This is a genomic window from Desulfocicer niacini (assembly GCF_054657595.1).
The window spans coordinates 1-42,120 of the sequence record NZ_BAAHYK010000048.1 but is presented as its reverse complement, the minus strand read 5'-3'; the positions used below and the strand labels follow the sequence as shown (position 1 = coordinate 42,120).

41 protein-coding genes are annotated in these 42,120 nt (G+C 47.8%); 36 read left to right on the top strand and 5 right to left on the bottom strand.

Annotated features, from left to right (window positions below; genetic code table 11):
• On the bottom strand, positions 1-312 hold a 312-nt coding region (locus ACYQ2M_RS20620; protein WP_459918272.1), incomplete at its 3' end, for a transposase.
• A gap of 204 nt (positions 313-516) precedes the next feature.
• Here ACYQ2M_RS20620 and ACYQ2M_RS20615 point away from each other — a divergent pair.
• The 15 genes from ACYQ2M_RS20615 (at position 517) to ACYQ2M_RS20545 (ending at position 15,190) form a co-directional block, all read left to right on the top strand.
• The gene (locus tag ACYQ2M_RS20615; RefSeq protein WP_459918271.1) at positions 517-1,569 is read left to right on the top strand and encodes a Gfo/Idh/MocA family protein; all 1,053 of its coding nucleotides are present in this window, start codon (positions 517-519) and stop codon (positions 1,567-1,569) included.
• A gap of 22 nt (positions 1,570-1,591) precedes the next feature.
• On the top strand, positions 1,592-2,167 hold the full coding sequence (locus tag ACYQ2M_RS20610; RefSeq protein ID WP_459918270.1) for an acyltransferase: 576 nt from the start codon (positions 1,592-1,594) through the stop codon (positions 2,165-2,167).
• A 201-nt stretch (positions 2,168-2,368) separates the two neighbouring features.
• Positions 2,369-3,451, top strand: a complete 1,083-nt coding sequence (locus ACYQ2M_RS20605) for a DegT/DnrJ/EryC1/StrS family aminotransferase (RefSeq protein WP_459918269.1) — start codon at positions 2,369-2,371, stop codon at positions 3,449-3,451.
• Positions 3,452-3,687: 236 nt separating this feature from the next.
• Positions 3,688-5,070, top strand: a complete 1,383-nt coding sequence (locus tag ACYQ2M_RS20600; protein ID WP_459918268.1) for an O-antigen ligase family protein — start codon at positions 3,688-3,690, stop codon at positions 5,068-5,070.
• Between the two features lie 139 nt (positions 5,071-5,209).
• Entirely contained in the window at positions 5,210-6,499 is a 1,290-nt protein-coding gene (locus ACYQ2M_RS20595; RefSeq protein WP_459918267.1) for a nucleotide sugar dehydrogenase, read from the top strand.
• Between the two features lie 363 nt (positions 6,500-6,862).
• Complete coding sequence (locus tag ACYQ2M_RS20590) at positions 6,863-8,902, top strand: polysaccharide biosynthesis protein (protein WP_459918266.1); 2,040 nt, start codon at positions 6,863-6,865, stop codon at positions 8,900-8,902.
• Between the two features lie 409 nt (positions 8,903-9,311).
• A complete protein-coding gene (locus ACYQ2M_RS20585) occupies positions 9,312-9,524 on the top strand; it encodes a hypothetical protein (protein ID WP_459918265.1) in 213 nt (70 codons plus the stop codon).
• A gap of 12 nt (positions 9,525-9,536) precedes the next feature.
• Positions 9,537-9,959, top strand: coding sequence for a type II toxin-antitoxin system HicB family antitoxin (locus ACYQ2M_RS20580; protein WP_459918264.1), 423 nt, complete (start codon positions 9,537-9,539; stop codon positions 9,957-9,959).
• Between the two features lie 246 nt (positions 9,960-10,205).
• The gene (locus ACYQ2M_RS20575) at positions 10,206-11,249 is read left to right on the top strand and encodes an Rpn family recombination-promoting nuclease/putative transposase (RefSeq protein WP_459918263.1); all 1,044 of its coding nucleotides are present in this window, start codon (positions 10,206-10,208) and stop codon (positions 11,247-11,249) included.
• A gap of 18 nt (positions 11,250-11,267) precedes the next feature.
• Positions 11,268-11,453 carry a DegT/DnrJ/EryC1/StrS family aminotransferase gene (locus ACYQ2M_RS20570; RefSeq protein ID WP_459918262.1) on the top strand — a complete coding sequence of 62 codons (186 nt, stop codon included), beginning with the start codon at positions 11,268-11,270 and terminating at the stop codon, positions 11,451-11,453.
• A gap of 397 nt (positions 11,454-11,850) precedes the next feature.
• Positions 11,851-12,135 carry a hypothetical protein gene (locus ACYQ2M_RS20565; RefSeq protein ID WP_459918261.1) on the top strand — a complete coding sequence of 95 codons (285 nt, stop codon included), beginning with the start codon at positions 11,851-11,853 and terminating at the stop codon, positions 12,133-12,135.
• 33 nt (positions 12,136-12,168) lie between these two features.
• Complete coding sequence (locus ACYQ2M_RS20560) at positions 12,169-12,468, top strand: nucleoside-diphosphate sugar epimerase/dehydratase (protein WP_459918273.1); 300 nt, start codon at positions 12,169-12,171, stop codon at positions 12,466-12,468.
• A 213-nt stretch (positions 12,469-12,681) separates the two neighbouring features.
• The gene (locus ACYQ2M_RS20555; protein WP_459918260.1) at positions 12,682-12,972 is read left to right on the top strand and encodes a type II toxin-antitoxin system TacA family antitoxin; all 291 of its coding nucleotides are present in this window, start codon (positions 12,682-12,684) and stop codon (positions 12,970-12,972) included.
• Positions 12,960-13,436, top strand: a complete 477-nt coding sequence (locus tag ACYQ2M_RS20550; RefSeq protein ID WP_459918259.1) for a GNAT family N-acetyltransferase — start codon at positions 12,960-12,962, stop codon at positions 13,434-13,436. The genes ACYQ2M_RS20555 and ACYQ2M_RS20550 overlap by 13 nt, the downstream gene beginning before the upstream one ends.
• Positions 13,437-13,900: 464 nt before the next feature.
• On the top strand, positions 13,901-15,190 hold the full coding sequence (locus ACYQ2M_RS20545; RefSeq protein WP_459918258.1) for a nucleotide sugar dehydrogenase: 1,290 nt from the start codon (positions 13,901-13,903) through the stop codon (positions 15,188-15,190).
• A 104-nt stretch (positions 15,191-15,294) separates the two neighbouring features.
• Here the strand turns inward: ACYQ2M_RS20545 and ACYQ2M_RS20540 are convergent, their stop codons facing one another.
• Positions 15,295-15,609, bottom strand: a complete 315-nt coding sequence (locus ACYQ2M_RS20540) for a type II toxin-antitoxin system mRNA interferase toxin, RelE/StbE family (RefSeq protein WP_459918257.1) — start codon at positions 15,607-15,609, stop codon at positions 15,295-15,297.
• Positions 15,606-15,863, bottom strand: a complete 258-nt coding sequence (locus ACYQ2M_RS20535; RefSeq protein ID WP_459918256.1) for a DUF6364 family protein — start codon at positions 15,861-15,863, stop codon at positions 15,606-15,608. The genes ACYQ2M_RS20540 and ACYQ2M_RS20535 overlap by 4 nt, the downstream gene beginning before the upstream one ends.
• 177 nt (positions 15,864-16,040) lie before the next feature.
• Here ACYQ2M_RS20535 and ACYQ2M_RS20530 point away from each other — a divergent pair, with 177 nt between their 5' ends.
• Together ACYQ2M_RS20530 and ACYQ2M_RS20525 are read left to right on the top strand one after the other, a co-directional pair.
• Complete coding sequence (locus ACYQ2M_RS20530; RefSeq protein ID WP_459918255.1) at positions 16,041-16,994, top strand: transposase; 954 nt, start codon at positions 16,041-16,043, stop codon at positions 16,992-16,994.
• Positions 16,995-17,014: 20 nt separating this feature from the next.
• Positions 17,015-18,346, top strand: a complete 1,332-nt coding sequence (locus tag ACYQ2M_RS20525; RefSeq protein WP_459918254.1) for an O-antigen ligase family protein — start codon at positions 17,015-17,017, stop codon at positions 18,344-18,346.
• 102 nt (positions 18,347-18,448) lie between these two features.
• Here ACYQ2M_RS20525 and ACYQ2M_RS20520 read toward each other — a convergent pair whose 3' ends face one another.
• Entirely contained in the window at positions 18,449-18,757 is a 309-nt protein-coding gene (locus ACYQ2M_RS20520; protein ID WP_459918253.1) for a hypothetical protein, read from the bottom strand.
• Positions 18,754-19,824: a glycosyltransferase family 4 protein gene (locus tag ACYQ2M_RS20515; RefSeq protein WP_459918252.1), complete on the bottom strand. Its 1,071-nt coding sequence runs from the start codon at positions 19,822-19,824 to the stop codon at positions 18,754-18,756. The genes ACYQ2M_RS20520 and ACYQ2M_RS20515 overlap by 4 nt, the downstream gene beginning before the upstream one ends.
• A gap of 226 nt (positions 19,825-20,050) precedes the next feature.
• Here ACYQ2M_RS20515 and ACYQ2M_RS20510 point away from each other — a divergent pair, with 226 nt between their 5' ends.
• From ACYQ2M_RS20510 to ACYQ2M_RS20420, 19 genes are all read left to right on the top strand, one after another.
• Positions 20,051-21,637 carry a tetratricopeptide repeat protein gene (locus tag ACYQ2M_RS20510; protein ID WP_459918251.1) on the top strand — a complete coding sequence of 529 codons (1,587 nt, stop codon included), beginning with the start codon at positions 20,051-20,053 and terminating at the stop codon, positions 21,635-21,637.
• A gap of 321 nt (positions 21,638-21,958) precedes the next feature.
• Entirely contained in the window at positions 21,959-22,249 is a 291-nt protein-coding gene (locus tag ACYQ2M_RS20505; RefSeq protein WP_459918250.1) for an HPr family phosphocarrier protein, read from the top strand.
• Positions 22,242-24,002 carry a phosphoenolpyruvate--protein phosphotransferase gene (gene ptsP / locus ACYQ2M_RS20500; protein ID WP_459918249.1) on the top strand — a complete coding sequence of 587 codons (1,761 nt, stop codon included), beginning with the start codon at positions 22,242-22,244 and terminating at the stop codon, positions 24,000-24,002. Before ACYQ2M_RS20505 ends, ptsP begins: the two co-directional genes overlap by 8 nt.
• Positions 24,003-24,415: 413 nt before the next feature.
• Entirely contained in the window at positions 24,416-24,874 is a 459-nt protein-coding gene (smpB, locus tag ACYQ2M_RS20495) for an SsrA-binding protein SmpB (RefSeq protein ID WP_459918248.1), read from the top strand.
• 71 nt (positions 24,875-24,945) lie between these two features.
• Complete coding sequence (locus tag ACYQ2M_RS20490; protein ID WP_459918247.1) at positions 24,946-26,577, top strand: GumC family protein; 1,632 nt, start codon at positions 24,946-24,948, stop codon at positions 26,575-26,577.
• 12 nt (positions 26,578-26,589) lie between these two features.
• Positions 26,590-27,720, top strand: coding sequence for a polysaccharide biosynthesis tyrosine autokinase (locus ACYQ2M_RS20485; protein ID WP_459918246.1), 1,131 nt, complete (start codon positions 26,590-26,592; stop codon positions 27,718-27,720).
• Between the two features lie 200 nt (positions 27,721-27,920).
• Positions 27,921-29,315, top strand: a complete 1,395-nt coding sequence (locus ACYQ2M_RS20480; RefSeq protein WP_459918245.1) for a TIGR03013 family XrtA/PEP-CTERM system glycosyltransferase — start codon at positions 27,921-27,923, stop codon at positions 29,313-29,315.
• A 363-nt stretch (positions 29,316-29,678) separates the two neighbouring features.
• Positions 29,679-30,275, top strand: a complete 597-nt coding sequence (locus ACYQ2M_RS20475; protein ID WP_459918244.1) for a polysaccharide biosynthesis/export family protein — start codon at positions 29,679-29,681, stop codon at positions 30,273-30,275.
• 149 nt (positions 30,276-30,424) lie between these two features.
• Positions 30,425-31,849: a hypothetical protein gene (locus tag ACYQ2M_RS20470; protein WP_459918243.1), complete on the top strand. Its 1,425-nt coding sequence runs from the start codon at positions 30,425-30,427 to the stop codon at positions 31,847-31,849.
• On the top strand, positions 31,842-32,714 hold the full coding sequence (locus ACYQ2M_RS20465; RefSeq protein WP_459918242.1) for an XrtA system polysaccharide deacetylase: 873 nt from the start codon (positions 31,842-31,844) through the stop codon (positions 32,712-32,714). The genes ACYQ2M_RS20470 and ACYQ2M_RS20465 overlap by 8 nt, the downstream gene beginning before the upstream one ends.
• 26 nt (positions 32,715-32,740) lie before the next feature.
• On the top strand, positions 32,741-33,670 hold the full coding sequence (locus ACYQ2M_RS20460) for an exosortase/archaeosortase family protein (RefSeq protein WP_459918241.1): 930 nt from the start codon (positions 32,741-32,743) through the stop codon (positions 33,668-33,670).
• On the top strand, positions 33,660-34,340 hold the full coding sequence (locus tag ACYQ2M_RS20455; RefSeq protein WP_459918240.1) for an exosortase C-terminal domain/associated protein EpsI: 681 nt from the start codon (positions 33,660-33,662) through the stop codon (positions 34,338-34,340). The genes ACYQ2M_RS20460 and ACYQ2M_RS20455 overlap by 11 nt, the downstream gene beginning before the upstream one ends.
• 311 nt (positions 34,341-34,651) lie before the next feature.
• Positions 34,652-35,251 (top strand): acyltransferase, encoded by a 600-nt coding sequence (locus tag ACYQ2M_RS20450; protein ID WP_459918239.1) that lies wholly within the window; start codon positions 34,652-34,654, stop codon positions 35,249-35,251.
• Positions 35,252-35,620: 369 nt separating this feature from the next.
• Positions 35,621-36,640 (top strand): glycosyltransferase family 2 protein, encoded by a 1,020-nt coding sequence (locus tag ACYQ2M_RS20445; protein ID WP_459918238.1) that lies wholly within the window; start codon positions 35,621-35,623, stop codon positions 36,638-36,640.
• A 159-nt stretch (positions 36,641-36,799) separates the two neighbouring features.
• Positions 36,800-37,561, top strand: a complete 762-nt coding sequence (locus ACYQ2M_RS20440; RefSeq protein ID WP_459918237.1) for an SGNH/GDSL hydrolase family protein — start codon at positions 36,800-36,802, stop codon at positions 37,559-37,561.
• A 21-nt stretch (positions 37,562-37,582) separates the two neighbouring features.
• Entirely contained in the window at positions 37,583-38,575 is a 993-nt protein-coding gene (locus ACYQ2M_RS20435) for a glycosyltransferase family 2 protein (RefSeq protein WP_459918236.1), read from the top strand.
• Between the two features lie 104 nt (positions 38,576-38,679).
• A complete protein-coding gene (locus ACYQ2M_RS20430) occupies positions 38,680-39,813 on the top strand; it encodes a glycosyltransferase (protein WP_459918235.1) in 1,134 nt (377 codons plus the stop codon).
• Between the two features lie 188 nt (positions 39,814-40,001).
• On the top strand, positions 40,002-41,057 hold the full coding sequence (locus ACYQ2M_RS20425; protein WP_459918234.1) for a phosphotransferase: 1,056 nt from the start codon (positions 40,002-40,004) through the stop codon (positions 41,055-41,057).
• A 169-nt stretch (positions 41,058-41,226) separates the two neighbouring features.
• A partial coding sequence (locus tag ACYQ2M_RS20420) for a hypothetical protein (protein ID WP_459918233.1) occupies positions 41,227-42,120 on the top strand: 894 nt, incomplete at its 3' end.

The window sequence follows — 42,120 nt, the reverse complement described above, 5'->3', positions numbered from 1 at the left end:
GTCCAAAGGTAAAGCAAGGAAAGATTTAAATGAAATGCGGTCATTGATCTGGCTTTCAAGTTCTGGATCAGAATTGATTTGGAACCATTTTTGAAGGAGAAAACATTTGAAAAGAAGAAGCGGAGAATATGCTCGTTCACCTTCCTTGGATTTGCCGACTGGGTAGTGTTTATAAATAAGTTTTTCAATGGGATTCCAATCGATAGTTTTTTCAATCTGATTTAGAAAAACATAGGTTCGATTTTTATCAGAGTGATTTTGGATAGCGATGTCAGCAAAGGAAAAATTCTGTTCAATCTTTTTGTATGCCATAATGCCCCCTATTGAATGAATTTGTGGTGACACAATAACATAAAAACGCAATTATTTCAATATTATATATAATTTTTTTTAAGGTTTTACAGCAACATGGGTAAGAAAACTAGAGCTACTGGTGTGCAAGTTGGCCTTAATCAATATGGTCGTGCAAAGGTCTCGTTATGTTAATTGGATTTATAATATATAAGGAGCTGTTTGATGTTTGGAAAGATTGTGGATCGGAAAATACGAATTGCGGTTGTGGGGTGCGGACGGATTTCCAAAAATCATCTCAAATCCATTGAAATGCACAAGGAAGATCTGGAGCTGGTGGCGGTGTGTGAGTCCAACCGCGATCTGTTGGCAACGGTGTCCCAGGAGCTGGGGGTACCGGGATTTAACAACATGGACATCATGCTCCAGGAGATGGATCTGGATATGGTTTCCATCTGCACCCCCAGCGGGATTCATCCCCAGCAAGTGATCAAGGCGGCCCGGGCTGGAGTTCATGTGATAACGGAAAAGCCCATGGCCACCCGGTGGAAAGACGGGCTGGAGATGGTCCGGGCCTGTGATGATGCCAGGGTGCGGCTCTTTGTTGTCAAGCAGAACCGGCGGAACTCCACCTTGCAGTTGCTGAAACGGGCTGTGAAGGAAAAACGATTTGGCCGCATTCACATGGTCAGTCTTAACGTGTTCTGGACCCGGCCCCAGGAATATTATGACAGTGCAGCGTGGCGGGGCACCTGGGAGCTGGACGGCGGCGCGTTCATGAACCAGGCCAGCCATTATGTGGATCTCCTGGAGTGGCTCATTGGACCCATTGCCGATATCCAGGCCATGACCGGCACCCTGGAGCGGGACATTGAGGTGGAAGACACCGGTGTCATGAATATCCGGTGGCGCAACGGGGCCATGGGCTCCATGAGCGTTACCATGTTGACCTATCCCAAAAATTATGAAGGGTCCATCACCATATTGGGTGAAAAGGGCACTGTGCGGGTGGGGGGCGTGGCCGTCAATGAGATCCAGACCTGGGATTTTGAGGAAGCAAAAGAGTACGACAAAGATATCCAGGAGGCCAACTACCAGACCACCTCTGTGTATGGGTTCGGGCATCCCCTCTACTTCAAAAACGTGGTGGATGTCATGCGGGGCCAGGCCGAGCCTGAAACCGATGGCCGTGAGGGCTTGAAATCCATGGAAGTGCTCATCGCCGCCTATCTCTCCGCCCGGGATAACAAGACAATTTCCCTGCCCCTAGAATATTAGAAAGGTTTTATGGAGATAAAATATGTCTTTTGTGCATGAAACTGCCATTGTGGATGATGGCGCAACCATAGGAGAGGGTTCCCGGGTGTGGCACTGGGCGCACATATGCGGTGGGGCTGTGATCGGTGAAGGATGCTCCTTTGGACAGAATGTGTTTGTGGGCAACAAGGTGACCATCGGCAATAATGTCAAGGTGCAGAACAATGTCTCGGTGTATGACAATGTCACCCTGGAAGATGATGTGTTCTGCGGTCCGTCCATGGTGTTTACAAATGTGTATAATCCCCGGTCCGCCATCTCCCGAAAGGATGAGTATCGCTGCACCACGGTCAAAAAAGGGACAACCCTTGGAGCCAACTGCACCATTGTGTGCGGCAATGACATTGGCGAATATGCCTTTATCGGTTCCGGTGCGGTGGTCAATCGAGATGTCAAGCCCTTTGCCCTGATGGTGGGAGTACCGGCCCAGCAGATTGGCTGGATGAGCCGGTTTGGTGAGCAGCTGAATCTGCCCTTGGAGGGAGATGGCGAGGCAATATGTGAACACACCGGAGAGCGGTATTTGCTGAACGACGGCAATGTCAGCCTCCAGGGGTGATAGGAAATTTTAAAAGGGCTTGTCATTGTGAAAATGTCTGTGAATTCATGGATGTCATGATGATAACGCCCTTTTTTTGATATTTACTTGGTTGGTGGGGCCTGGCTTGGCTTATTATGGGTGTTATTGGGGGCAATGTGTCGCCCAAAAGAGAAATGATGCCCACGCCGTGCCGGACCCTGATTTTACGGGGAGATCACGATGCAGTTTATTGATTTAAAAGCACAATATAGAAGTATTGAAGAGAACATAAATCAGAGAATCAAGGCTGTTCTGGAACATGGCCGGTTTATCATGGGGCCGGAGGTGGCAGAGCTGGAGGCGCGGCTGGCCCAATATGTGGGTGTGAAGCATTGCATCGGCGTTGCCAGCGGCACAGATGCCTTGCTGGTGGCCATGATGGCCCTGGGTGTGGGGGCAGGGGATGAGGTGATCACCACGCCCTTTACCTTTGTGGCCACGGCGGAGACCATTGCCTTGCTGGGGGCAAAGCCGGTGTTTGTGGATGTGCGACCCGATACCTATAATATTGTGCCGGAATTGATTGAAGATGCCATCACCGAAGAGACAAAGGCCATCATGCCGGTGAGCCTTTATGGGCAATGTGCGGATTTTGATGAGATCAATGAAATTGCGGTACGCCATGGCATCCCGGTGATTGAAGATGGGGCCCAGAGTTTTGGTGCCACTTACAAGGGCCGGAAATCCTGTGCCTTGTCCACCATTGGCTGCACCTCATTTTTTCCGTCAAAACCCCTGGGGGCCTATGGCGATGGCGGGGCATGTTTCACCGATGATGATGATCTTGCCACGGCCATGCGGGAGATACGGGTCCACGGCCAGGATCGGCGGTATCACCATCCCCGGGTGGGGATCAACGGTCGATTGGATACCATCCAGGCGGCGGTGCTGCTGGCCAAGATGGATATCTTTGAAGAAGAAGTGGTCCTGCGGGCGGAAGTAGGGGCCCGGTACACCGAGATGTTTGCCGGGGCAGATGTGATCCCGCCCTATATAGAATCCTTTAACACATCGGTGTATGCCCAGTACACCATCCAGGTGGATGATCGGGAGGCGGTCCAGGCAAAATTAAAAGAGATGGATATCCCCACAGCCGTCCATTACCCGGTTCCCCTCCACATGCAGCCAGCCTTTGAAGACCGAGAAAACGGATACCCTGTAGCCGAAGCCTTGGCAAAACGCGTAATCAGCCTGCCCATGCATCCCCGTCTCTCTGCAGAAGATCAAAAAACCATATGGCGGGGTCTGACACAGTTAAGTTGACGTTTTTATTCATAATGTTGTTCAAAATATGGGTAAATAAGGGCTTAGGGTGCACTTTTTGATGCCGAAAAGGGGCTTTTAAGCAATTTTATTTGGGGTCAGATTTGGGGTCAGGCTTGGCTTATTGGTGTTATTGTAAAACCGCCGATAGTTTACCCCCCAATAACACCAATAAGCCAAGCTTGACCCCTGACCCCATCGTACCCCATCGTATTTTGCAGGATAAGGATATTATTATGGACGATGATCGTTCAGTCTTTATAAATCCCGGGTTTCTGGTGGTATGTTCACTGGTGGTGATGACGCCCATGTTCAGGGGATCTGTGCATTTGTGGGCAGAGACCGTGATTCAGATGCTGGTTTTGACGGGTGTTTTGTTTGTTTTTCTGGAGAAGTTGTTATCTGGGGATAAATCAAAGGAAATCCATGATGTAGGGGCAAAAACAAGGCGTTCAAAGGGTGCTGAAAATTCGAAAAGTACCACTCGTTCGATTCGCTTATCTGATTTGGAAAAAAACAAGTCTTCTGGGGGAGCTGCACGTTTGGGGCTTCCGGCAAAGCAGATCTTTTGGTTTGTGGTGGTGCCTTGCAGCTTGCTGGGTGCGTGGGCCACATTGTTTTCCCGCCAGGGCAGTATTGCCATGGAAGGCATGACCATGCTGGTGACCTATCTGGCTTTGTTTTATATTGCCTATGATGCCGTGCGGACCCGGAAGGAACAGCGTATCCTGGTTGGGGTTGTTGTGGGAACGGCTTTGTTTTTGTCCACTATTGGTATGCTGAAACGGTTTGATCTGCTGGTGTTTCCCTGGTGGGATTACTCCGGGGAAGTGGGTGAAAATCATACTAAATTTTCCCTGTCAGGGGTATATGTGAACCGGAATCACATGGCCGGTTTTCTGGAGATGGCTATTCCGGTGTTTTTGGGACTGTTTCTTACCCGATCCCGGAGCATTGAAGTGCGAACCGGCATGATCTGCCTGGTGCTGTTTTTGATTGTGTCCCAGGCATTGACTCTTTCCCGGGGGGGGTGGGCCGCCACTGTGGGTGCTCTTCTTTTTATGATGGCGGTGTTGTTGCTGATGAAGGGGTTTAAGCACAAAAGGCTCATTGTTGCTATTACCGTGTCGGTGGTTGTGGTGGGGACGATTATTCTTGCCAGCACGCCGGTGGTGCAGAGAATTACAACCCTGACCCAGTGGGACGTAGAGGATAATTTTGGTGGGCGTTTTACCTACTGGGCCGGGACGGAAAATCTTATTAAAGACAATCTTTATACTGGAACAGGGCCGGGCACTTTTACCGAAGCTTTTCCGGCCTATCAGGCCCCCGGACTTGCTGTGTTGCCGGTGTATGCCCATCAGGATTACCTGCAGTTCATGGCGGACAACGGCATATTTTTCATCCCATTGATGCTGTGGTTGTTGTTTGTTTTTTTCCGTGAAGGCTTTCGTAAAATCAATGGCCGCAGCCGCCAGACCATGGGCATCACCCTGGGCTGCATGGCTGCCGTAGTGGCCATTTTAATTCACAGCTTCTCCGACTTCAACCTGCACATCCCCGCCAACATCGTCCTTTTCACAGTATTAACCTCAATGGTTCTTAGTCGCAGGGTCTGACCCCGCTAAGTTTCTTGTTTTATAGGAAATACTTGCTTGGAATGTGGTTTGAAACGGCCTTAGCATGTACTTTTTGATGCCCAAAAGGGGCTTTTAAGCAATCTGATTTGGGGTTTGTCCCCAGAAAAAAGGTAAATTCATGGATGATAATTGTAAAATAGCAGTGGTGGGGCTGGGTTATGTCGGACTTCCCCTGGCCATCCATTTCGGTGAGAAGTTTGACACGGTGGGGTTTGATCTCAAGGAAAAGATCATTGCCAACTGCCTTAAAAAGGAAGATCTCACAGGCGAGGTAAGCCGAGAAGAGTTTGAGCAGGCAGGGCGGTTTACGCCCACGTGTGATCCTACCATGCTTTGTGATGCCGATTACATTGTGGTGGCCGTACCCACCCCCATTGATCAGACCAGACGTCCGGATCTTCGGCCGGTGGAAGGGGCCACCCGCACCGTTGGCCAGCACATGAAAAAAGGGGCCATTGTTATCTTTGAATCCACAGTGTACCCCGGGGTGACCGAGGAACTGTGTGTGCCCATTCTGGAGGCGGAATCCGGGCTGACATGGAAAAAAGATTTCCATGTGGGATATTCCCCCGAGCGCATCAATCCCGGGGATAAGGAGCATACCCTGACAAAGATTGTCAAGGTGGTGTCTGGAGATGATGAAGCTACCCTGGACAAAGTGGCGACCCTGTATGAGTCCATCGTTGTTGCCGGTGTCCATCGCACCTCCACCATCAAAGAGGCCGAGGCGGCCAAGGTGATTGAAAACACCCAGCGGGATTTGAACATTGCCCTGATGAACGAGCTGGCCCTGATTTTTGACCGGCTGGGCATTGACACGAAAAATGTGCTGGAGGCGGCGGGTTCCAAGTGGAATTTTTTGAAGTTTTCACCGGGCCTGGTAGGTGGTCACTGCATTGGGGTTGATCCCTACTATCTGACCTTCAAGGCCCAATCCGAGGGATATCATCCCGAGGTGATTCTGGCAGGCAGGCGCATCAACGATAATATGGGGCGGTTTGTGGTGGAAAAGGCAGTAAAGATGATGATTAAGTCCAGCCAGCACATCAAGAATGCCCGGGTGGGGGTGCTGGGCTTGACCTTTAAAGAAGATTGCCCGGATCTGCGCAATACCCGGGTCATTGATATTGTCTCTGAATTAAAGGATTATGGGGCGGATGTGCTGGTGCATGATCCCATGGCCGATGCCGCCGAGGCCCAGGCCTATTACGGGGTAACCTTATGCCCCTGGGAAGAGATGACCGATTTGGGTGCTTTGATCATTGCCGTGCCCCACCGACAGTACAGAGAAATGTCCGTTTCAGACTTCACCGCCTGCCTGAATAAAAAAGGGTGCCTCATAGACGTAAAGTCCATGCTAAATCCTTGCGACGTAAACAAAACCGGCATAAATTTCTGGCGATTATAGCAGGGTCTGACCCCATTAACATATTGTTTTAATGTCTAATGTTGTCAGAAATGATGTCAAAAAAGGGCTTAGAGGCTACTTTTTGATGCCAAAAAGGGGCTTTTAAGCAATCTGGTTTGGGGTCAGGCTTGGCTTTTGGGCGTTATGGGGGGGAAGGTATCGTGGTTTTCCTTGGCCTGAGGCATGTTGTGTGATTTCTAAAAGCCCTTTGGGAGTTTTTCCTGACAGGGCTTTTTTTATTTGGCCTGTCTGGCGGGGAGATCTCTTGTGGTTGTATAAATAACACCCATAAGCCAAGCCTGATTCCAAGTGAGTTTGAATTTTTAAGTTGCATTGGTTCCTATTTACGGTTAAAAACTTGCCATGCTTTTCCAACTGAAAAATTATAATTTTTACATCATCTTTTTTCTGGATCTCCTTCTGTTTTCCCTGGCACTGTTCTTTGCCCATCTCATCCGATTTGAATTTGCCCTTCCTGATCTTCGGCTGCAGCAGTTCTGGCAATTGCTTCCTCTTGCGCTGCTCATTAAATCCTCGGCTTTTTTTGCCATGCAGCTTTACCGGGGGATGTTTCGCTATACCGGACTGAAGGATCTATGGCGGCTGTGCCGGGCTGTGGGGCTATCCTCACTGGTGTTGGTGTCAGGCATTGCCGTGATTTATGGGTTTGTGGGTTACTCCCGGTCGGTGTTTCTCATTGATGCGGTGCTGACATTGCTGTTCACCGGCTGCTTTCGCCTGCTCATCCGCTTCTTTTTTGCCCAGATCAGTCAACACCGGGAGGATCATCACCTTTTTCATCTGTTTAAGGCCAAGCGTAACTATAAGGTGCTCTTGATTTATGGCGCGGGCAGTGCCGGCGAAAAGCTCTACCGGGAAATTGCAGAAAACCCCCGCCTGCAATATCGGGTGGTGGGATTCATGGATGATGATCGTAAAAAGCTGGGCCGGTCCATCCATGGGGTTCCCGTGTGGGGCGGTCTGGGGGCAATGAGGGTGGTGACGGCAAAGCTTTGTGTCCAGGAGGTGCTCATTGCCGTGCCATCCTCCACCGGGGCGCAGATGCGGGCCATTGTGGAGGCATGCAAGGCCTGTGAGGTGCCCTTTCGAACCTTGCCGGGCCTGGGGAATATCATTGATTGCAAGGTGGATATCAAGACCCTGCGGGATGTGGAATATAAGGATCTGCTGCGCCGGGAACCGGTGCGGCTGGATTCTGAAAAGATCGCAGGCTATCTCAACGAAAAGGTGGTTATGGTCACCGGGGCCGGGGGCAGCATCGGCAGTGAGCTGTGCCGCCAGATCATCAAGTTTCAGCCCCGGCAGTTGATTCTGCTGGATGCCTGTGAGTCGGCCCTGTACCAGGTGCAGATGGAGTTGAAACATCGATCCGGGTACCAGCGCTATGCCGCGGTGCTGGGGAATATTCAGGATGAGGCATTGATTGACCGGGTGATGCGGCGCCATTCACCCCAGGTAATCTTCCATGCCGCAGCCTACAAGCATGTGCCCATGCTCGAACGGAACCCCTGGCAGGCGGTGAGCAACAACATCCGGGGTAATCAGGTGATGCTGGAAAAGGCAGTGGCGTATGGGGTGGGCCATTTTGTGCTGGTCTCCACCGATAAAGCTGTGCGGCCCACCAACATCATGGGGGCCTCCAAACGTATTTGTGAACTGATCCTTCACTCCAAAGTAGGTACTGGGTCTTCGGTACTGGGTACTGGGGAGGAGATCGGAGAATCCCCCAGCCCCCAGCCCCCAGCAAATGAAACCCAGCACCTGAAACCCAGCCCCCAGCACCCAGCCCCCAGCACCCAAAACCCAGAACCCAAAACCCGGTTAATGGCCGTACGTTTCGGCAACGTAGTCGGCTCATCAGGCTCAGTAATTCCCCTCTTCCGGGATCAGATAGAGCGGGGCGGCCCGGTAACGGTGACCCACCCCGACGTGACCCGGTATTTCATGACCATTCCCGAGGCGGCCCAGCTGATATTACAGGCCGGTGCCCAGGGCCAGGGCGGTGAGACTTTTATTCTGGAGATGGGCGAGAGCATCAAGATTGCCGACATGGCCCGGGATCTCATCCGGTTATCCGGCCTGGTGCCCGACGATGACATAGAGATCCGGTTCACGGGCCTGCGCCAGGGTGAAAAACTTTATGAAGAGCTCATAACAGAAGGGGAGGGCATCGTACCCACCACCCATGAAAAAATAATGGTGTTAAAACCCAATGGCGACTGGAACGGCCACGTCACCCAGCAAGCCTACCATGATTACCTGATGTCCCAACTATCTGACCTCTACACCGCCGCCGCCCAACACGACATCTGCGCCATCCGTGCCAAAATGCAGGAAATCGTCCCTGAATTCAAAGTCCAGGACAGCCAGTGTGTCCTTTAGGCGGATAGCTGGGTCTGACCCAGTTAATATGCTGTTTTTATATGTAATATCTCTATAGATATGGGGAAGAAAGGGCTTAGAGGCTACTTTTTGATGCCAAAAAGAGGCTATTAAGCAATCTCATTTGGGGTCAGGCTTGGCTTATTGGTGTTTTTGGGGGGGGAAGTATACGGGTTTTTCTCAGGCCTGAGATATGTTGCGTAATCTTTGAAAGCCCTTAGGGAGTTTCCCCGGCAGGGCTTTTTTTATCCTTCGGGCTTCATGCCTGAAAATTCAGCCCATTGATGCATGCCAAGGATTTTCCGATGGCCACCTTAATCAAAAAGTATTGGTTTTATTCCTAACTATTGGTTTTATTCCTAACTATTTACCACTTGACATTCGTATATATGTGTACGATTGTAGAACAATGAACGGTAACGAACTCCTGAAAAAACTGAAAAAATTAGCCAAAGAGAGGCAGGTGCACCTTGAATTGATCAAGGCCCATGGCAAGGGAAGCCATAGCACCCTGAAATTCGGGGCCAACAAGACCACCATCAAGGACCTGAAAAAAGAGATAGGCCCTGGTCTTTTAAAAAAAACACTTGATCATTTAGGCATCAACAAAGAGGACATATAAGGAGGTACGTCAATGCTTGAATTCTTATATCCTGCCAAAATAGAAAAAGAAGACGGATTTTTTACAATAACTTTTCGTGATATTCCTTTTGCCATGACAGATGGTAAAACTTACGAGGAATCCTTACAAGAAGCCGTTGATTGTCTCGGAGAGGCCCTGGCATCTTGCATTGTTGACAACGAAGATCTTCCCATGCCCAGTTTGGCCCGGCCTGGAGAAGTATTAATTACCCCACCAGCCCTGGTTGCAGCCAAAGCTGCTTTATATCTCGCCATTAGAGAAGCCGGTCTCAGTAAAAGTGCCTTGGCCATGAAACTCGGCGTTTCAGAAGCGGTTGGTCGACGTTTGCTGAATCCGCGCTACCAAACAAAAATTATTAATATAGATAAAGCCTTGGCTGCCATGGGCAAAAGAATGGTCATTGGCATCGCCTGAATGAGTCCGTAACGCGGGTTGATGGCAGGGTCTGACCCCGTTAAGTTTTTGTTTTTATAAGTAATGTTGCCTTAAAAATGGGCAAAAAGGCTCTTAGCGTGTACTTTTTGATGCCAAAAAGGTGCTTTTAAGCAAGGGGATATTGGGGGCAGGCTTGGCGTAGTTGAGATACTCAAGAGTCATAAGTCCTCATAAACACAAAACATACACCTTGACTGAAAAAGCAGAACCGGATAAAATTTCAACATGGCAGAACAGAAGAACAACATAGAAGTTATCAACCCCCATGACAAGCTGTTCCGGAAAACTTACGGCACCAAAGAAAATGCCCGTAGCTTTTTGATCAACTATCTGCCGGGCCAGGTTCTAAAGCTGGTGGATCTGTCCACTTTGGAGATCAGCAAGGACAGTTTCATTGAAAAAGAGCTGGCCGACTATTATTCCGACATGCTGTACCGGGTCATGCTCAAGGATGGCAGTGCCGGATTCATATACCTGCTGTTTGAACACAAAAGCTATCACGACAAATATGTCCATCTTCAGCTGCTGGAATACATGGTCAAGATCTGGCGTCTGTATATCAAACAACACAAGGGCAAGGTTAAATCTGTCAAACTGCCCATTGTTATCCCGCTGCTGATTTGTCATGCCAGAAAAGACTGGCCGGAAGATACCGTGCGGCTGACATCGCTGCTGTCCGGTCCGGTGGACGACCTTGCCGGGTACATCCCGAATTTCGGGTTAGAACTGTACGACCTGCACCGGTTCTCCGATGATCAGATAAAAGGCACCATCATGAGCCGGGTGATGCTGCTGCTGTTCAAGTACATTTTTAAACCTGAACTGCAGCACAAGCTGCCGGAGATCTTTTCCCTGCTGCGGACATTGGTGGAAAAAGAGACCGGGCTGCAATATCTGGAGACGGTTATCCGGTACCTGGCATCGGTAGTGGATGAAGAGGATCTGTCATTGCAACAAATAAAGGAGATGGCGGAGCAGGCGATCTCTAAAGAGACAGGGGGATATATCATGACACTGGCGGAAAAACTTCGGAAAGAAGGTGAAGAGAGAGGCCTTGTTGAAGGCGAGAAGAGAGGCCTTGTTGAAGGTGAGAAGAGAGGCCTGAGAGAAGCCATCGAACTGGGCATCACTCTTAAGTTCCCAGGAGATATTGATGCAGTGATGGCCAAAGTGAATAAAATAGATGATGTGGAAGTGCTTGTAAAAATTACAAAGGCAATCAAAACCGCAAAAGACAGCTCGGAAATTCTTAGGTTGGCGGGGGGGTGACCGAAAGCGCCGTCTTTTTTGCACTATGACCAATGCGTAGCCCTCACCAGCGGTACAGCCGCCATGCATCTGGCATTAAAAGAACTTGGCATAGGCCCGGGAGACGAAGTAATCGGCTCCACCTTAACTTTTGTGGGCAGTATCAGCCCCGTGATATTTCTGGGGGCAACCCTGGTACTGCTGGACTGTGATCGCACCTCATGAAACATGGACCCGGCATTGAGTTCATGCCCCAGGCCGAGTATGGCATTCCCAACCGGGGCCTGTGCCCCATATTCGCCTGTTTGGGGCTGCGTAGCATACTGATTGCTATGTGAGCAGACCAAAACGGGTGAAGTTGGGGTGCTGACCGAATATTTACTTAAAAATGGGCTGAAAAGATCTTAGAGTATACTTTTTGATGCTAAAAAGTAGATTTTAAGCAATGAGAAATAAGCTGAAGTCAGGCTTAAAAGTTAACCTTCACAAGAGAGATTTCATATGTTTGTCCAGCTGAAAAATATTAATTTTTTACGTAATATTTTCCATTGATCTGATCCTGTTCTCCCTCTACCTGTTGTACGCCTATCTCGTCCGGTTTGAGTTTGTTTCAAGCCACGCCATGCTGGAGCCGTTTTTTTATCTCCTCCCCGCAGTCCTTGGCCTGAAATCCCTGACGTTTTTTGTAATGAAGCTTTACAAGGGCATGTTCCGCTATGTCGGGCTCAACGATCTGTGGAATCTTGCCAAGGCCGTGGCCATTTCGACCCTGCTGCTCATGGTCGGCGTCCTCGTGTTTCATCGGTTCCAGGGATTTTCCCGGGCCGTGTTTCTCATTGACGGGATCCTGACATTGTTGTTTGCTGGGGGATTCCGGCTGTTGATCCGGTATCTTTTCAAGGAGTAACTCTCTCACAAAGGCCAGGGCAAAGGGCTTCGTCTGTTTACCAATGATAATAATAAAAAACCGGTGTTGATATATGGGGCGGGAAGTGCCGGGGAGAAGTTTTACCGGGAGATATCGGAAAATTCCAGACTCAATTACCGGGTGGTGGGGTTTGGCGATGATGATCACAATAAAAAGGGGCGCTCCATCCATGGGGTCACCGTGCTTGGCGGTACAGCGGATCTGGCCCACATCAAGGAGAACCACAAGATCGCCGAGGTGATCATTGCCATGCCCTCCTCCACGGGTAAGGTCCCTGAATTCAAGGCCCAGGACAGCAAATGCGTCCTATAACGGGGTCTGACCCAATGTGATGTGGGGTCAGGCTTGGCTTATTGGTGTTTTGAGGGCGGGGACAGATTTAATAACAGTTTACTGGGCTTGCACACCGATCAATCTTGGAGTTGATTTTGACTTCGGTTGTAATCATTCCTTTTGTGTTGACAATATAAATACGTTCTTGTGTGTTTTTTGTGTAGACAAATACTTTTTATCGGAGATGAAATCATGATTCATGGAAATACTGCTGCAAGTCGGCGTACCGCCGCAATAAACCTTCGTGCATTTCCTGCCCAGCGAGAACTGATAGATCGTGCTTGCATTGCTACACATAAAAAAATGACTGATTTTATTCTTGAAGCGGCCTGCCGGGAAGCTGAGCATGTCCTGTGTGATCGGCGTTACTTTATGTTGGATGACGAATCGTTTAAAGCCTTTGACGCGGCTTTAAATGTCCCGTTAAGTGACAATAAAGCAGTTCAAAAACTTCTGGCCGGGAAGGCACAATGGGAAGATTAATCCCTCCCACTTCCTTGACGGTCGATCACCAAACAGTTGGTTTCGATTGTGGAATTGATTCTCTCAATGAATGGTTGGTCCGTCGTACACTAAAAAATGAGTATGGGGGAGGATCACGGACGTATGTGGTGTGCAATGACAAACAGGTTATGGGTTACTACGCCATTGCAGCGGGCAGTGTTGACCATGGGGATGCACCGGGACGGATAAGGAGAAATATGCCCGATCCTATCCCTGCGCTGATTCTGGGTCGCCTGGCTGTGGATCAGAAATGTCAGGGAGCAGGAATTGGTCAAGGATTGCTCAAGGATGCGGTTGCACGCTCAATTAATGTTTCTCTACAGATTGGTGCCCGTGTTCTCATCGTTCATGCACTCAACAACAAAGCAGAGGCATTTTATCTCAAACATGGCTTTATGGTGAATTCGGCAATATCAAATACATTATTTTTGCCACTGTTATAGCCGGGTAGAGTTGATGGGGTCAGGCTTGGCTTATTGGTGTTATTGGGGGGTAAAGTATACGGCTTTTATCTGCCCTGAGATCTGTTGCGTAATTTTTGAAAGCCCTTTGGGAGTTTTTCCCGACAGGGCTTTTTTATATTTGACAGCAGTACTTCCCTTCGGTACTGTTTGATAAAACAGCCCGGATTGTACATGTGCTCAGGATGTGGACGTATTATGAGTAACGTAGAATCAGGCTTGTGATTCTAAACTGCCTGATCCTGCCATGCTGGCTGATTCAACGATTTGTGGCATCTTGCCAAGGCCGTGGCCATCTCCACACTCCTGCTCATGACTGGCGTGCTCGTGATCCATCGCTTCCAGGGATTTCCCCGGGACATATTTCTCATTAACGGGGTGCAGATATTGATGTTGGTCGGGGACAGTGGTTTGTTTGGGTCAGACCCCATAAAAAAGGTAAATTCATGAATGATAATTGTAAAATAGCAGTGGTGGGACTCGGCTATGTTGGGCTTCCTTTGGCCATCCATTTTGGTGAAAAATTTGATACGGTGGGTTTTGATCTCAAGGAGAAGATTGTTGATAACTGTCTGAAAAAGCAAGATCCCACAGGAGAAGTCAGCCGGGAAGATTTTGAGCGGGCAGGGCGGTTTACGCCCACGTCTGATCCCACCATGCTGGCGGGTGCCGACTATATTGTGGTGGCGGTGCCCACCCCCATTGACCGGGCCAGACGTCCGGATCTTGGGCCGGTGGAAGGGGCTGCCCGCACCGTTGGTCAGCACATGAAAAAGGGGAGCATTATTATCTTTGAGTCCACGGTTTACCCCGGGGTGACCGAGGAGCTTTGCGTGCCCATTCTGGAGAAAGAATCCGGCCTGACATGGAAGACCGATTTCCATGTGGGATATTCCCCTGAGCGCATTAATCCCGGGGACAAAGAGCACACATTGATTAAGATTGTCAAGGTGGTGTCCGGTGACGATAAAGAGACCCTGGGCAGGGTGGCTGACCTGTATGAATCCATTGTCATTGCCGGTGTGCATCGCACCGAGACCATTAAAGAAGCCGAGGCCGCCAAGGTCATTGAAAACACCCAGCGAGATTTAAACATTGCCCTGATGAACGAGCTGGCCATGATTTTTGATCGACTGGGCATTGATACCAAAAATGTGCTGGAGGCGGCGGGGTCCAAGTGGAATTTTTTGAAGTTTTCCCCGGGCCTTGTGGGCGGTCACTGCATTGGGGTTGATCCCTACTATCTGACCTTCAAGGCCCAATCCGAGGGCTATCATCCCGAGGTGATCCTGGCGGGTCGGCGCATAAATGATAATATGGGCCGGTTTGTGGTGGAAAAGACGGTGAAGATGATGATTAATTCCAGCCAGAATATTAAAAATAACCGGGTGGGGGTGCTGGGGCTTACCTTTAAGGAGGATTGCCCGGATCTGCGCAATACCCGGGTCATTGATATAATTTCTGAGTTAAAAGATTACGGTGCGGATGTGCTGGTGCATGATCCCATGGCCGATGCCGCCGAGGCACGGGCCTATTATGAGGTGGAACTGCAGCCCTGGGAAAAAATGACGGATCTGGGTGCCTTGATCATTGCCGTGCCCCACCGTCAGTACAAAGAGATGTCTGTGCCGGACTTCACCGCCTGCCTGAATAATAAAGGCTGCTTAATAGACGTAAAATCCATGCTGGACATGGATGCCGTCAAAAAAACCGGCATCAACTTCTGGCGCTTGTAGTGGGGTCAGGCTTGGCTTATTGGTGTTATTGGGGGGTAAGCCTGATCCCTCCTCAAAATGGCCCATGTTGTGATCAAGCCCTTTTAAGCCAAGCCTGAACCGATTCATATGCCGTAGGCAGCATCATGGGGTCCGAGCAGAATGAACTTGAGGGTTTTATCCGAGGTTTCCTGACAATCCGAGCAGCCCACCACGACATCGTCCCCCTTTTTCCGGCACACCTCACAATACAGGTAGATGATAATGAAATTGCGCTTCACCGGACATGAATAAAATCCCTGCCAGTTCCCCTTTAACGGTTCGCCAACGGCAATGGGATTTTCAATGATCATATCCACCTTTTTCCGGACCAGTTTTTTTATGGATGCATGCTTTTTAACGGCTTTCAGGAATGAGGCTTCAAATTTTGTTTCCATCATTCTCCGAAGACTTCATCATATGAATGCCATTGTGCCGATCCGGTGCGCAGTTTGCTTTGGGCTTCTTCCATGGCCTGCTCAAAGGCGGGGTGGGCAAATAATTTTTCCACATATTCACCTTCGACACGACGTTTCAGGGTCAGCAGGTATTGGGTGACCATATCTGCAACGGATGTCCGGTTTTCAGTAGCAAAGATTTTGGCAAAATCGGCAAGATCCTGATCAAGACTTACATTAAGACGTGTTTTAGGCATAATCATTCTCCTTGGAATTTTATTGTGTTCCTATGATATGCCTGTTGGGAACAGTTGTCAAGAAGGGTATTGTGGGGTCAGGCTTGGCTTATTGGTGTTATTTTAAAAATCGCCAATACGTTACCTCCCAATAACACCAATAAGCCAAGCCTGACCCCAATATAAAGAGGAGGTTATATGGCAAGAAAACCGAGGATCCACTATCCTGGCGCATTTTACCATGTGATGCTTCGTGGCAATGCCAAGCAGTCCATTTTCAAGGGGCCGGAGGGGGTGCGGCAGTTTGAAACCATCCTCGGGCAGAGCGCGGAAAAGTGTTATGTGCGGATTTATGCCTATTGCTGGATGCCCAATCATGTGCATATGGCCCTGCAGGTGGACCAGATACCTCTGTCTAAAATGATGCAGAACCTCTCCCAGCGATACACCCGCTGGTTTAATAAATGTTACGATAGGGTGGGGCATCTGTTCCAGGGGCGGTACAAAGCGATACTGGTGGATGGCCAGGGATATATGCTTGAGTTGATTCGATATATTCACCTCAATCCCGTGCGCGCCGGGCTGGTTGCGGATGCGTTGGAATATGAAAACAGCAGCCATGGTGCATATCAGGCACCGGATCGGGCACCTGATTGGCTCTGCGTAGATTCGGGATTGAAGTTTTTTGGCCCCACAGAAACAGCGGCCCAGGCCCGGTATCTTCATTTCATGGGGAAAACGGTGGGGGATGAGAGCCTTGACATGCTGAGAAAGGGTAATCTCCAGGGGCGCATTCTGGGGGACGATGATTTTGTCCGCAAGGTCATGGACACCGTGGGTGAATCCCAGGTATCCGAGCTTGGCCTGAAAACCCTGACACGGGTGGTGGCGGAAAAGCTGGATCTGCCTCCCCACCATATTACCAGTGGCAGCAGGAACCGCTCCTATGCCGAGGCCCGGGCCATTATTGCGCTGCTGGCCATTGATTACACCACGCACGGCCTGAATGATGTGGCAGATTTTCTGGGCAGGGATATTACGACCATGAGTAAACAGGTGACCAAATTGCGGGATCGGCGGACAAAGTTTGCCAGTCTGCATGATAAAATTGATCAGCTGGCGGCTGAAATAACACCAATAAGCCAAGCCTGACCCCAATTTGAAGGAGAGAAATGGAAAAAATCAGTTCAACAATGAGGCATGCATCGTTTTTTGTGCTTTGTGTGCTGGTGGTGATGACACCCATGTTAAGGGGATCTGTCAACCTGTGGGCCGAAACATTGATACAGATGCTGGTGTTGACCGCTGGCGTTATGGTTCTGCTGGTGCGGTATGTTTTTGTGGATGAAAAACCTTCTGTTCATACACCGGACCCGGCGCAAAAACCCCGGGAGGATATGATTAAATCCAGGCAAGTTCCCCTGAAGTCTGTCCATTCTGGAAAAAAAGCCCGCCCCACGAAAAAATACAATTTAAGGATGGTCATGTTGCCCCTGGGCCTGCTGGTGGGAGTCTCCGCCCTGTTCTCCCCCCATAAAAGCCTGGCAATGGAGGGGATGCTGACCCTTGGTGTGTGTCTGGTGCTGTTTTATGCAGGTCGTCAGACCCTTCGCTTTCGCAACGAGCAGCGCTGGATGGTGTATGTCATCATTGGCACGGCTTTGTTTCTGTCTTTTTTCGGTATGCTTAAACTTTTTGACATGGGCATCCCCGGACTTTGGGAATATCCCGAGATTTTACGCCCCAACTCCACATCTCTTTCCGGGCCCTATGTTAACCGTAATCACATGGCGGGCTTTCTGGATATGGCCATTCCCATGATGCTGGGTCTGTTTCTCACAAGGGAGCGCAGCCCGGAGATGCGTTTGGGAATGATCTGCCTGGTGTTGTTTTTCATTGTGGCCCAGGCCATGACCCTGTCCCGGGGGGGCTGGACCGCCACGGTGGGGGCCATGGTATTTATGATGATGGTGCTGCTGTTCCGCAAGGATTTTCGACACAAGCAGCTTTTGGTTTCCATTGTGGTGGGTATTGCTGTGGTGGGAACGGTTTTGCTTGCCAGTACCCCGGTGGTGCAGCGCCTGAACACCCTCATTGAAAATGATGCGGCAGACAATCTGGAGGGGCGGATTCGCATGTGGGAGGGGACCCGGCAGATGATCGCCGATAATGTTTTCACAGGCACAGGGCCGGGAACCTTCACCGAGGCCTATCCGGCATATCAGGAGCCCGGGGCAGCAGTGCTTGCGGTGTATGCCCATAATGACTATCTGCAGTTCATGGCAGACTGCGGGGTGTTGATTATACCGCTGATGGCCTGGTTTCTGTTTCTGTTTTTCCGGGCCGGGTTTGCAAATATGAGCAACCGCAGCCGACAGATCCGGGGGATAACCCTGGGGGTCATGGGCGCGGTGGTGGCCATTCTCATACACAGCTTCAGCGATTTTAACCTGCATATCCCCGCCAACTTCGTCCTCTTCACCCTGTTGGCCTCCATGATCTAACGGGGTCAGGCTTGGCTTATTGGTGTTATTGGGGGGGGAAGTATTGGGGATTTTTTTAAAATAACACCAATAAGCCAAGCCTGACCCCAATTTTACCCAATTTTATAGTTTGGATTGGATGACCTGGTGAAGAATTTTTTGTACAAAGTCTTTCATGTTTTCCGTGGCGTAGTTGGTGAGATAAAATTCTTTTCTGGCGGCAATCTCTTTGTCGGTTAAAAGCTTGTCAATGCCCTCCGACAGTATCTGGGTGAGGTAGGCTTCCTCGGTGATGTAAAGATCCAGCACAGCAAGGGTTTTTATTTGAAAATTGCCTAATATTGTGGGTGGTTTATGGTAGAAAAAGCCCGACTGCCGCGGGCGGGGATAATCCTTTAGTCCAAAGATGATGTTGGGAGATGACGGATTCACAATAAACCTCCTTTCCGTGCGTGATGGACAATGATTATGGTATAAATCACCTGAAAAATTAAGAAGGGCACAAACACCAGAAGGCGCATGGGGCCGGAGATGTGGATCATCAATATCGCACCGAATCCCTGCAGCACTGCCACCATCCAGTAAAAAACAGTTACCTTGAAATGGGTGAATCCCAGTCGGTTAAATAACTGATACAGATGGGTGCGGTGGGCCTGAAACACGTTTTCACCCTTGAAAAGCCGGCGTAGAAAAGTAAAACTGGTATCATAGATAAAATGGAACAGCAGCAGGGGCATGACCAGCAGCGAGGTGTGGGCATTGTCATACAATGAGGCAATTATCGGCAGCGTGGCAAAGGTAAATCCCAGAAAGGTGCTGCCGATGTCCCCCATGAAAAGTTTTCCCCGGGGAAAATTAAAAATCAGAAATCCCAGCACCCCGGCCATGATGGTGTAAGAAACCATGTAGGCAAAATTACTTCCCTGAAACCAGGTGATGACACAGAAAAAACCTGCGGCAATGATGGCATTACCCCCGGCCATGCCGTTGAGTCCATCCATGAAATTATAAGCGTTTATCATGCCCAGCATCCACCAGAAGGTGATGACATATCCCGCAATGCCCAGGGTTCGGTTGGTGAACAAGGGCATCCCCGGGGGAAAATCCACCCGGTGGATGATGATCCCGGACCCCATGACCACAACAACGGCAAATACATGGGTGGCAAGGCGGATATAAAAGGCCTTTTTTTTCAGATCATCGTACAAAGACATGCCGGCAATGAGCAGGGCACCAAGGGTAAAACCCAGAAAAAATTTTTCTGCGATGATGGTTTTGCCGTCAAAGAGATACAATACCAGCATGCTCAGAAAAAAGGTGAATACAATTGCAATGCCCCCGATGGTGGGGGTGGGTTTCTTGTGGGAGGATCGGCCGTTGGGGATATCCAGGATCCCCTTGGCCTGGGTGTATTTGATCAGGCCCAGGCTGATGATGGCTGATACCAGAAAAAGTGCCATGGCAAACACAATGTGACATGTCAGATTAAAAGGAAACATGCGGCTTTTTATCTTGAATTGTCATTGCGGTCAAGATAAAACAGCCATGATTCTTTGTGCTGGCTGCTGTTGCAGCCATGTATTTTTATATGAAACTCCAGCCAATGTGCTGAAATAATGAAAGTTTCATTTTTCGTTGTGGCAGGTATTGCCTGCCATGTGAGTTATATAAAACTGACAGCCCATGGGGTAAATTGAGGTGTGTGTGACAGTGCCAGGCAGGTGTTTGACAAGCTTAAATAAGTTCAGGTATAATCCTAAAATAATTGTCATTACAGTTATTTATTTTGTTTTGATGGCCTGGCTGCTGGTCTTGTTTTTTTCCCGGTATGCGTACCAGAAGGGCCTTCGTGCCCATGAACTTGAGCATTATGATGAAGCCGCTGTTCATCTTGCCCGGGCCGAAGAGATATTGCCCGCAGGCCTTGCTTCTGTTTTGGCCCCCCGGGATCTGTTCCGGATTCATACGGCCCTGGGAAAGACCCTGTACCAGCAGGCCATGATCCTTGCCGATCAGTCAGCGGTGGGGATGGACCGTCGCCGGAGCCTGGAATCAGCCTATCAGCTGTTTAAAAAAGGCCATAATTACCTTAAGGCGGCCGTGGCCCATGATCCCTTGAGCTATCGAACAGCCTTCTGGTACGCCAAGGTCACCGATAAGCTGGCAGTTCTTCATTCCTATTTCAATCCCGGGGTTAGCTCCATTACCTACGATGCGCTGCCATTGTTTCAAAAAGCTGCCCTTCTTCGTCCCTCGGGCATCACCGTTCGATATGAACTTGCCAATTATTTTCATCGACACCGGATGCCCCAGGAGCTGCAGCAGGTTGTTAAAAACATCGGTACCATTTATCCGTCGGCCCATGCTTATCTGAAAAAACAGGTCTGGTTTGACCCGGATGTCCGGGCCGTTTTCCGTCAAGGCTGTCTGCTTGCCCTTGCCACTGACACCACCCCCCGGAAGACCCTGTCCATTCTTTCTTCCATGGCCATGGAAGACGGTGATGTGAACGCCGCCATTGAATATTATCAGAAAAGCATGGCATACCAGGCCCATACCAACGCCGCTTATACCTATCGGTATCTGGCAGGTCTGTATCTTAAACAAAAGGATATGGATAAAAGCTTTGAGCTGTTTTTAAAGGCCCTTGGCAGGTCCGGAAATCTTAAAAAAGAATACACAGCCATCTACAATCAGTTCCGGGCAGAGAAGTTGTTTGATGAATTCATCAATTTTGCCCGGTATGTGAAAGAAAAACGCCGCCACTCCCCGGTGGGGGAGATGATCATGGTGCGCTGTTTCATGGACATGGGGCAGCTGGAGGTGGCCAAAGCGCGACTGGAGCGCATCATTGACAAAAAGCCCACGGCCCATGCCTGGTATCTTATGGCCACCCTGGCCGAAAAACAAAAGGATTGGAATACCATGGAGATTGCCAGCCAGCGGGCCACGGTGCTGGACAGCAGTAACAGTCATTACCATTATTATTTCTGCCGGGCACTCCAGCGCATGGGCAAACATGAACAGGCAGAAACGGCCATCACCCACGCCATTGAAACGGTAAAAAAGAAGAGCGTCGGCTATTACAACCACCGGGCCTGGATCAGATGGACCCTGAAAAATTATTCCGGTGCCATTGAGGACTGGCAGCAGTGTCTTGAATTGAAACCTGACACCAGCGGGTATTATTTCAACATCGCCAGGGCCTACCACCAGCAGAAAATGGAAACAGATGCCCTGAATTACGCCCAGCGAGCCCTGGAGATTGATCCGAAAAATAAAACCTACCAGAACTGGATCCTGAAATTCTGATCCCGTTGGCCCCACCAACTATGACAGATAAACCAGATTGTGACTAAACCGGGAAAATGAGAAGGCCCCCCCAGGACGATGGCATGGGACCGGCCGGACCCCGGGTTTTTCCACCGGTGGGGCTGTGGTTTATCGGGGTTCTTTATTGACTTTTTGCCCGGATACCTATATTGAAGGGGACAGGATTGAAAGCGGAAAAGAGTAAAAAACAGTGTACGTTAACCATGGAGTTCATACCGGGGCAGGTGTAGAACGTCAGGACCCAGAATAAATACCCACGTTGAAATCCTGACATTCCATTTGTGCTGGTCAGTAAAAAAATTGATAGATTTTAAAGTATTATCACGTAAAGTGACATTGGTAAATCCCCTGGGGCTCCATGCCAGACCGGCTGCCATCATCGCAAAGATTGCCCGGACAGCAGAAAAGACCATCTGGCTGGGAGACGCCAACTATAAGGCGGATGCCGCCAGCGTCATTGATATTCTCTCCATCAGTGGGACACTGGGAAAAACCTTTGTTCTGGAGGCTGAATCGGAACTTGATCTCCCCCTGCTGGACCGCATCGAGGCCGCATTTGAAAACGGGTTTGGAGAATTGACGGATGGATAAAGCGGAATCAAAAGAGTCAAAAGAGGTGGTAATCCGGGGCATTGGCGGTGCACCTGGTATCTGCATCGGCAAGGCCTACCTTGTGGATAGAGAGGGCGTGGACCTTATTAAACGGTATGCCATTGTGGAACGGGATATCCCGGCCGAGGTGAACCGGTTTAAAAATGCCGTTAAAAAGGCCAAGGATGAGCTTAAGGCTGTGGTGGAGTCCCTGGGAGAAGAGTTCTCCAGCCAGGTGGACATCCTGGAGACCCATCTGGTGTTGTTCAAGGATAAACTTCTCTACGGCAAAACCATTGATTCCATTTCCCATGAGCGCATCAATGCCGAATGGGCATTGAAAAAGGTCACCCGCCAGGTAAAGAACATGTTCCAGCGCATGGAGGATGATTACCTCAAATCCCGGGTGGCGGACATCTCCCAGGTGTCCGAGCAGATCATGCGTCAGCTCATGGGTGCCCAGGACATCAAGATATCAGACATCCGCATGCGGGTGGTTCTGGTGGCCCACGATCTTTCCCCGGCGGACACCAGCCAGATTCAGCTGGAGCACATCAAGGGCTTTGTCACCGACCGCGGGGGCCGGGACTCCCACACCAGCATCATTGCAAAATCATTGAATATTCCTGCGGTGACGGGCCTTGGTACCGCCACCATTAATGTGCAGAACGATGATATTCTCATTGTGGACGGCTCTTCGGGTCTGTTGATCGTAAATCCCGAAGAGGATACCCTGTTTCAGTACGAGGAGCGCCGGGCAAGGTATGAACAATACCGGGCACTCATTGCCCGGGAAAGTCATCTGCCCTCTGTCACGGTGGATGGTCATGCCATGAACCTGATGGCCAACATTGAGCTTGTGGAAGAGGTGGTGTCCGTCAGAGACAATGCAGCCCAGGGTGTAGGGCTGTTTCGAACGGAATTTATTTATATTGATCAGAAGCGATTTCCCACAGAAGAAGAGCTGTTTGAACGCTACCGGGAGGCCGTGGAACTTATCAGTCCCCAGCCTGTGACCATCCGGACACTGGACATCAACGGCGACAAGGTGCTGCCCTATTTAAAAAATATCCGGGAAGAAAATCCCGCCTTGGGCCTGCGTGCCGTGCGGTTTTCCCTCCAACGCCCGGAAATTTTTCTTACCCAGATCCGGGCCATCCTCCGGGCTGCGGCCTTTGGCAATATTCGGTTGCTGATTCCCATGATCACCTGTGTGGAGGAGATCATTGAGGTTCGCCAGCTCCTGGACCGGGCCATCATGGATCTGACCCATGAAGAAATGGTGTTTAACAAGGATATTCCCCTGGGCATCATGATTGAGGTGCCTTCTGCTGCCATCATGGCCGATGACCTGGCTGATCATGTGGATTTTTTCAGCATCGGCACCAACGATCTCATTCAGTATTCCCTGGCCATTGACAGAAACAACCGCCAGGTAGCCCATCTGTACCGCCCCTTAAATCCGGCGGTGCTGCGGTTGATTAAAATGGTGGTGGATGCGGCCCACAACAGAGACATTGCGGTCACCATCTGTGGTGAAATGGCCGGAGATCCGGTGAATGTGCCGGTGCTCATGGGGCTTGGTTTTACTGAGTTGTCCATGAACCCCGGGTCCATCCCCGTGGTGAAACAGGTGATTCGGAAACTTGATTACCAGAAAGCCTGCCGGGTGGCGGAAAAGGTTCTGACCATGGATAAGACCGAGGAGATTTATGGGTTTGTCAAGGCCTCATTCCCGGATATTCTTCAATAACCAGGCAGTCTCATTTCAAAGGCATAGTTTTATTTTCCCGATCTGAGGTTTAACCATTGATGGGGTCAGGCTTGCGTTATTGGCATTATCGGTGGCTTTGGCGTTTGCACAGGATTTAGTCAATAACGGTCATGTCCTGTCGGACACAACAAATATAGGGTCGTAGACGCGGAGCCAAATGGTATTATACCGCCGTCCCCCCCGACGGGCAATGGGCCCGGACCGGAACTATAGACAGCTCAATTGTCCGGTTCCTATTGCCCATCGGGGGGGCGGCTCTGCTGAAGTTGCCTTGGAGGCTGTCTTTTCATATAAACACCAATAACACAAGCCTGACCCCCTTTGTCAGAACCCAGAACCTATAACCAAGCACCCAGTACCCAAAACCAAACGCCCACAGGTAAAAAAGACCAATGGAATCCGATCACATAAAAATAATTGCAACCAATCGCAAGGCACGGCACGAATACCATATTTCCGATGAGGTGGAGGCAGGCATCGTGCTTGCCGGCACCGAGGTGAAATCCATCCGGGAGGGGGGGGTGAATCTGAAGGATTCCTATGCCGACATTAAAAACGGCGAGGTGTTCATACGTCAGCTTCACATCTCTCCATACAAGCACGCCTATTATGATAACCACGATTCCCTGCGCACCCGGAAACTTCTGCTCCACCGCCGGGAGATCAACAAGCTCACCGTCAAGATAAAAGAGCGGGGTTTTACCATTATCCCCTTGAAGATATACTTCAAGAACGGCAAAATCAAGGTACAGCTGGGTCTTGCCAAGGGTAAAAAACTCTATGACAAGCGGGACAGCATAAAAAACCGGGATATGCAGCGGGATATGGATCGGGAGAAGAAAAATTATTAATTTGAATTGTCGATGTGACAGCCAACCCTGTCATGGAAGACAGGTATGATAATCCAAGGTCAGGGGCGTGTATGCAACAAAATGAATCACCCATAAAACCGGATGAAATCATCGATATTCTTTTGCGTTACCGGTGGTTGGTGGTTATTCCGTTATGCATCACCCTTTCGGTTGGCTTTTGTTTGTCCCTGATTATTCCCCGGGTCTATTCCTCTTCCACCACCATTCTGGTTCAACCACAGAAGGTACCGGGCGCCTATGTGAAATCCCTTGTCACTTCAGGCATTGAAGAGCGTATCAGCACTATTTCCCAGCAGATTTTGAGCAGAAGCAACCTGGAAAAGATCATTGATCAGTTTGGACTTTTCCAGGGGGATGAGGGCAGGGATCTCTATCTGGAAGATAAAATAAGGATTCTCCGGAAGCGTATTAAGGTAACTATTACCAAGGACCGGAAGGGAACAGATGCCTTTTCCATTTCCTACAAGGGAACCAAGCCTGAACGGGTGATGAAAATCACCAATGCCCTGGCCAGTTTTTACATGAATGAGAACCTGAAAATCAGGGAAGCCCAGGCCGTGGGGACCAGCGATTTCCTGGAGGCGGAACTGGAAAAAACACGCCAGAAACTGGTGGAAAAAGAACAAATCCTGTCCAACTATCGCTCTAAATTTATGGGCGGCTTGCCCGATGAACTGGAATCTAATTTAAGAACTCTGGACCGACTGCAGCAGCAACTCACCGATCGTCAAAACATGCTCCGGGAAACCAGAAACAATATCTCCAGCCTTAAATCCCAGATTGCCCAGATCAAAGAACTTCGATCCAGTGTGAGTCATCAGGCCAGCACTTTGCATATCACCGAAACAGGGGACAATTCACCCCCCAGTGATCCTGTCATTCGGCTTGCCCGGGCCAGGCGTGATCTTGAAGATTTACTTTTACGGTATACGAATAAACATCCCGATGTTCTAAAACAGCGCGCTGTTATTGCAAGGCTGCAACAGATAGTGGAAGCCGAAGCGCGGTTGAGTACCGAAACCGATACGCCTCCGGTGGATACGCCTGATACCGAGACAAACCCTGCCTGGACAGCTGTTCAGGAGGAAAAAATTCAGCAGGAGATACAGCTCAATCAACTGACAAATGAGGAGCATCAGGCCCAGCGGGATATTGGTGATATTCAGCGCCGCATGAAAATATACCAGCGCCGGGTGGAAGAAACCCCCCAGCGGGAGCAGGAACTCCGATCACTGGAGCGCGATTACACCAATATCCAAGGAATATATAGCTCGCTTTTGGATCGAAAGCTGGAGGCTGAACTTTCTGTGAACATGGAAAAAAAACAGAAGGGTGAACAGTTTCGTATTCTGGATTTTGCCACATTGCCCCAGCGACCCATTTCTCCGGATGTGAGAAAATTGTTTATGCTTTCCTTTGCTGCTGGAGCTGGCTTAGGGGGCGGCATTATTTTTCTTCTGGTGTTTTTTGACCGAAGCATTCGACGGGACGAAGAAATTGAAAAGGGTGCCGGACTTCCCATTTTGGCCAGTGTGGCTCCATTGAAAATACCGGAAAATCAGATAAAAAAACGCATTCAATGGCTGCTTTTTTTTCTTCTTGTGAGCTATCTGTTTCTACTTATGGGTGCTTTTGGCTTTGTTTATTTTACGGGCGTGGATAAAATTTTAGAATTTTTCTAAGGAAAATGTAAAATGGGAAAAATTTTTACCGCACTTAAAAAATCAAAATATGCCGGTGGGGCAAGGGATAAAAAAAAGCCGGAGGCCCCTCCCCCAAGGGCGCCACGACCCCGGAAAAAAATTGAAAGAAAAGCTGCTGAGGTTTTGCCGGATTCTGCCCCTTCTGATGTTGCTTCGGTGCCGGATGCCCCTGCGGTGCCCGATGCCCCTGTGGTGCCGGATGTCCCTGCGGTTCCGGATGCCCCTGCGGTGCCCGATGCCCCTGCGGTGCCCGATGCCCCTGCGGTTCCGGATGTCCCTGCGGTGCCGGATGCCCCTGCGGTGCCGGATGTCCCGGTGGTACCTGTTGCGCCTGCAGTGCCCGATGCGTCTCCGGTGTCTGATACCCCGCCACGGTCCCATGCGCCGTCACGGACCGATGCGTTTTCCGATGTTGATACCCCGCCACGGGTGGACACCTCTTCCGGGCTTCTGGAAATCCAGGAACCCCACAAATCTTTGATTGCTTACAATAAACCCCATTCCCCCGAGGCGGAACAGTTCCGTATGTTAAAAACGGCCATTCTTTTTCCTGATAAGGGAGAGCCGCCCCGGACAATCATGATCACCAGCAGCGCTGCCGGAGAAGGAAAGTCCTTTGTTGCCGCCAATCTTGCTGTAACCATGGCAAACAGCATTGATGAATATGTGCTTCTGATGGATTGTGATTTGAGACGCCCCACCATCCATAAAATATTCGGCCTGCCGGACAATACACCGGGCCTTACCGAATATCTGACCCGGGGTACCCCGCTTCCCCGCCTTTTAAAAAAAATCATGCTGGATAAATTGAGTATTCTTCCCTGTGGTACCCCGCCGCCGAACCCATCTGAATTGCTTTCATCGGAACAGATGAGAAAACTGCTGCAGGAAGTCAGGGCCCGGTATCAAGATCGATATATCATCATTGATTCGCCTCCACCCTATGTGACGGCAGAGGCCAATGCCCTGGCACGTCAGGTGGATGCCATCGTTATTGTTGTGAAAACCGGATATTCTAAAAAAAGTGATCTCAAAGATCTTGTGGATACCTATGGCAGGGAAAAAATCCTGGGGGTGGTGAAAAACTATGCAAATAAAGTGAAAAATTACACTTATGGTTAATCCATGTCTAGTGGTCAGTCCACCCCGGCTGGCCCATCATGACGTCCGGTCACAGCATGGGCCACTCGTCACATTTGCTGGACCCACCCCATTTCAAAGGCACTATCAATGAAAACAGTATGTTGCGGACCATGATTTTGAAAGAATAAAAATTGTGCAAAGCGCTCAATACCTTCTGATGCTCTAAAAGGAAATCACAGATGCTGGATATTCTTAAACAGTACCATCCTGTTAGAAATATTCTATTTTTCATGTTTGAAGGGCTTATCATTTTCTTTTCCATGGTGTTATCTTTTTTTTGTTTGACGCAAAGCTATTGTGTTTTCTCGGATGTGCTGTTGTTATGCCGGATCTTCGGCATTACGGTGATCTGTCAGCTCTCTCTTTATTATTTTGATCTGTATGACTTAAATGTTTCCAACTCGGTGCCAGAGATCATTATTCGTTTGCTCATGGCCCTTGGCAGTGCCTCCATTGTCCTTGCGCTTATTTACTGGCTGTTTCCCATGACAATTGTGGCGACCATGGTCTTTACCCTGGCCATTGTGTTTTTGATTTTAATGCTTCTTGTGTGGCGACTTTTATACATCCTTGTATTAAAAAAAGGATGGTTTAATGAAACGATTATTGTGCTGGGCTCAGGCAGCTTGGCCATGGATATCCTCTGTTATATAAATGAAAACATTGATTGCGGTTACACCGTCACCGCTGTTATTCCCGAAGCCACCCATCAAATTCTTGAGCGATATGTGGCGGACAAATTTTATTTTCTGAACGAGAAAACCAAGCTTTGCGAAATGGTGGAAAAGTTCGGGGTTCATAAAATCGTGGTGGCCCTTAAAGATAAACGGGGCAGCTTCCCCACAAAGGAATTGCTGCTTTGTAAGATGTCCGGTATTGAGGTCCTGGAGGGCAATACCTTTTATGAGGCATTGACCGGCAAGCTTCTGGTGCGAGAGATTAATCCGTCCTGGCTTATCTTTTCCCGGGGATTTCGGTATTCAAGGATTACCCAATGCTTCAAGCGCATGGGGGATCTGTTTATTTCATTTCTGCTGCTGGTACTCTTATTTCCGCTGGGTGTTATTACCGCCATTTTAGTAAAGTTCGATTCCCCGGGGCCGGTGCTTTTCAGTCAGGAGCGGGTGGGAAAATATCGCAAGGTCTACACCATGTATAAGTTTCGATCCATGGTAGAGGATGCAGAAAAGTACAGCGGGCCTGTGTGGGCCCAGGAAAATGATCCCAGGATTACTCGCATGGGACGGTTTATGCGATGGTGTCGTCTGGATGAATTGCCCCAGTTGTGGAATGTTTTTATTGGTAACATGAGTCTGGTGGGGCCCCGGCCCGAGAGAAAATATTTTGTGGAGCAGCTTGAAAAGGAAATTCCTTATTATATGGCCCGGTTTGAGGTAAAACCGGGTATCACCGGATGGGCCCAGGTCCTGTGTGATTATGGGGCTTCCATGGAAGATACCATTGAAAAACTGGGGTACGATCTTTTTTATATTAAGAATTTGTCCGGTTTTCTTGATATCATTATCCTTTTGCGGACCATTAAGACCGTTCTGTTTGGCCGGGGAGCAAGGTAACAGGCAGGTATGTTTTAATGGCCCTTGATCATAACATCTGCCAAACCTGATCCCGTTGGTCCGCCAATGATGGCAATTATCGGGTCAACGACAACAAGCGTAAGCCTTTGAATTATTTTATTGTCCTTTTTGATACATCATGGTATCTGGGGAAGTGATCATCGCATCGGTCGGGCAGTGGCATGAATTCGGGGGTATCTGTCATCTGCCGCCGGGCCTGATTACTTGTTCTGGCTTTACCTGAATGTTTTTCACATTTATTATCTGTGCTCTGCTGGCCGGGCCAGAATCTCTTATCTTATGTAATTCAAAGGGCGGAGCTTTGTGTTACGGTCAATGGTGAGGATAAAAAAGGAGAAAAAAATGGGAATGACAAAAAAGATTGTGTGGGGGATGGGGGTGTGGTTTCTGATAGCGACGCATATGGCCATGGCCGGCCAGGCGGTCAAACCCGGCCCGACAGTCCAGTCCGATCATTCATATACCATCGGCCATGGAGATGTGCTGAGAATTTTTACCTGGAAAGAACCCGAACTTTCCGTGGAGGCGGCAACGGTACGTCTGGATGGGAAAATTACCTTTCCCCTGGTCAATGATGTCCAGGCGGCGGGGCTGTCTCCCATGCAGTTGAAAAAAATTCTGGAGGACCGCCTGGCAGGCTATGTGGAATCCCCCATTGTCACGGTGATGCTGATCAATCCGGTGAGCCAGCGATATTATGTGCTGGGGGAGGTCCAGCGCATTGGAGAGTACCCCATAGAAAAAAATATGACCATCATGCAGGCCTTTGCCGTTGCCGGCGGGTTTACCCAATGGGCCGCCAAGGATGAAATTCTTTTGATCCGCAGGGTGCAGGGTAATGAGCAGGTATTTCGAATCAATTATAAGGGGTTTTTAAAGGGAAGGGACCTGGACAATAATATCCGTATCAAGGCCGATGATACCATTATTGTGCCATAAAAGAAAGGTAACGCCTCATCACGTATTTGTGTGAAGAATTATAATTTCCAATGCGTAAACACAGATCATTGCGCATCAGAACCGATCTCAATTACACGAATCCGCAAAGACCCAAAACAGCTTCTCAGGCTGAAAAAAGGGGAATGTACATGTCCAGAGCCGTCACTGCGTTTTTAGCCTGTATGGTGGCAGGCAGTTTTCTGTTTTTTTTGAACATTGACAAAGCCGTGGGTGCCTTGAGAACGGTGTTTTATCCCATTCTTTATGTGTCCGGGCACTACACCGACAACAAAGATCAGACCGAACTTGATAAACAAGAGGAATATTACACCACCTACGGTACGGCCTTGTCCTTGCGGTTCATCCAGGAAAATGCCACGGTGACCTTGACCTATAATCCCGAGTACAATGACCGCAGCACCATTGATGATGAAGAAAACTCCCTGGAGCACAACGGATCTCTCCGGGCGCATGTCCAGGCTTCCCCCCGGGTGATTATGGATTTGAGTCTCAACTATGATGGTCATGACAATGATGTGGCCAATGAATCCTGGGAACACACCGGCAGGTTTACCACCTCCGTAGATTTCAGTGATAGAACCCGAGCTGAGCTGGGGTTAAATTATGCCGAAACCTATACACGTCGTCAGTATTCAGGAGAATACCGGGAGTATACCGATTCCGGCGGATCGGTGAATCTGACCCATCAATTTGGCCAGCACAATAAGGTGGGGTTGTCTCTTGATTATACCACTGTGGATTATGAACCCCCGATGGTGGATGATTATCAGGAATACAGTGCATCGGCTTCCCTGGCATACTGGTTTTCTAACTTGTGGGGCATGGATGTAACGGCAGACTATGAAAAAACCGATTACGATTTGTTGGATACGGTGGTTGATACCTGGTCTGGAAATATCAGGCTGCTGCGGCGGCTTTCCCCCTATTTTCTGGGTTACTTTAAATATGAGCATATTTACACCCAGCGGGAATTGTACGATGTGAACATGTATATTCCGTCGGTGGGATTTGACTGGAATGTCACCGAAGACACCGGGGTGTCCCTGGGGGCCGGGTATATCTTTCAGGACTGGGAGGAAGAAAATGATGGTCGTTTTTTCGTGGATGCCAATGTGTTCAAAGGCGTTGACCTGAGTCGAAATGCCGGGATAGTTTTCACCGCCACCAGCGGTATTGATCCCACCAGTGATGATGCTTCGGAATTGGGGTTCCAGGTGTACTATCAGGCCGGATTCCTTTTGACCTGGCAGGCCCTGGAGACCTTGTCCATGGATTTTCGCGGGTCGTATATCCGGGATGAATTCATCGACCCTGGGGTGAATCGCAAGGACGATACCTGGCAGTTGGGAGCTGGGTTAACCTGGTCTCCCTGGCGTTGGGGAAGTGTTCTTTTCTCCTATTCCTATGAAGATTATACCACAGATTCCCTTGTCCGTGATGATTATCAGGAACATCGGGGAACTCTCACCTTTCAGGTACATCCCACCTTTGACCGGTTTGAACAACCGCAAGCCACACGGGAAAGCCTGGAGAGACGCATTTACAATGACTGATACCATACTGCTCACCGTTGATGTGGAGGACTGGTTTCAGGTGGAGAATTTCAAGCCGTGGATTTCCCGCAGTACCTGGAATGGTCGGGAACTTCGGGTGGAAAAGAACTGTCACCGGCTGTTGGACCTGTTTGACAGGGTGCCGGAGGGCAGGGTACGGGCCACGTTTTTTATACTGGGCTGGATCGCCCAGAAATGCCCGGATCTTGTGAAAGAGATCGCAACCCGGGGCCATGAGGTGGCCTCCCATGGTTTTGACCATGAACTTTGTACCACCATGGATCCCCGGGGTCTTTTTAATGACCTGGATAAAAGTCGAAAACTTCTTGAGGATCTCACCGGGGACCGTGTGGCGGGGTATCGGGCCCCCAGTTTTGCCATTAATGACGAGATCCTTCAAATTATTGAAAAGAGCGGTTATCTCTACGACTCAAGTTATAATTCCTTTGACAGGCATGGCCGGTACGGTGCGATTGATACGAGCCGGGGGCAAAGAAACGGTATTGCGATTAAGCTTTCAGATAATTTCCAGGAACTGCCTGTGAGTAATCTTGTGGTGGCAGACCAGACCATTCCCCTGGGGGGAGGCGGATATTTTAGGTTATTTCCATTTTTTCTTTTAAAGCAGGGGGTCCGGGCCATATTAAAAAAACAGGGTGCCTATGTTTTTTATGTGCATCCCTGGGAGCTGGATCCCGATCAACCCCGGGTTCATGCTGCATCCCCTGGCTTCCGCTTTCGTCATTATGTGAATCTGGGCAATACCGCCATCAAATTAACAGCCATGATAAAAGCGTTTGACCATTGTACCTTCGCCACCTGTTCACAGTACCTGGCCCGTGTTTTCAGCGAGGACTATCCATGACACAACAGCCATTGAAATCAATAAAAATGACTGATTCAGTCTCCACGGGAAATTCCTTTGACAAGAAAATCGGTATCACATCTGGGGAGGGGCAGTCCCCCGGCAGGGAAATTTTTCCATGGGGCTGGCTTGCTATCGGTGTGTTGTTTGTATGGGTATTCTACCCGGTGATCAAAGAACTGGTGCTGGCGTGGAATGGGTCTGAAGAATACTCCCACGGTTTTCTCATTGTGCCGGTGAGTCTATGGATTATCTGGATGAAACGGGATCAGCTTAAAAATAGCCCTTTCATTCCCTGGACCGGGGGACTTGCCATAATCATCATTGCCCTGGTGTTACATGTTTTGGGAAATTATGCTGCCATACTTACCCTTGGTCCCCTGGCCATGATTTTTTTAATCCATGGCATGGTGCTTTATTTTTTTGGTACAGTCATGTATCGCATGATTCTGTTTCCCTTGCTGTTTCTATTTCTTATGGTGCCGATTCCCTCCCAGATTTATTCCGCCATGACCATTCCATTGCAGCTGCTGGTTACCCAAATCAGTACCGTTATCTGCAGTATCGTGGACATCCCTATTCTTCGCCAGGGTAATCTTATCCATCTGCCGGAAAGAACCCTGCAAGTGGTACAGGCATGCAGTGGGCTTCGTTCCATCATGGCGTTGTCGGCATTGTCGGCCCTGTTTGGATATCTGGCCTTGGATACGCCGGTTTTTCGTACCGTTTTGTTTTTAAGCAGTATTCCCATTGCCATTGTTATCAACATTGTTCGGGTGGTGCTTATGATCATGGGGTTTTATTTTTTTGATTATGATCTTACCACGGGCGTTACCCATACGGTGATGGGACTTTTGATTTTTTCCATTGCGTTGTTGTTGCTTTATGCTTTATCTATAGTGTTTTCCATGGTGGAGTTTAGGGCCATGGGCAAAAAGGTTGCTAATGATGCATAAAATGGCCGCCATGAAGGAGATACGTTCGAGAGCGGGAATGAAGGTAGTGGTGGTCTGCGTCTGCCTGGCTGCTGCAGGGCTGATGATTCAACTCAGGCCTCTCCCTGAAATGGGGCTTCGAAATCATACGCTGCATAATGCCATTTCTAACATACCAGGGTGGACAAAGGTCCATGATATTCTGCTGGGCGACGCCTTGGTTTCAGAACTGGAGCTGGATGACTACTTAAATGCCGTATTTACAGGTCGGTCCTGCTCAGTATCTCTTTACATCGGGTACTATTACACCGCCAAAAAAGTGGGGGCGGCCCATGATCCCCTGGTCTGTTTTCCCGGTCAAGGGTGGAAGGTGACCGATCGTCACCAGGGTGAAGTAGACATTAATACCCTTCCCGGTACCCGGCTGTCCTATTCCGTCATGACCGGTCAGCTGGGATCCCAAAAGGACTTGATTTTGTATTGGTTCCAGGCCCATGATAAAACCAGTGCCGGTACCCTGGGCCAGAAGCTTTACCTCTTATGGAAACGTATGAAAGGAGAGGGTGAGAATAACGCCTTTGTGCGCATCACCGTTCCCTTTGGGAAAGCCAACCCGGAGGATATAGAGGCGGTGGCTCTGGATTTTGTGAAGGAATTTTATCCTGTTTTTCTGGCGTTTGTATTAAAATGATTAGATATTTGTCTGTGATACAACACCTTCGCAAAATTTAAAATCGGTTTTAAATTATCTGACATCAATACCATATAATGTGTTCATAATGGATTTGAATTTCAATATATGGGTTTAAATATGGACTGAAAGAAAATTGGCAAGGGCATTGGTGATATGGTATTATTTGTTTTGATATAAACAATGTCTTGATTCGTATTTGCATCATCAACAGTTCTATTCAGCTGCCCGGGAAATACGGTCGTTTGTGGGAAATGTTGGCTTATACAATCCCCAGCAATTGGAAAATAGAAGAAATAAGAGACGTGACAATGATTAAGACTTTAAAATTATTCAAATATCAGTTCCAGGATCGCTATGGTAGACTTTTGCTGATCCACTGGATGATTCGGGAACTGCCCGGTGTTTTTGGCGAACGCATTCGTAGAAAGATGTTGGGAAAGTACTTTAAGCGATGCGGTAAAAATTTGATAATTCATGTGGGATTTCGATTTCGGGGGATCCATAAAATTGTGGTGGGGGACAATGTACATATAGGGGTGGATTCCTTTATCCAGGCCAGTGGCGGGCTGGAAATGGGGGATGATGTAATGTTGGGTCCCGGAGTGAAGATCTGGACGGTTAATCACCGGTTTGAAAATTCAGAGATCCCCATATATAAACAAGGCTATGAACATAAGCCTGTGAAGATCGGCAAAGGCGTATGGCTGGGAGCCAATGTATTTGTGCTGCCGGGTGTAACTATTTCGGAGGGGTGTGTTGTGGCGGCCGGCAGCCTGGTGGGAATTAAACGATATCCTCCCTATTCTATTCTTTCGGGAAGTCCTTGTCGAGTCATTGGAACTCGTCAGCGAACCCATGATTCACCAGAAGATAACTCTCTCAATATACCCGATGAGAGAGTTGAATAAGGCAGTTCTTAGGAAATAATATCTACCCGCATTTTAATGAACTCCATACCGACTATCCTGAGTTTTCCATGCAAAAGTGGGTAGTTTTATTCTTTTGAATAACACCCGGTGTTTAAAGGGTGAGCAGGTTTTATAATCCCGGGTTATTGAGAGCTTACAAGTTTGGGAGTTAAGTACTGGTGAACAGCAAGTTTTTTCGGCAATAAAGCAGGGTGATTGATGATGGTTGAGTGTCTTTTCTGGGGAAGTATCAGCATAGTTATATACATTTATATGGGATATCCTTTATGTGTGTGGTTTTTGTCTGCAGCGTATCCCAACGCCATTGAAAGGGGGAGGATGCTCGATCGCCGGTCTGAGGAATTTCCCATGGTTTCCATTCTTATTGCTGCTTACAATGAGGTAGATCACATTGCCACCACTCTGGAGAATAAGCTGCAATTGACCTATCCACGGGAGCGTTTTGAAGTTCTGGTGATTTCTGACGGTTCCACCGACGGTACCGATGAGATTGTAATGTCATTTAGCACTCGTGGTGTGAAGTTGTTACGACAATCGGTTCGCGGGGGGAAAACGGCAGCTCTGAACGCCGGTGTTGCAGTTGCCAAGGGAGAGATCCTTGTCTTTTCCGATGCCAATTCCCTTTATGAAACACAGGCATTGAGGTGGCTGGTGGAAAATTTTTCAGATCCCACAGTGGGATATGTTACCGGAAAGATGATCTATGTAAACGCTGATAATTCCCCGGTGGGAGATGGCTGTTCCGCCTACATGAGGTATGAGAATTTTCTTCGGGAAAAGGAGACTGCCGTGGGGTCAGTGGTGGGGGTGGACGGCGGTATTGATGCTGTGAGAAAGGCTCTTTTTCAGCCCATGCAACCAGATCAGCTGCCTGATTTTGTATTGCCATTGAAGGTGGTTCAACAGAGATTTCGTGTGGTCTACGATCCTCGGGCCATTCTGTGGGAACAAACACTCAATGTGGTTAGGGATGAATACCGCATGCGGGTGCGGGTATCCTTGAGGGCACTGTGGGCGTTGTACGACATGTCTTCGTTACTGTTTAATTATAAAAAAATAGGCTTTGCCTGGCAGTTGTGGTCCCATAAGGTTTTAAGATACCTTTGTTTTATATTCCTTGCCATGGCTTGGACAACGGGTGCCTGGTTGAGCATTTTTCGGGGGGGGGGATATGCTTTGTTGTTCATTTGTCAGAATTTAGGCTATCTTGGGGCCTGGATAGCCCATGAACGCTCCAGAAAAGGAAAAGATCCTGGTTTCCTTTATCTTTTTTATTATTTTGTACTGCTTAATCTGGCAGCTGGCCACGCTTTTTTGAAATTTATTATGGGAAAAAAACAGGTTCTTTGGACCCCCCGAAAGGGTTGATTGTGTTTTTAATACTTTCACCATTGTACCATGAATTAAAATAATGGGTTTAAAAGTGAGTTTAACTCTTTTGTGATATAAGGTGGCAACATGAAAAAACATGGAATTTTTTTAATCGTTTTTTGGGTGGGGCTTTTGATTTCTTTTGAGAGGGGGAGCATGGCAAACAATGTCAAACACACTGACCTGGGCCTGGACAAAGTCTCGCCTGAAAAATGGGATAGCTTGGCGGCTCAAGGAATTTTTTTCGGCCACCAGTCGGTGGGAAACAATATCATTGACGGCATGGTTGATCTCCTTAAAAGAGAATCTGGCATTAAAATAAACCCCCAGGAGGTAACTTCGGGGGGCGATATCCGATCGGGCCTGTTTGCCCATGCCCGGGTGGGAAAAAATCGGTCCCCGCACTCAAAAATGGTTGATTTTACCAGATTTATTGATGAGGGGTTTTCCAATATAAATATTGCATTTTTAAAGTTCTGCTATGTGGATGTTGACAGAGATACCTCCGTTAAAGAGATGTTTCAGGAATATCGCAGTACCATGGAAAATTTAGAAAAAAAATATCCCCACATCACCTTTGTGCATTTTACGGTTCCTCTGAAAGTCACAAATGACTCCTGGCGAACCAGTCTGAAATCTTTGTTAGGACGAAAATCCTGGGAATATGCCGACAATATCCGGCGTAATGAGTATAATCAACTTCTTAAGGAGGCTTTTGAGACACGTGCCCCGGTATTTGACATAGCTCTTTTTGAGGCCATGGCAGCTGATGGCAAATTTTCCAGTTTCCGGGAACAGGGAAAAGAGTACCTTGCCTTGCAAAATGCTTATTCCAAGGATGGTGGCCATCTTAATGATGTCGGGCGACGGTGGATTGCGGCCCATCTGCTTGTTTTTCTGGCGGAGTTGCAGCCGTAATTTTGTTGATGGAGGTGATAAATGGAGATGCCCGTGGTAAGTGTAGTCATTCCAGCCTATAATTCAGCACCTTATCTGAAGCAGACCATTGCAAGTGTTCAGGAACAATCCTTTCAGAATTTTGAAATAATTATAGTCGATGACTGCTCCCAGGACAACACCTCCGGTGTGGTTCAAAAATTTAAAAGCCCTAACCTGCATTACCATCGTCTCCGAAAAAATCATGGCGGCCCTTCCCTTCCCAGAAATGTGGGAATATCAATGGCAAGGGGGCAATATATTGCCTTATTGGACGCCGATGATCTTTACTGCCCTGGTCGACTGAGCGCGGCTGTTTCTTTTCTGGAGCATCATCCTGATGCAGGCTTAGTGTTCACCGATGAGATTTGTTTTGATGATCGTACCGGTCGAGACTTGAAGCGTTTTTTGCATGATTACGATGTGTTCTGGGCACTTCCACGAGAACAATCGGAAATAAAAATAAATATGGGAAGAGATAATTGGATCATCCCCTCAAAAGCAGCCTATGGTGCGCTATTTTTTGAAAATTATATCATGCCTTCCGGTGTAACACTACCACGTAAGGTATTTGATATCGTAGGTAAATTCGATGAACACCTTACCAATGGAGATGACTGTGATTTGTGGTTTCGAATTGCCCAGCAGTTTCCCATCGGATTCATTCACATGGATGGTTTCCGATACAGGGTTCGGGAAAACAGTATTTCTGGCCGGGGGCCCGTTCTTGCTGAAAATCGATCCCGGGTAATTCACCGCCAGTTGAAAAAAGATTTGCCCCGCCCACTGAGACAACAGGGACGTCGACTTATTTCTAAAAATAATTATGGAATTGGTTATGACTTCCAGCAACAGGGAAATATGAAAACGGCAAGGAAATATTATTTAATGAGTTTGGGCACTTATTGGAACTGGCACGCCCTTAAAGGTCTATTGATTTCTCTGATGGGAGAAAAATTATATTTTTCACTGAAAAAAATGAGAGTTTTCCAGTGATGTCAGGACAATCCGTGAACGATTAAAGTTACCGCTGGTTTGGGCTGGGGTTTAACTTTCTTTGGCTAAATTCTGCAAATAGAAATTGATCTTTGGGAATGAAAATGATTAAGGTCGCCTTTTTAATTGATACGATCAGTTGTGAAACATCAGGTACTGAAAAACAACTTCTTGAAATTTTAAAGCGATTGGATCGCTGTTATATTTCCCCCGAACTCATCTGTTTGTACGAATCCATGTGGATGAAAGAACATATGCTTCCCTGCCCCGTTCATATTTTGGGATATAAGGGCTTTTTAAAATTTAATTTCCCATGCGTTGTTAAGAAGTTGGCACGGCTATTTGAAGCACGGGATTATGAGATAATACACATCTTTTTTGAAGAGTCCATTTTTGTTGGATACCTGGGAACTTTTTTGAGCCAAAACTGTCCAGTTCTTCTTTCCAGCCGAAGGGATATGGGGCTTGGAAGGGATAACAAACCTTGGTATCACCGATATTTTCCATTGATTCTTCCGCATGTCAATCGAAAGTTTGACGGTATTGTCGCTAATTGCAGGGCTGTTCGTAGATTTGTATCTCAACGGGAGAAAACACCTGCTGAAAAAATTCAAGTCATATTTAACGGAATTTCCATCCCTCCTCTTAAAAAGACAATGCCAGCGGTTATTCAAACCATGGCACAAAATGTAGTTCGAATTGGGATGGTGGCAAGCTTGACCCCTGTAAAGCGTCATGATTTGCTTTTTGATGCATTGGCACAACTTATGGAAAATGAGCATGTGCGCCCGTTTAAAGTGTTTTGTCTGGGGGAAGGATGGAAATCGGAAGTCCTCAAGCAACAGATAAATAAACTTGGCTTGACAGAGATTGTTTATTTTACAGGCGCTGTTAATAATGTTTCAGACTGGCTTTATTGTTTGGATATTGGGGTGCTTTGTTCTGATCGTGAAGGCTTGTCCAACGCAGTCATGGAGTATATGGCCTGTGGTCTTCCTGTTGTTGCAACCTCTGTGGGTGGAATCCCCGAATTGGTGGATAATAAAAACGGAGTGTGTGTGCCTTCTGGTAATGTTACAGCACTGGCGAATGCTTTGAGATTGCTTATTAATGATGAAACGCTTCGAAAAAAGATGGGAAAGGAATCGTTTCTAAAGTTGAAACGGACGTTTTCATGGACGCGTTCTCTTGCGGACTTGGAAGCTTACTATAATAAAATGCTTGCAAAAAAATATTGAGACTTTTGGAGCTACTCATAACATGGGCCATACTTGTGAAGTCTTTCTAAATATAAAAATTAACTTTTATCATTACAGTACCTTGTGGTGAGTAAAATTCTATTTCCTGTATAGTGGCCCAACTTATGACCCACCCCGGACTTTTTCATTAAAATGTAAATGTTGAGTTGGCTCTTTAAAGTTTTTATATGATGAAAAATAAATTAGACATAGTTGTTACCAAACGCGTGTTGGCACAATATCCTTTTTTTAAGGGATTTCTGGACTCTTTTTCGCTGATTCCCCAAAAATTAAAAAATAATAATGCAGTTTTTCAAATAGGAGAGAGAAAATGGGTGATAAAGCAATATGATCCTGAGGAAATTAACGAGCGTTTTCAACTTTCGCACCAGTTTCAAAAGCAAATTTTTGATTTTGGATTTCCCATACCAAAATTAGAGGTTGCGCGATGTGGTGATTCTCTTGTTAGAGAAGGAAATTTTTTTTATTCGGTCCATCAATGGGTATCTGGTTTCTCTTTATTACCCTTCATGCAGAACATATCTGTTCATGAAGAAACTATTTTGGACGTGGCCCAAGCCACTGGAAATCTTCACCGCCTTTCAGGACAATTGTTTGGTCATATAAAAAAAGATGCCTTGAGTATAAGTACTGGGTTTCTATTTAAAAAAGCTCGTCTCAATACAGATACTCTTTTTTCGAGAAATGGATGGCGCATTTCATTTTTTAATCAACTTCGCTTGAAGTTCAGGAAAAATGAATTTGATCGTTGGATACTTAGTCGATTAAATAGACTTTCTATAATTGCAAGTAAAATAGAGTCCTTAACACCGAGTTATGATTGTTATTTTCATAGGATGATTCCCATCCATAACGATATTGGCTGGGATAATCTAATTTTTGACAAAGAAAATAGACTTCTTGCCATGATTGATTTTGATAACTTGATCGTTGGCCCACAGGTTTATGAGTTGGGGGGGGCAGCTATTGTTATTTGTGGGCCTGATGAGGCAGCAATAGAAAAATTTATTGAGGTTTATTCAAAAATATCTGGATTGGTATTTAATCATGATGCAATTATGATTGCCATGGCTATTAAATGCTTGGGTTCAATCTTGTTCTCTCTTCAATTCTATGCAAATACGCCTGATCACCTGAGTAGATATCTAATAAAATGGTGTTTATACCTTGAGATGTGTCTTGAATTTGTAATAGGTGGAATTCCAGGTTTTTCTTCGATATAACCGCCAAGGGCGGACCGGAATTTTGGACCCGGATTCGCCCACAACGAATTATGAATGTAATGTTAGGGGTGCCTATGTTTTCTTATAAATATGGCATACATGTTGCTGTGAGTGTCTCATGGTTCTAAAAACCATATTTAAATTGATAATTCTTAAGAGGTAAGAAATTATGAAGTTTAACTCTGCCAACGAACATTCTAATAACATCTTTGATAATCCGTATGGAGTACTTCTTTCTATTCTATATGAAATGTCATGTTTTTGTATGTTTATCAAAAAAATAAAGTTTTTATGCCATAAGAATAGGGTTGTTTTGTTTGTTCTTGTGATAGGGTTAACTACCTATAATTATGCAGATTGTGCTGAAGTCGCTGGAATAAATTTTACGGATAATGCTTTCGCAGATGTAATTTTGTCGACAGATTTTACGGGTACTTTTGGAGTTCAAAACGGAGCAATTGCGCTCTCTTTAGAAGATTGTGTATTAGGATCAAATTTAAATACGTGGATGGAATATGGAGCGCATGATTTGCTTCCTGGAGAGGATGGTGATTATAATAGTGATGCGCCTCCTGATCAGTATGTTGAAGTGGGTTTTTTGGATAATAATGTTTTTAATGGGCCTGGAAATGATATGGCCTTTTTTGAGGTCGGAACTGCAAACTCAATACTTGTAGCGCTTGATCTTGAATCATTACAAAATCCCTATAACATAAATAGTAGAGCAATTGTTGTTGAAACAGCATGGTTATCAGAGTTTGGTATCAATGTGGGATATGTGGATTTGTCTGATTTAGGGGTCGCATGGGGTGAGGCAATTGATAGGGTTTTCGTTTCATCAGCATTGGGTGAAAATGGTGAAGTATATTGGTATGTACCGGGTTTTCCCAATTGGGGGGTGCCTGAGTTTGCATCTGTTGGAGCGCTATATACGGAACTGACAGAAGAATTCCATCAGGTAGATGTAAGGATAAATAACGGCAGTGATGATGTAGAAGAGGGAGAAAACGGCAACATGTTGTTTACAAGTTCCGATCTTGAGCTTGTGAATGATGCAGCCGGG

Excerpts from the sequence above, each read along its gene's own strand:
- ACYQ2M_RS20435 (WP_459918236.1), top strand. The coding sequence starts at position 37,583 with ATGGAGATGCCCGTGGTAAGTGTAGTCATTCCAGCCTATAATTCAGCA.
- ACYQ2M_RS20445 (WP_459918238.1), top strand. The coding sequence starts at position 35,621 with ATGGTTTCCATTCTTATTGCTGCTTACAATGAGGTAGATCACATTGCC.
- ACYQ2M_RS20605 (WP_459918269.1), top strand. The coding sequence starts at position 2,369 with ATGCAGTTTATTGATTTAAAAGCACAATATAGAAGTATTGAAGAGAAC.
- ACYQ2M_RS20610 (WP_459918270.1), top strand. The coding sequence starts at position 1,592 with ATGTCTTTTGTGCATGAAACTGCCATTGTGGATGATGGCGCAACCATA.
- ACYQ2M_RS20585 (WP_459918265.1), top strand. The coding sequence starts at position 9,312 with ATGAACGGTAACGAACTCCTGAAAAAACTGAAAAAATTAGCCAAAGAG.
- ACYQ2M_RS20545 (WP_459918258.1), top strand. The coding sequence starts at position 13,901 with ATGAATGATAATTGTAAAATAGCAGTGGTGGGACTCGGCTATGTTGGG.
- ACYQ2M_RS20430 (WP_459918235.1), top strand. The coding sequence starts at position 38,680 with ATGATTAAGGTCGCCTTTTTAATTGATACGATCAGTTGTGAAACATCA.
- ACYQ2M_RS20460 (WP_459918241.1), top strand. The coding sequence starts at position 32,741 with ATGACTGATTCAGTCTCCACGGGAAATTCCTTTGACAAGAAAATCGGT.
- ACYQ2M_RS20555 (WP_459918260.1), top strand. The coding sequence starts at position 12,682 with ATGATTCATGGAAATACTGCTGCAAGTCGGCGTACCGCCGCAATAAAC.
- ACYQ2M_RS20530 (WP_459918255.1), top strand. The coding sequence starts at position 16,041 with ATGGCAAGAAAACCGAGGATCCACTATCCTGGCGCATTTTACCATGTG.
- ACYQ2M_RS20535 (WP_459918256.1), bottom strand. The coding sequence starts at position 15,863 with ATGCCTAAAACACGTCTTAATGTAAGTCTTGATCAGGATCTTGCCGAT.
- ACYQ2M_RS20425 (WP_459918234.1), top strand. The coding sequence starts at position 40,002 with ATGATGAAAAATAAATTAGACATAGTTGTTACCAAACGCGTGTTGGCA.
- ACYQ2M_RS20440 (WP_459918237.1), top strand. The coding sequence starts at position 36,800 with ATGGCAAACAATGTCAAACACACTGACCTGGGCCTGGACAAAGTCTCG.
- ptsP (WP_459918249.1), top strand. The coding sequence starts at position 22,242 with ATGGATAAAGCGGAATCAAAAGAGTCAAAAGAGGTGGTAATCCGGGGC.
- ACYQ2M_RS20565 (WP_459918261.1), top strand. The coding sequence starts at position 11,851 with ATGCTGGAGCCGTTTTTTTATCTCCTCCCCGCAGTCCTTGGCCTGAAA.
- ACYQ2M_RS20515 (WP_459918252.1), bottom strand. The coding sequence starts at position 19,824 with ATGTTTCCTTTTAATCTGACATGTCACATTGTGTTTGCCATGGCACTT.
- ACYQ2M_RS20540 (WP_459918257.1), bottom strand. The coding sequence starts at position 15,609 with ATGATGGAAACAAAATTTGAAGCCTCATTCCTGAAAGCCGTTAAAAAG.
- ACYQ2M_RS20465 (WP_459918242.1), top strand. The coding sequence starts at position 31,842 with ATGACTGATACCATACTGCTCACCGTTGATGTGGAGGACTGGTTTCAG.
- ACYQ2M_RS20475 (WP_459918244.1), top strand. The coding sequence starts at position 29,679 with ATGGGAATGACAAAAAAGATTGTGTGGGGGATGGGGGTGTGGTTTCTG.
- ACYQ2M_RS20480 (WP_459918245.1), top strand. The coding sequence starts at position 27,921 with ATGCTGGATATTCTTAAACAGTACCATCCTGTTAGAAATATTCTATTT.
- ACYQ2M_RS20575 (WP_459918263.1), top strand. The coding sequence starts at position 10,206 with ATGGCAGAACAGAAGAACAACATAGAAGTTATCAACCCCCATGACAAG.
- ACYQ2M_RS20595 (WP_459918267.1), top strand. The coding sequence starts at position 5,210 with ATGGATGATAATTGTAAAATAGCAGTGGTGGGGCTGGGTTATGTCGGA.
- ACYQ2M_RS20490 (WP_459918247.1), top strand. The coding sequence starts at position 24,946 with ATGCAACAAAATGAATCACCCATAAAACCGGATGAAATCATCGATATT.
- smpB (WP_459918248.1), top strand. The coding sequence starts at position 24,416 with ATGGAATCCGATCACATAAAAATAATTGCAACCAATCGCAAGGCACGG.
- ACYQ2M_RS20485 (WP_459918246.1), top strand. The coding sequence starts at position 26,590 with ATGGGAAAAATTTTTACCGCACTTAAAAAATCAAAATATGCCGGTGGG.
- ACYQ2M_RS20525 (WP_459918254.1), top strand. The coding sequence starts at position 17,015 with ATGGAAAAAATCAGTTCAACAATGAGGCATGCATCGTTTTTTGTGCTT.
- ACYQ2M_RS20580 (WP_459918264.1), top strand. The coding sequence starts at position 9,537 with ATGCTTGAATTCTTATATCCTGCCAAAATAGAAAAAGAAGACGGATTT.
- ACYQ2M_RS20470 (WP_459918243.1), top strand. The coding sequence starts at position 30,425 with ATGTCCAGAGCCGTCACTGCGTTTTTAGCCTGTATGGTGGCAGGCAGT.
- ACYQ2M_RS20450 (WP_459918239.1), top strand. The coding sequence starts at position 34,652 with ATGATTAAGACTTTAAAATTATTCAAATATCAGTTCCAGGATCGCTAT.
- ACYQ2M_RS20455 (WP_459918240.1), top strand. The coding sequence starts at position 33,660 with ATGATGCATAAAATGGCCGCCATGAAGGAGATACGTTCGAGAGCGGGA.
- ACYQ2M_RS20615 (WP_459918271.1), top strand. The coding sequence starts at position 517 with ATGTTTGGAAAGATTGTGGATCGGAAAATACGAATTGCGGTTGTGGGG.
- ACYQ2M_RS20550 (WP_459918259.1), top strand. The coding sequence starts at position 12,960 with ATGGGAAGATTAATCCCTCCCACTTCCTTGACGGTCGATCACCAAACA.
- ACYQ2M_RS20590 (WP_459918266.1), top strand. The coding sequence starts at position 6,863 with ATGCTTTTCCAACTGAAAAATTATAATTTTTACATCATCTTTTTTCTG.
- ACYQ2M_RS20600 (WP_459918268.1), top strand. The coding sequence starts at position 3,688 with ATGGACGATGATCGTTCAGTCTTTATAAATCCCGGGTTTCTGGTGGTA.